This window comes from Stenotrophomonas sp. STEN054 (assembly GCF_056854535.1).
In genome coordinates this window covers 1-53,735 of the sequence record NZ_JBXFWG010000029.1, presented here as the reverse complement: position 1 = coordinate 53,735, position 53,735 = coordinate 1, and the positions used below count along the sequence as shown (strand labels likewise).

At 66.5% G+C, this 53,735-nt stretch carries 57 protein-coding genes and 4 tRNA genes; 33 read left to right on the top strand and 28 right to left on the bottom strand.

Features of this window, described 5'->3' with window-relative positions; all coding sequences use genetic code 11:
• Window positions 1-396: 396 nt before the first annotated feature.
• The 8 genes from rimP (at window position 397) to AC1VXD_RS12780 (ending at window position 11,153) form a co-directional block, all read left to right on the top strand.
• Window positions 397-987 carry a ribosome maturation factor RimP gene (gene rimP, locus AC1VXD_RS12815; RefSeq protein WP_482992353.1) on the top strand — a complete coding sequence of 197 codons (591 nt, stop codon included), beginning with the start codon at window positions 397-399 and terminating at the stop codon, window positions 985-987.
• Window positions 988-991: 4 nt separating this feature from the next.
• Window positions 992-2,503 carry a transcription termination factor NusA gene (gene nusA / locus AC1VXD_RS12810; RefSeq protein WP_108769448.1) on the top strand — a complete coding sequence of 504 codons (1,512 nt, stop codon included), beginning with the start codon at window positions 992-994 and terminating at the stop codon, window positions 2,501-2,503.
• 92 nt (window positions 2,504-2,595) lie between these two features.
• Entirely contained in the window at window positions 2,596-5,244 is a 2,649-nt protein-coding gene (gene infB / locus AC1VXD_RS12805) for a translation initiation factor IF-2 (protein WP_482992352.1), read from the top strand.
• A gap of 124 nt (window positions 5,245-5,368) precedes the next feature.
• A complete protein-coding gene (gene rbfA / locus AC1VXD_RS12800; RefSeq protein ID WP_019660575.1) occupies window positions 5,369-5,752 on the top strand; it encodes a 30S ribosome-binding factor RbfA in 384 nt (127 codons plus the stop codon).
• Between the two features lie 106 nt (window positions 5,753-5,858).
• Window positions 5,859-6,767, top strand: a complete 909-nt coding sequence (truB, locus tag AC1VXD_RS12795; RefSeq protein WP_482992351.1) for a tRNA pseudouridine(55) synthase TruB — start codon at window positions 5,859-5,861, stop codon at window positions 6,765-6,767.
• 172 nt (window positions 6,768-6,939) lie between these two features.
• Window positions 6,940-7,200, top strand: a complete 261-nt coding sequence (gene rpsO / locus AC1VXD_RS12790; protein WP_005410445.1) for a 30S ribosomal protein S15 — start codon at window positions 6,940-6,942, stop codon at window positions 7,198-7,200.
• A 150-nt stretch (window positions 7,201-7,350) separates the two neighbouring features.
• On the top strand, window positions 7,351-9,459 hold the full coding sequence (gene pnp, locus AC1VXD_RS12785) for a polyribonucleotide nucleotidyltransferase (RefSeq protein WP_482992350.1): 2,109 nt from the start codon (window positions 7,351-7,353) through the stop codon (window positions 9,457-9,459).
• A 125-nt stretch (window positions 9,460-9,584) separates the two neighbouring features.
• A complete protein-coding gene (locus tag AC1VXD_RS12780) occupies window positions 9,585-11,153 on the top strand; it encodes a winged helix-turn-helix domain-containing protein (protein ID WP_482992349.1) in 1,569 nt (522 codons plus the stop codon).
• Here the strand turns inward: AC1VXD_RS12780 and AC1VXD_RS12775 are convergent.
• Window positions 11,122-12,186, bottom strand: a complete 1,065-nt coding sequence (locus AC1VXD_RS12775; RefSeq protein ID WP_482992348.1) for a serine hydrolase domain-containing protein — start codon at window positions 12,184-12,186, stop codon at window positions 11,122-11,124. The two genes, AC1VXD_RS12780 and AC1VXD_RS12775, sit on opposite strands and share 32 nt — an antisense overlap.
• Window positions 12,187-12,292: 106 nt before the next feature.
• Entirely contained in the window at window positions 12,293-13,270 is a 978-nt protein-coding gene (locus AC1VXD_RS12770) for a hypothetical protein (protein WP_482992347.1), read from the bottom strand.
• A gap of 92 nt (window positions 13,271-13,362) precedes the next feature.
• Here AC1VXD_RS12770 and AC1VXD_RS12765 point away from each other — a divergent pair, with 92 nt between their 5' ends.
• Window positions 13,363-14,547 (top strand): glycoside hydrolase family 18 protein, encoded by a 1,185-nt coding sequence (locus AC1VXD_RS12765; protein WP_482992346.1) that lies wholly within the window; start codon window positions 13,363-13,365, stop codon window positions 14,545-14,547.
• Between the two features lie 84 nt (window positions 14,548-14,631).
• Entirely contained in the window at window positions 14,632-15,018 is a 387-nt protein-coding gene (locus tag AC1VXD_RS12760; protein ID WP_482992345.1) for a VOC family protein, read from the top strand.
• A gap of 33 nt (window positions 15,019-15,051) precedes the next feature.
• Here AC1VXD_RS12760 and AC1VXD_RS12755 read toward each other — a convergent pair whose 3' ends face one another.
• From AC1VXD_RS12755 to AC1VXD_RS12745, 3 genes are read right to left on the bottom strand one after another with little or no spacing between them, the layout of a single operon-like run.
• Window positions 15,052-16,611 (bottom strand): PepSY-associated TM helix domain-containing protein, encoded by a 1,560-nt coding sequence (locus AC1VXD_RS12755; protein ID WP_482992344.1) that lies wholly within the window; start codon window positions 16,609-16,611, stop codon window positions 15,052-15,054.
• Between the two features lie 10 nt (window positions 16,612-16,621).
• A complete protein-coding gene (locus AC1VXD_RS12750) occupies window positions 16,622-16,885 on the bottom strand; it encodes a hypothetical protein (protein ID WP_482992343.1) in 264 nt (87 codons plus the stop codon).
• Window positions 16,885-17,196, bottom strand: a complete 312-nt coding sequence (locus AC1VXD_RS12745) for a hypothetical protein (RefSeq protein WP_482992342.1) — start codon at window positions 17,194-17,196, stop codon at window positions 16,885-16,887. Before AC1VXD_RS12745 ends, AC1VXD_RS12750 begins: the two co-directional genes overlap by 1 nt.
• A 346-nt stretch (window positions 17,197-17,542) precedes the next feature.
• On the opposite strand from AC1VXD_RS12745, the gene thrS reads away from it, so the two are divergent.
• The 10 genes from thrS (at window position 17,543) to AC1VXD_RS12695 (ending at window position 26,044) form a co-directional block, all read left to right on the top strand.
• On the top strand, window positions 17,543-19,444 hold the full coding sequence (gene thrS / locus AC1VXD_RS12740) for a threonine--tRNA ligase (RefSeq protein WP_116863217.1): 1,902 nt from the start codon (window positions 17,543-17,545) through the stop codon (window positions 19,442-19,444).
• 48 nt (window positions 19,445-19,492) lie between these two features.
• Complete coding sequence (gene infC, locus AC1VXD_RS12735; RefSeq protein ID WP_079222586.1) at window positions 19,493-20,035, top strand: translation initiation factor IF-3; 543 nt, start codon at window positions 19,493-19,495, stop codon at window positions 20,033-20,035.
• Between the two features lie 253 nt (window positions 20,036-20,288).
• The gene (gene rpmI, locus AC1VXD_RS12730; protein WP_005410436.1) at window positions 20,289-20,486 is read left to right on the top strand and encodes a 50S ribosomal protein L35; all 198 of its coding nucleotides are present in this window, start codon (window positions 20,289-20,291) and stop codon (window positions 20,484-20,486) included.
• A gap of 11 nt (window positions 20,487-20,497) precedes the next feature.
• Window positions 20,498-20,857 carry a 50S ribosomal protein L20 gene (gene rplT / locus AC1VXD_RS12725; RefSeq protein WP_005410435.1) on the top strand — a complete coding sequence of 120 codons (360 nt, stop codon included), beginning with the start codon at window positions 20,498-20,500 and terminating at the stop codon, window positions 20,855-20,857.
• A 196-nt stretch (window positions 20,858-21,053) separates the two neighbouring features.
• Window positions 21,054-22,049 carry a phenylalanine--tRNA ligase subunit alpha gene (gene pheS, locus AC1VXD_RS12720; RefSeq protein WP_482992341.1) on the top strand — a complete coding sequence of 332 codons (996 nt, stop codon included), beginning with the start codon at window positions 21,054-21,056 and terminating at the stop codon, window positions 22,047-22,049.
• Window positions 22,050-22,136: 87 nt separating this feature from the next.
• Window positions 22,137-24,566, top strand: coding sequence for a phenylalanine--tRNA ligase subunit beta (pheT, locus tag AC1VXD_RS12715; protein WP_482992340.1), 2,430 nt, complete (start codon window positions 22,137-22,139; stop codon window positions 24,564-24,566).
• 27 nt (window positions 24,567-24,593) lie between these two features.
• Window positions 24,594-24,893: an integration host factor subunit alpha gene (locus AC1VXD_RS12710; RefSeq protein ID WP_005410432.1), complete on the top strand. Its 300-nt coding sequence runs from the start codon at window positions 24,594-24,596 to the stop codon at window positions 24,891-24,893.
• On the top strand, window positions 24,874-25,230 hold the full coding sequence (locus tag AC1VXD_RS12705) for a MerR family transcriptional regulator (protein ID WP_482992339.1): 357 nt from the start codon (window positions 24,874-24,876) through the stop codon (window positions 25,228-25,230). Before AC1VXD_RS12710 ends, AC1VXD_RS12705 begins: the two co-directional genes overlap by 20 nt.
• 68 nt (window positions 25,231-25,298) lie before the next feature.
• A tRNA-Pro gene (locus tag AC1VXD_RS12700) sits at window positions 25,299-25,375 on the top strand.
• Between the two features lie 402 nt (window positions 25,376-25,777).
• The gene (locus AC1VXD_RS12695) at window positions 25,778-26,044 is read left to right on the top strand and encodes a hypothetical protein (RefSeq protein ID WP_482992338.1); all 267 of its coding nucleotides are present in this window, start codon (window positions 25,778-25,780) and stop codon (window positions 26,042-26,044) included.
• A gap of 9 nt (window positions 26,045-26,053) precedes the next feature.
• Here AC1VXD_RS12695 and AC1VXD_RS12690 read toward each other — a convergent pair whose 3' ends face one another.
• Window positions 26,054-26,779: an aspartate/glutamate racemase family protein gene (locus AC1VXD_RS12690; RefSeq protein ID WP_482992337.1), complete on the bottom strand. Its 726-nt coding sequence runs from the start codon at window positions 26,777-26,779 to the stop codon at window positions 26,054-26,056.
• Window positions 26,780-26,928: 149 nt separating this feature from the next.
• On the opposite strand from AC1VXD_RS12690, the gene AC1VXD_RS12685 reads away from it, so the two are divergent.
• Window positions 26,929-27,567, top strand: coding sequence for a LysE family translocator (locus AC1VXD_RS12685; RefSeq protein WP_482992336.1), 639 nt, complete (start codon window positions 26,929-26,931; stop codon window positions 27,565-27,567).
• 97 nt (window positions 27,568-27,664) lie between these two features.
• Window positions 27,665-27,838 carry a DUF1328 domain-containing protein gene (locus AC1VXD_RS12680; protein ID WP_108769430.1) on the top strand — a complete coding sequence of 58 codons (174 nt, stop codon included), beginning with the start codon at window positions 27,665-27,667 and terminating at the stop codon, window positions 27,836-27,838.
• Between the two features lie 35 nt (window positions 27,839-27,873).
• Here AC1VXD_RS12680 and AC1VXD_RS12675 read toward each other — a convergent pair whose 3' ends face one another.
• The 3 genes from AC1VXD_RS12675 to AC1VXD_RS12665 all read right to left on the bottom strand — a co-directional run bounded on the left by AC1VXD_RS12675 (window position 27,874) and on the right by AC1VXD_RS12665 (window position 29,188).
• Window positions 27,874-28,635: a transporter gene (locus AC1VXD_RS12675; protein WP_482992335.1), complete on the bottom strand. Its 762-nt coding sequence runs from the start codon at window positions 28,633-28,635 to the stop codon at window positions 27,874-27,876.
• Between the two features lie 67 nt (window positions 28,636-28,702).
• Window positions 28,703-28,936, bottom strand: coding sequence for a DUF1653 domain-containing protein (locus tag AC1VXD_RS12670; RefSeq protein WP_482992334.1), 234 nt, complete (start codon window positions 28,934-28,936; stop codon window positions 28,703-28,705).
• Window positions 28,937-28,945: 9 nt separating this feature from the next.
• Window positions 28,946-29,188, bottom strand: coding sequence for a hypothetical protein (locus AC1VXD_RS12665; RefSeq protein WP_482992355.1), 243 nt, complete (start codon window positions 29,186-29,188; stop codon window positions 28,946-28,948).
• 435 nt (window positions 29,189-29,623) lie between these two features.
• Here AC1VXD_RS12665 and AC1VXD_RS12660 point away from each other — a divergent pair, with 435 nt between their 5' ends.
• A complete protein-coding gene (locus tag AC1VXD_RS12660; RefSeq protein ID WP_482992333.1) occupies window positions 29,624-29,830 on the top strand; it encodes a hypothetical protein in 207 nt (68 codons plus the stop codon).
• A gap of 18 nt (window positions 29,831-29,848) precedes the next feature.
• Here the strand turns inward: AC1VXD_RS12660 and AC1VXD_RS12655 are convergent, their stop codons facing one another.
• The 8 genes from AC1VXD_RS12655 to AC1VXD_RS12620 all read right to left on the bottom strand — a co-directional run bounded on the left by AC1VXD_RS12655 (window position 29,849) and on the right by AC1VXD_RS12620 (window position 34,159).
• Window positions 29,849-30,304 (bottom strand): hypothetical protein, encoded by a 456-nt coding sequence (locus tag AC1VXD_RS12655; protein ID WP_482992332.1) that lies wholly within the window; start codon window positions 30,302-30,304, stop codon window positions 29,849-29,851.
• 31 nt (window positions 30,305-30,335) lie between these two features.
• A complete protein-coding gene (locus AC1VXD_RS12650) occupies window positions 30,336-30,812 on the bottom strand; it encodes a pilin (RefSeq protein WP_482992331.1) in 477 nt (158 codons plus the stop codon).
• 75 nt (window positions 30,813-30,887) lie between these two features.
• Entirely contained in the window at window positions 30,888-31,346 is a 459-nt protein-coding gene (locus tag AC1VXD_RS12645; protein WP_482992330.1) for a pilin, read from the bottom strand.
• 140 nt (window positions 31,347-31,486) lie between these two features.
• Entirely contained in the window at window positions 31,487-31,798 is a 312-nt protein-coding gene (locus AC1VXD_RS12640) for a pilin (protein ID WP_482992354.1), read from the bottom strand.
• 255 nt (window positions 31,799-32,053) lie between these two features.
• A complete protein-coding gene (locus AC1VXD_RS12635) occupies window positions 32,054-32,416 on the bottom strand; it encodes a hypothetical protein (protein WP_079222572.1) in 363 nt (120 codons plus the stop codon).
• Between the two features lie 60 nt (window positions 32,417-32,476).
• Window positions 32,477-32,854 carry a roadblock/LC7 domain-containing protein gene (locus tag AC1VXD_RS12630; RefSeq protein ID WP_482992329.1) on the bottom strand — a complete coding sequence of 126 codons (378 nt, stop codon included), beginning with the start codon at window positions 32,852-32,854 and terminating at the stop codon, window positions 32,477-32,479.
• Window positions 32,847-33,398 (bottom strand): GTP-binding protein, encoded by a 552-nt coding sequence (locus tag AC1VXD_RS12625; RefSeq protein WP_482992328.1) that lies wholly within the window; start codon window positions 33,396-33,398, stop codon window positions 32,847-32,849. Before AC1VXD_RS12625 ends, AC1VXD_RS12630 begins: the two co-directional genes overlap by 8 nt.
• Entirely contained in the window at window positions 33,395-34,159 is a 765-nt protein-coding gene (locus AC1VXD_RS12620) for a hypothetical protein (RefSeq protein WP_482992327.1), read from the bottom strand. Before AC1VXD_RS12620 ends, AC1VXD_RS12625 begins: the two co-directional genes overlap by 4 nt.
• A 189-nt stretch (window positions 34,160-34,348) precedes the next feature.
• Here AC1VXD_RS12620 and AC1VXD_RS12615 point away from each other — a divergent pair, with 189 nt between their 5' ends.
• From AC1VXD_RS12615 to AC1VXD_RS12605, 3 genes are all read left to right on the top strand, one after another.
• Window positions 34,349-35,008 (top strand): response regulator, encoded by a 660-nt coding sequence (locus tag AC1VXD_RS12615; RefSeq protein ID WP_482992326.1) that lies wholly within the window; start codon window positions 34,349-34,351, stop codon window positions 35,006-35,008.
• Between the two features lie 128 nt (window positions 35,009-35,136).
• On the top strand, window positions 35,137-35,676 hold the full coding sequence (locus AC1VXD_RS12610; RefSeq protein ID WP_482992325.1) for a DUF3011 domain-containing protein: 540 nt from the start codon (window positions 35,137-35,139) through the stop codon (window positions 35,674-35,676).
• A 146-nt stretch (window positions 35,677-35,822) separates the two neighbouring features.
• A complete protein-coding gene (locus AC1VXD_RS12605) occupies window positions 35,823-36,026 on the top strand; it encodes a hypothetical protein (RefSeq protein ID WP_108769416.1) in 204 nt (67 codons plus the stop codon).
• Window positions 36,027-36,135: 109 nt separating this feature from the next.
• Here AC1VXD_RS12605 and dxs read toward each other — a convergent pair whose 3' ends face one another.
• From dxs to AC1VXD_RS12565, 8 genes are all read right to left on the bottom strand, one after another.
• Window positions 36,136-38,043, bottom strand: a complete 1,908-nt coding sequence (dxs, locus tag AC1VXD_RS12600) for a 1-deoxy-D-xylulose-5-phosphate synthase (RefSeq protein WP_482992324.1) — start codon at window positions 38,041-38,043, stop codon at window positions 36,136-36,138.
• A gap of 105 nt (window positions 38,044-38,148) precedes the next feature.
• The gene (locus AC1VXD_RS12595; RefSeq protein WP_079222565.1) at window positions 38,149-38,814 is read right to left on the bottom strand and encodes an HNH endonuclease; all 666 of its coding nucleotides are present in this window, start codon (window positions 38,812-38,814) and stop codon (window positions 38,149-38,151) included.
• A gap of 238 nt (window positions 38,815-39,052) precedes the next feature.
• Entirely contained in the window at window positions 39,053-40,843 is a 1,791-nt protein-coding gene (locus tag AC1VXD_RS12590; RefSeq protein ID WP_482992323.1) for an acyl-CoA dehydrogenase C-terminal domain-containing protein, read from the bottom strand.
• 61 nt (window positions 40,844-40,904) lie between these two features.
• Window positions 40,905-41,381, bottom strand: a complete 477-nt coding sequence (locus AC1VXD_RS12585; protein WP_482992322.1) for an LEA type 2 family protein — start codon at window positions 41,379-41,381, stop codon at window positions 40,905-40,907.
• 180 nt (window positions 41,382-41,561) lie between these two features.
• Window positions 41,562-42,128, bottom strand: a complete 567-nt coding sequence (locus tag AC1VXD_RS12580) for a lipocalin family protein (RefSeq protein WP_482992321.1) — start codon at window positions 42,126-42,128, stop codon at window positions 41,562-41,564.
• Between the two features lie 107 nt (window positions 42,129-42,235).
• Window positions 42,236-42,311: transfer RNA gene (locus tag AC1VXD_RS12575), tRNA-Phe, on the bottom strand.
• Between the two features lie 72 nt (window positions 42,312-42,383).
• Window positions 42,384-42,459: transfer RNA gene (locus AC1VXD_RS12570), tRNA-Phe, on the bottom strand.
• Between the two features lie 270 nt (window positions 42,460-42,729).
• Window positions 42,730-43,194: a hypothetical protein gene (locus AC1VXD_RS12565; RefSeq protein WP_482992320.1), complete on the bottom strand. Its 465-nt coding sequence runs from the start codon at window positions 43,192-43,194 to the stop codon at window positions 42,730-42,732.
• Window positions 43,195-43,321: 127 nt separating this feature from the next.
• Here AC1VXD_RS12565 and AC1VXD_RS12560 point away from each other — a divergent pair, with 127 nt between their 5' ends.
• The gene (locus tag AC1VXD_RS12560; RefSeq protein WP_482992319.1) at window positions 43,322-44,083 is read left to right on the top strand and encodes a hypothetical protein; all 762 of its coding nucleotides are present in this window, start codon (window positions 43,322-43,324) and stop codon (window positions 44,081-44,083) included.
• 110 nt (window positions 44,084-44,193) lie between these two features.
• Window positions 44,194-44,370: a hypothetical protein gene (locus AC1VXD_RS12555; protein WP_482992318.1), complete on the top strand. Its 177-nt coding sequence runs from the start codon at window positions 44,194-44,196 to the stop codon at window positions 44,368-44,370.
• Between the two features lie 35 nt (window positions 44,371-44,405).
• Here AC1VXD_RS12555 and AC1VXD_RS12550 read toward each other — a convergent pair whose 3' ends face one another.
• Window positions 44,406-44,966 carry a hypothetical protein gene (locus AC1VXD_RS12550; protein WP_482992317.1) on the bottom strand — a complete coding sequence of 187 codons (561 nt, stop codon included), beginning with the start codon at window positions 44,964-44,966 and terminating at the stop codon, window positions 44,406-44,408.
• 121 nt (window positions 44,967-45,087) lie between these two features.
• Window positions 45,088-45,163 (bottom strand) — tRNA-Ala (locus tag AC1VXD_RS12545).
• Window positions 45,164-45,258: 95 nt separating this feature from the next.
• On the opposite strand from AC1VXD_RS12545, the gene AC1VXD_RS12540 reads away from it, so the two are divergent.
• From AC1VXD_RS12540 to AC1VXD_RS12530, 3 genes are all read left to right on the top strand, one after another.
• Complete coding sequence (locus AC1VXD_RS12540; RefSeq protein ID WP_482992316.1) at window positions 45,259-45,525, top strand: Rho-binding antiterminator; 267 nt, start codon at window positions 45,259-45,261, stop codon at window positions 45,523-45,525.
• Between the two features lie 200 nt (window positions 45,526-45,725).
• Window positions 45,726-48,053, top strand: a complete 2,328-nt coding sequence (locus AC1VXD_RS12535) for a TonB-dependent receptor (RefSeq protein ID WP_482992315.1) — start codon at window positions 45,726-45,728, stop codon at window positions 48,051-48,053.
• Between the two features lie 127 nt (window positions 48,054-48,180).
• Window positions 48,181-49,314 (top strand): hypothetical protein, encoded by a 1,134-nt coding sequence (locus tag AC1VXD_RS12530; protein WP_482992314.1) that lies wholly within the window; start codon window positions 48,181-48,183, stop codon window positions 49,312-49,314.
• Between the two features lie 243 nt (window positions 49,315-49,557).
• Here the strand turns inward: AC1VXD_RS12530 and rnd are convergent, their stop codons facing one another.
• Window positions 49,558-50,637, bottom strand: a complete 1,080-nt coding sequence (gene rnd / locus AC1VXD_RS12525) for a ribonuclease D (protein WP_482992313.1) — start codon at window positions 50,635-50,637, stop codon at window positions 49,558-49,560.
• Window positions 50,638-50,721: 84 nt separating this feature from the next.
• Here rnd and AC1VXD_RS12520 point away from each other — a divergent pair, with 84 nt between their 5' ends.
• Window positions 50,722-52,593 (top strand): SUMF1/EgtB/PvdO family nonheme iron enzyme, encoded by a 1,872-nt coding sequence (locus AC1VXD_RS12520; RefSeq protein ID WP_482992312.1) that lies wholly within the window; start codon window positions 50,722-50,724, stop codon window positions 52,591-52,593.
• Between the two features lie 78 nt (window positions 52,594-52,671).
• Window positions 52,672-53,565 (top strand): M48 family metallopeptidase, encoded by an 894-nt coding sequence (locus AC1VXD_RS12515; protein WP_482992311.1) that lies wholly within the window; start codon window positions 52,672-52,674, stop codon window positions 53,563-53,565.
• The last annotated feature ends 170 nt before the right edge of the window (window positions 53,566-53,735 follow it).

Genomic DNA, 53,735 nt, shown 5'->3' with positions numbered 1-53,735 from the left:
GCCTCGGCGCGTCTCTTTGTTTTGTTTTGTTTTGGTGGGGCGGGGGGCGCCCCGCCGGGCCGGCCCCCCGGCGCCCGGGGGGGGGGGGGGCCCGGGCCCCGGGGGCCCCGCCCCGGCGAGCGCAGCGGCCGGTTGCAAGGCGGCCCAAGCCTTGCACCAGCGAGGTGCAGCCGCTATCATCAGCGGCCTAGGCAGTACCCCTGAAGGCGGCCTCCCCACGGGAGACCCGGTCCGGAAGGAGGGCTCGCAACACGCTTACGCAGCGCGTTGCAACCGGAATCCAGTCACCGGAGTCTTTCCGGAAAAAGGGGCCCAGCGGGCCCTTTGTCGTTTCCGGGGCGTCATGTTTTCCCCGCCGGCCGTGGCCGGCACCCAACCAAGAGATCAAGGCAGGCTGTGAGCGACAAGGCAACCGACATCGCGAATCTGCTCGGCCCGACCGTTGTGTCGCTGGGCCTGGAGCTGCTGGGCGTTGAGTATCTGCCGGCCCCCGGCGGTGCGACCCTGCGCCTTTACATCGACGTGCCGCTGGCTGAACAGCCCGAGCGCATCATCAACGTGGACGACTGCGAGCGCGTCAGCCGCGAAGTGTCAGCGCAGATGGACGTCGAAGACCCGATCAGCGGCAACTACACGCTGGAAGTGTCTTCGCCGGGCGTCGACCGTCCGCTGTTCAACCTGGAGCAGTTCGGCCGTCACCTGGGCGAAATGGCCAAGGTCACGCTGAAGCTGCCGCAGGACAACCGTCGTCGCCTGCAGGGCCGCATCGGAGCGACCGACGAGGCTGCGGACACCATCACCTTCATCGTCGACAAGACCGAAGTGGTCGTGTCGGCGGACAACATCGACAAGGCCCGGATCATGCCGGACTGGGTTGCCCTGGGCCTGGCCCCGAGCAAGCCGACCGGCCCGGCGCCGAAGCGTCCGAAGCCGGACAAGAATTCTTCTTCCAACGAGCCGGCGGCAAAGAAGCCGCGCGCGGAGTGAGCCAATGAGCAAGGAACTGTTGCTGGTAGTGGACGCGGTCGCCAACGAGAAGGGCGTGCCGCGTGAAGTGATCTTCGATGCGATCGAGGCCGCCCTGGCGTCCGCAGCGAAGAAGCGCTATGCCGACGAGGAAGTGCTGACCCGCGTGGTCATCGACCACAAGGATGGCAGCTACGAAACCTACCGCCGCTGGGAAGTGGTGGCCGATGACGTGGTCATGGAATCGCCGGACCGCCAGATCCGCCTGATGGACGCCGTCGACGAAGCCGAAGGCGTGGACGTCGGCGACTACATCGAAGAACAGATCGAAAACCCCGATTTCGGCCGCATCGCCGCCCAGGCCGCCAAGCAGGTCATCGTGCAGCGCGTGCGCGAAGCCGAGCGCCAGCAGGTCGTCGATGCGTGGAAGGACCGCGTTGGTGAGCTGATCACCGGTGTGGTCAAGCGCGCCGAGCGCGGCAACATCTACGTGGACCTGGGCGGCAACGCCGAAGGTTTCATCCCGAAGGACAAGGGCATCCCGCGCGACGTGCTGCGCGCCGGTGACCGCGTACGCGGCTATCTGGCCGAAGTGCGTTCGGAACCGCGTGGCCCGCAGCTGTTCATCAGCCGCGCCGCCCCGGAATTCATGATCGAGCTGTTCAAGCTCGAAGTGCCGGAAGTCGGCCAGGGGCTGGTGGAAATCAAGGCCTGTGCCCGCGATCCGGGCGACCGCGCCAAGATCGCCGTGCTGGCCCACGATACCCGTACCGATCCGATCGGTGCCTGCATCGGCATGCGCGGTTCGCGCGTGCAGGCCGTGTCCAACGAGCTCAATGGCGAGCGTGTGGACATCGTGCTGTGGAACGACAGCCCGGCCAACTTCGTCATCAACGCGATGGCACCGGCCGAAGTGCAGTCGATCATCGTTGATGAAGACAAGCACTCGATGGATCTGGCCGTGGCCGAAGACCGCCTGGCCCAGGCCATCGGCAAGGGCGGGCAGAACGTGCGCCTGGCCAGCCGCCTGACCGGTTGGCAGCTGAACGTGATGACCCAGGACCAGGTCACCGCCAAGTCGGAAGCCGAGCAGTCGTCGGCCCGCCAGCTGTTCATGGACAAGCTGGAAGTGGACGAGGAAATCGCCGGCATCCTGGTCAGCGAAGGCTTCGGCACGGTGGAAGAAATTGCTTATGTCCCGGTTGGCGAACTGCTGGCCGTGGAAGGTTTCGACGAGGACATCGTCGAAGAGCTGCGCGCTCGTGCCCGCGATGCGCTGCTCAATGAGGCCCTGGCAGTCGAGGAAGGCCTTGAAGACGGCCAGCCGGCGCAGGACCTGCTGTCCCTTGAGGGCATGGACGAAGCCACCGCTTACGCGCTGGCCGGCCACGGCGTGCGCACCAGCGAGGAGCTTTCCGACCTGGCCGCCGACGAGGTCATGGACTTCGGCATCGAAGGGCTGGACCAGGAGCGCGCCGCGGCGCTGATCCTGGCCGCGCGTGCCGAGGAGATCGCCCGACTGGAACGCGGCGAATGAGCCGGCAATGAACAGGGCCCTGAGCCGATCAGGGCGTAGAATCCGCGCCACCTCCATCTGCGGGGGGGCGCCCACAAGATCATAGGATCCGAATGTCGCAGCAAACCACCATCCGCAAGCTTGCCGAACTGGTCAACACGCCGGTCGAGAAACTGCTGGAACAGCTGGCCGGTGCCGGCATGAAGTTCAGCGGTCCCGACCAGGTCGTGACCAGCACTGAAAAGGTGAAGCTCCTGGGCTTCCTTCGTCGCTCGCACGGCAAGCCCGAGCAGGCCCCGGAAGAGACGGATCAGTCTGCAAAGAAGATCACGCTCAACCGCCGGAAACAGCAAGAAGTGACGGTCAATTCCGGTCGTAGCAAGACGACCGTGAATGTCGAGGTGCGCCAGAAGCGTACCTACGTCAAGGATGGTGCGCGTGCCATGACGCCGGACGAAGAGCGTGCCGACATCCTGCGCAAGCTGGAAGAGTCGCGCGCCCGCAACCTCGCCGAACAGCAGGCCCTGGCCGAGAAGGATCGTCTGCGCGACGAGGCCATCGTCCGTGCCCGTGAGGAAGAGGTTGCCGCCAAGGAACGCGCCGAGGCCGAGAAGAAGGCTGCCGAGGAAGCTGCGGTTGCCGCCAAGGCCGCCGAGGCCCTGGCTGCCACCAAGCCCAAGCGCGCTCCGATCGACGAAACCGCGCCGCGCCCGCCGCGTACCCCGGCTGCCGCTCCGGCCGCACCGCGTGGTGCACCGCCGGCACCGCCCCGCAGCGACGACCGCAACAACCGCAGCGCGCCGCGCAGCGAGCGTGGCCCGGGCGATCGTTTCGCCGGCCAGATGCACCTGTCGGCTGCCGACCGTGCGCGTCGTGGCAACAGCAACAACAGCAACAACCGCGGTCGTCCGGGTGGTCGCAACCAGAGTGGCGGCCGTCGCGACATGTCGCGTGGTGGCAACAACGCGGGTCCGCACGCCTTCGAGCGTCCGACCGCACCGGTCGTGCGTGAAGTGGCGATCGGCGAAACCATCACCGTGGCCGACCTGGCGCAGAAGCTCGCGCTGAAGGGCGGCGAGGTGGTGAAGGCGCTGTTCAAGATGGGCGTGATGGCCACCATCACCCAGTCCATCGACCACGACACCGCCGCGCTGGTGACCGAAGAACTCGGCCACAAGGCGATCCGCGCCAATGACAACGACGCCGAAGACGCACTGCTGGCCTCGACCGGTGAAAACCAGGGCGAAGCCGTGCAGCGTCCGCCGGTTGTCACCATCATGGGCCACGTCGACCACGGCAAGACCTCGCTGCTGGATTACATCCGCCGCACCAAGGTCGCTCACGGCGAAGCCGGTGGCATCACCCAGCACATCGGTGCGTACCACGTTGATACGCCGAAGGGCGTCATCAGCTTCCTGGATACCCCGGGCCACGCCGCGTTCACCTCGATGCGTGCCCGCGGTGCCAAGCTGACCGACATCGTGGTGCTGGTGGTTGCCGCCGACGACGGCGTCATGCCGCAGACCAAGGAAGCGATCCAGCACGCCCGTTCGGCAGGTGTGCCGCTGATCGTGGCCATCAACAAGATCGACAAGTCCGGCGCCGACCCGATGCGGGTCAAGAACGAGCTGCTCTCCGAGCAGGTCGTGGCCGAAGACTTCGGCGGTGACATCCAGATGGTGGAGATCTCGGCCAAGACCGGCCTGGGCATCGACGACCTGCTGGACGCCGTCTCGGTCCAGGCGGAACTGCTGGAACTGAAGGCCGTTGACGACGGCCGCGCTGCAGGCGTGGTCATCGAATCCTCGCTGGACAAGGGCCGTGGCCCGGTCGCCACCGTGCTGGTGCAGCAGGGCCGCCTGAAGAAGGGCGATTACCTCGTGTGCGGCATCCAGTACGGCCGCGTGCGTGCGCTGTTCGACGAAACCGGCAAGCAGCCGGAGTTCGCCGGCCCGTCCATCCCGGTGCAGGTCCTGGGCCTGTCCGGCGTGCCGGAAGCCGGTGACGACTTCGTGGTCGTCGAGGACGAGCGCCTGGCCAAGGACGTTGCCCAGCAGCGTGAGACCAAGCGCCGTGAATCGCGCCTGGTCGCCACCGCTGGCAGCCGCATGGAAGACATCATGGCGACCCTGGGCAAGGGCGAGGGCCAGCAGGTCCTCAACCTGGTCATCAAGGCCGACGTGCAGGGTTCGGTGCAGGCGCTGAGCCAGGCACTGGTCGCGCTGTCCAACGAAGACATCCGCATCAACGTGATCCACTCCGGCGTGGGCGGCATCACCGAATCGGACGCCAATTCGGCTGCCGCTTCGAAGGCCACCGTCATCGGCTTCAACGTGCGTGCGGACGCTTCGGCCCGTCGCATCATCGAATCCAACGGCGTGGACCTGCGTTACTTCTCGATCATCTATGACGTGATCGACCAGGTGAAGCAGGTGGCATCCGGCCTGCTGGGCGTGGAGATCCGCGAAGAGATCATCGGTATTGCCGAGGTCCGCGACGTCTTCCGCAGCTCCAAGCTGGGCGCGGTTGCCGGCTCGATGGTCATCGAGGGCGTGGTCAAGCGCAACAAGCCGATCCGCGTGCTGCGCGACAGCGTGGTGATCTTCGAGGGCGAGCTGGAATCGCTGCGTCGCTTCAAGGAAAACGTCGAGGAAGTCCGCAACGGTACCGAATGTGGTATCGCGGTGAAGGCCTACAACGACGTCAAGCCGGGTGACCAGATCGAGTGCTTCGAGCGTATCGAAGTGCCGCGCACCCTGTAATGCTGCAAGGTGGCCCGACCAACGGTCGGGCCCTACCGTGATGTAGAACCCGGCCAATGGTCGGGTACCATGTAGATGTAGCGCCCGACCGTTGGTCGGGCGACAACTGAACCAAGAGCTCCTCGTGCCCAAGACTTTCCATCGAACCGACCGTGTCTCCGCCCAGCTGCGCCGTGAACTCGGCACCCTGGTGCACAACGCCGTGCGCGAGCACGGGTTGCCCTCGGTGAGCGTGTCCGACGTGGAAATCACCCGCGACATGGCCCATGCCAAGGTGTTCGTCACCGCGCTGATGCCGGAACGTTCGGCCGAAGCCGTGGCCGGCCTGAAGGAGCTGGGCTACCGCCTGCGCATGGACCTGGCCCGCGCGATGAAGCTGCGCCATGTGCCGGAGCTGCATTTCCACTACGACGACTCGGTCGACCGTGGTGAGCACATCGACAATCTCCTGCGCGACCTGCCCGATACGCTGGCCGCAGAGAAGCGTCGCGAGAGCGACGAAGAATAAGCTTGCGCCGGGTGATGCCCGGCGTTTTCCATTCTGACCGTGCGAGGCCGGACACTGGCCGCGCTTCGCGCTCGCCGGGCATGGCCCGGCGCTACCCGTATTTGTCATGACGCGAATTCAGTTCCGCCGCCTGGATGGCATCCTGCTGCTCGACAAGTCGACCGGCATGAGCTCCAACGCCGCCCTGCAGGTGGCCCGCCGCCTGTTCCGTGCCGAAAAGGGCGGCCACACAGGCAGCCTCGACCCGCTGGCCACCGGCCTGCTGCCGCTGTGCTTCGGCGAGGCGACAAAGATCGCCGGCCTGCTGCTGGGCTCGGCCAAGGCCTATGACGCCGAGATCCAGCTCGGCCAGACCACCGATACCGATGATTCCGAAGGCCAGGTGCTGCTGCAGCGCCCGGTCCCGGCGATCAGCGCCGAGGCCCTGCAGGCCGCACTGGCGCCGCTGACCGGCAGCATCCTGCAGCGCGCCCCGATCTATTCGGCGCTGAAGCAGGGCGGCGAGCCGCTGTATGTGAAGGCTCGCCGCGGCGACGTCATCGAGGCGCCCGAGCGCGAGGTGCAGGTGCATGCCATCGAGGTGCTCGAGCAGCAGGCCGAGCGCCTGCGGCTGCGGGTGACCTGCGGTTCGGGCACCTACATCCGCAGCCTGGCCCGTGACCTCGGCGAGGCGCTGGGCTGTGGCGCCCACATCAGCGCGCTGCGCCGGCTGTGGGTCGAGCCGTTCCACGCCCCGGCCATGGTCACCCTGGACCAGCTGCGGGCGATGGTCCAGGCCGGCGACGAGGCGGGCATGGAGGCGCTGCTGCTGCCACTGGCTGCCGGCCTGGCCGAGTACCCGCGGGTCGACCTCGACGCTGAACAGGTGCAGCGCTTCTGTGTCGGCCAGCGCCAGCGCGACGCCACCTGGCCGCGCGGCCTGGTGGCCGTGTACGGTCCGGACGATGCTGTCCAGGGCCTGGGCCAGGTCGACGACAGTGGCCTGCTGGCCCCGCAGCGCCGGTTCAACCTCTGACCGGGGCAGGGCGGTTCAGCCCCGGTCCTTGTTCCCGGAGCCCCTGGCCGTTACAATTTCGCGGCCGTTTTCCGGCAACCTGCCTCGCGCGGGTTTCATCCTCGTAGTCCACGGCGAGCCTGGCGGTGCGCGACGCGCGTTCCTGCCGGCCACGCATCACTGAGAAAAAAAAATGTCGATCGACACCCAGAAGGTCATTGAAGACAACAAGCGCAGCTCGGCTGACACCGGCTCCCCGGAAGTCCAGGTTGCCCTGCTGACCGCCCGCATCGAACTGCTGACCGGCCACTTCAAGACCCACAAGAAGGACCACCACAGCCGTCGCGGCCTGCTGCAGATGGTCAACCGCCGTCGCAGCCTGCTCGACTACCTGAAGAAGAAGGACGTCGAGCGTTACAAGGCCCTGATCGAAAAGCTTGGCCTGCGTCGCTAAGCAAAGAATCCCCCGCGGCGCAGCGATGCGCCGCGGTTTTGTTTTGTAGCACCGGAATACCGATTCAGACCGGAACGATCCGGTCACCCGCTGGCGGCAAGGGTCGCCGACGGTCCAAATTCGCAGACAGCATCCCCAAGGACACCCTCCGTGGCAAAAATCACCAAAACCTTCCAGTACGGCAAGCACACCGTCACGCTTGAAACCGGCGAAATCGCCCGTCAGGCCGGTGGCGCCGTCATCGTCAAGTTCGACGACACCGTGCTGCTGGTCTCCGCCGTTGCCGCCAAGAGCGCGCGCGAAGGCCAGGATTTCTTCCCCCTGACCTGTGACTATCAGGAGAAGTTCTACGCAGGTGGCCGTATCCCGGGTGGCTTCTTCAAGCGCGAAGGCCGCGCGACCGAGAAGGAAACCCTGATCTCGCGTCTGATCGACCGTCCGATCCGTCCGCTGTTCCCGGAAGACTACAAGAACGAAGTCCAGATCATCGCCACGGTGATGTCGCTGAACCCGGAAATCGACGGTGACATCCCGGCCCTGATCGGTGCCTCGGCTGCCCTGTCGCTGGCCGGCACCCCGTTCAAGGGTCCGATCGCTGCGGCCAAGGTCGGTTACAAGAACGGCGAATACATCCTCAACCCGACCGTGTCGGAGCTGAAGGAATCGGAGCTGGAGCTGGTCGTTGCCGGTACCGCCAACGCCGTGCTGATGGTTGAATCCGAAGCCGCGCTGCTGTCCGAAGACGTGATGCTGGGCGCCGTGACCTTCGGTCACCGCGAAATGCAGAAGGTCATCAACGCGATCAACGAGCTGACCGTGGAAGCCGGCACCAAGCCGTCGACCTGGGTGGCCCCGGCCAAGAACGACGTGCTGATCAGCGCCCTGCAGGAAGCCATCGGCCCGCGCCTGGGCGAAGCCTTCCAGGTGCGCGACAAGCTGCAGCGCCGTGACGCCATCTCGGCGATCAAGAAGGACGTGGTCGAATCCCTGGCCGGCCGCGTGGCCGCTGAAGGCTGGAACCCGGCCGAGCTGTCGAAGGAATTCGGCGAGCTGGAATACAGCACCATGCGCAACTCGGTGCTGGACACCAAGGTCCGCATCGACGGCCGTCAGCTGGACACCGTCCGCCCGATCGCCGTGCAGACCGGCATCCTGCCGCGTACCCACGGTTCCTCGCTGTTCACCCGCGGTGAAACGCAGGCCATCGTGACCATCACCCTGGGCACCGCCCGTGATGGCCAGGTCATCGATGCCGTCTCCGGTGAGTACAAGGAAAACTTCCTGTTCCACTACAACTTCCCCCCGTACTCGGTGGGTGAGACCGGCCGCATGATGGGCCCGAAGCGCCGCGAAATCGGCCACGGTCGTCTGGCCAAGCGCGGCGTGCTGGCTGTCATGCCGTCGCTGGAATCCTTCCCGTACACCATCCGCGTCGTCTCGGAGATCACCGAGTCGAACGGTTCCTCGTCGATGGCCTCGGTCTGCGGTTCGTCGCTGGCCCTGATGGACGCCGGCGTGCCGGTGAAGGCGCCGGTTGCCGGTATCGCCATGGGCCTGGTCAAGGAAGGCGATCGCTTCGTCGTCCTGTCCGACATCCTGGGTGACGAAGATCACCTGGGCGACATGGACTTCAAGGTTGCCGGTACCGCTGAGGGCATCTCCGCCCTGCAGATGGACATCAAGATCGAAGGCATCACCGAAGAGATCATGAAGCAGGCTCTGCAGCAGGCCAAGGCCGGCCGTCTGCACATCCTGGGCGAAATGGCCCACGGCCTGACCGCTCCGCGCGAAGAGCTGTCGGACTACGCGCCGCGCCTGCTGACCATCAAGATCCACCCGGACAAGATCCGCGAAGTGATCGGCAAGGGTGGCTCGACCATCCAGGCCATCACCAAGGAAACCGGCACCCAGATCGACATCCAGGATGACGGCACCATCGTCATCGCATCGGTCAACGCCATCGCTGCCCAGGCCGCCAAGGCCCGCATCGAGCAGATCACCTCGGACGTCGAGCCGGGCCGCATCTACGAAGGCAAGGTCGCCAAGATCATGGACTTCGGTGCGTTCGTCACGATCCTGCCGGGCAAGGACGGTCTGGTCCACGTGTCGCAGATCTCCAGCGACCGCGTCGAGAAGGTCGGCGACGTGCTGAAAGAAGGCGATGTGGTCAAGGTCAAGGTCCTGGAAGTCGACAAGCAGGGCCGTATCCGCCTGTCGATGAAGGCCGTCGAAGAAGGCGAAGGCGCCAGCGCCGAGTAATCGGCGCAGCCGGTTACCGTAGGTGAGGGCCGTTGGTCCTCACGCCTTCGAAAATGAAAAAGCGGGCTTCGGCCCGCTTTTTCTTTGCCTGTCTCCCAGCGCAGCCGTGACGCTATGCTTCGCACATGGACACCCTGCGCCTGCTCGACCTCGATATCGATCGCCCGGCGCAACGCGTCAGTCGCAACGGCGAGGTCTTGCCGGTCAGCGGCCTCAGCTGGACCCTGCTCGACGTACTTCTCCAGCACGGCACCGACGTCGTGGATTTCGACACGCTGGCCGCGCAGGTCTGGGCACCGGCGGTGGTCGGCGAGGATGCGGTCAGCCAGCGGGTGAAGCTGCTGCGGCAGGCCTTGGGCGATGACAGCCGGCGGCCGCGCTACATCCGTTCGGTACGTGGCCGCGGCTATCAGCTGTGTGCGCCGCCGCTGCCGGCCAGCGCACCGCTCGCGCCATCCTCGCGCGCCCGCAGGCTCGGGTGGGGCGTGGGGGTTGTCGTGGTGCTGGGCGTGGCCGCCACGCTGCTGCTGTGGCCCCGTTCGACGCCGCAGAGGGCCGGGCAGTCGCTGCTGCAGCGCGCCGAGTACTACGCGGGTATCGGCCAGGCCAACAACAACCGCGTGGCCATCACCCTGTACCGGCAGGCGCTGCAGGCTGATCCCGAATCCACGCCGGCGCGGCGCGGCCTGTCCCGTGCGCTGGCGGCGCAGGGCTGCCTGTTCAACGGCACGCCCGAGCAGCTGCGCGAGGCGCTGGCATTGGCCGAGCAGGAGCGCCAGCGCGCACCAGGCGATGCCGCCGCACACGCCCTGTGGGGCTACGCGCAGGACTGCCTTGGCGACATGCGGCAGGCGATCACCGGCTACAGCCGTGCGATCGAACTCGAGCCGAACGACGAGCGCAGCCGTGCATCGCTGGCCTACCTGCAGCAGGAACGCGGCCAGCTTGCCACGGCGCTGCAGGCCAACCTGTCCCTGAAGGCACCCGAGCGCATCCGCTTCCGTGACGTGCAGGTCGCGCGCGAGCTGGAACTGCTCGGCTTCACCCAGGCGGCCGCGGATCGCCACGCGCGCAATTTTCAGCTTTACCCCGACAACGTCTTTTCCAACATCGCCTGGCCGCGCAGCCTGTACCTTGCCGGCGCGCCGCAGCGGGCCCGGCAGGTGCTGGATGAAGCGCTCGCGCGTGGCACCCCGCATCCGCAGCTGCTGCGCCTGCAGGGTGAACTGGCATTGCTGGCCGGCGACACCGCAGGCGCCGCCGACGCGTTCGAGCGTGGCCGCCAGCTGCGGTCACAGCAGTCACTGGGCCAGACCCTGGCGGCGTTGCATGGCGCGCAGGCTGCGGACCCTGCCTGGATCGACCAGCGCCTGCGGCAGCTCGCTGCCAGCGCGGGAGCGGGCGACGGCTGGCCCGATGCGGCGCTGGAGCGGGCGCTGCTGCTGCAGGCCCAGGGCCATGCAGGCGACGCGGTGGCAGCACTACAGCAGGCGGTCGACGACGGCTTCCGCGACGTGGCGTGGCTGCGTGCCACGCCGCTGTTCGTCCCCCTGCGCAGCGCGCCCGGCTGGCCGGCCCTGCTGCAGCGGCTGGATGCCGACATCGCCCGGCAACGTGCGCAGGTGCTGGCCGCCAGCTGGCGGCCGGACGACCTGGCCGCGCTCAGCGCAGCGCCGGCAGCAGGAACTCGGTGAGGATGCGCCGCGACTGCGGATGGGCGAAGTTGCGGTTGAACGCCTGGCTGGTGACCACCGCCACCACGCGCTGCTCGGGCAGCACGAACACGTAGTTGCCGCCGTTGCCGGACATCGCCCACACCGTGCGTGGTGAACCCTGCACGTCCAGCTTCAGGCCCCACCACTGGTAACCGTAGTCGCCGCCGTCGGAAGTGGTCGCCTGCGGTCGCACCATCGCCTCGATGTACTCCTTCGGCACCAGCTGGCGGCCCTGCCAGCGGCCGCCATCGAGCACCAGCTGGCCGAAGCGGGCGAGGTCCTGGGTGCGGTAGCGGGTGCCGCCGCCGCCCATGCCGATGCCCTCCGGCGAGCGGTTCCACTGGCTGCGGGTGATGCCCAGCGGTCGCTCCAGGACGCGCGCAGCGTAGTCGGCCAGCGGTTGGCCGCTGGCCTGCTCCAGCACCGCGCCCAGAACGAACGGATTGGCGGTGCAGTAGGCAAACGCGCGACCATGCGGGCTGTCCTCCGGTCGCTGCATCCACGGCGCGAAGCCCTTCACCGGCAGGTCCAGGGCGAAGTCCAGCCACTTCTCGGACACGTACATGCGTTCCTCGTGGCCGGCCGAGAACTGGTTTTCGTCATCGCATTCCCAGAGGCTGCTCATGGTCAGCAGGTCCTGCACGGTGGTGGCACGCAGGCGCGGGTCGATCGCGCGCTGCGCGGTGAACGTCGGGAAGTAGTCATACACCCGGGCCTGCACGCTGGGCAGGGCGCCCTCGCCAATGGCGGCACCGACCAGCAGCGCGGTCACGCCCTTGCTGGCCGATCGCACGTCGTGCAGGGTCTGCGCGTCGGCGCCGTTGAAGTAGCCCTCGTAGACCACCTTGCCATCGACCTGCAGCAGTACGCTGCGGATCTGTTTCAGTTCGTCGCTGGCGATGGCCTGCTGCAGGGCCTGCAGACGGGCCTGGTCCGGTGGGGTAGAGCGGGCAGCGAAGGGCAGGGTGCAGATCGCGCAGAGCAGGGTGAGGGCAGGCAGGATCGATCGCATCGTCGGACTCCATCAAAGGGAGCCCGATTGAGACTGCGCTGCGACTGAAGTGCTGGAAACCAGCCTGAAGAATTCTGAAGGCTCTGTGCCACAAGGCTTGCGGGCATCAACCCAGGTTGACGCGCGCTTCCTCTTCTTCCTCGCCCAGCCACCACACCTGGCCCGGCTCCGGATTACTCAAGGGATGCTCGCGCTGCTCGATGGCCTGCAGCACGCGCCCCGGTCCCGCCGCGGTCCAGGTCGCCATCAGCTTCTCCACCGCAGCCCGACCTTGCGCCGCGATGCCCAGGTCGCGCTCGCGCTTCCAGCCACTGTCGTCATCGTTGCCGGGTTCGTCGTCATGCCGGTGCAGGGTGCCATAGCTGCAGCGGCGGCACAGCCGGCGCACCGTGGCGGTCCAGTCCTCGACCGTGCCGATGCCGGGCAGGGTCAGGACTTCCAGCGCCGCGATGTCCTCGGCCGCGTCGCACTGCACGAACACGGTGAAGGTCGCCATGTCCGATGCCTGCAGGCGCTGCATCGCGTTGAACACCGGCACATCGCCCTCGCCGTAGGTGCGGCGGCCGGTGGAGGCGCCGTCATGCAGCACGATGTCGCCGAAGCGGAAGCCGCTTTCGGGCAGTGGCACGTTGCCGATGCGCGCGCGCACCGGGTCGATGCGGTTCATGTACACCACTTCGGCATCCTTCCACGGCGCCAGACGCACGCAGGCCACGCCGAAGTCGGCGGCGATCTCGCCGTCACCCTCGGGCAGGGTGATGCCACACCGGCTCCACTGCCTGCGCGCCTCGGTCCAGTCGCCCAGGGCGCTGGCCGCGATGCCCGCATTCCAGGCGGCGGCTTCGTCGAATTCGTCGCTCACCTGCTCGGCATGCAGGTTGTCCTGCAGCGAGGCGCGCCAGTCGCGCAGGTACTTGTGCGCCAGCCCGCGCATGTAGTGCAGGTAGGACACCTCGGGCGCGTGTTCGATCAGTTCGCCGAACAGGCGCGCAGCCTGTGCCAGGTCGCCTTCGTCGAACGCCGCGTACGCGCGGGACTGTTTGGCCTGCAGTGCATCCTGCGTGGCGTCGTGGTCTGTGCTCATGTCCGTGTGCGATTGAAGGTCCGCAGCTACCTTAGCCGATGCCGGATCCGTGTAGAGTCGATCACGCTCGACTCTACCAACCGGGAGTTTCCATGTTGCGCCAGACTCTGGCCGGGCTTGCCCTGCTGTTCGCCGCCGCCGTTCCTGCCGCCAGCCACGCGGCACAGCCGCCGATCTACGGTGCCTACTATCCCGGCGGTTCGGCCGAGCGCTACCCGGTGTCGCACATTCCGGCCGATCGGCTCACCCACCTGTTCTACGCGTTCTCCACCATCGAGGCAGGGCGCTGCACGGTGGGCGCCGAAGCGCCCGCCAACTTCGCCGCGCTGGCCGAGCTGAAGAAGGCGCACCCGCACCTGCGCACGCTGATCTCCATCGGCGGCTGGGGCGCAGGCGGCTTCTCCGATGCCGCGCTGAACGAGGCCAGCCGCAAGCGTCTGGTTGATTCCTGCATGGCGCTGTTCTTCGAGCAGTACGCAAGCAGCTTCGACGGCGTGGACATCGACTGGGAATTTCCCGTCAGTGGCGGCCCGAAGGAACTGGCCCATCGCCCGCAGGACCGCGCGAACATGACCCGTCTCGCACAGGCCTTCCGCGTGGCGCTGGATGCGCGAGGCCGCAAGCGTGGCCAGCCGATGCTGCTGACCGCTGCACTCGCGGCCGGCCGCCTGCAGACCGATGGCCCCTATGACCCGGCCGCCAGCTACGATCTGCCGGCGCTGGCCAAGGTGTTCGATTTCATCAATCTGATGAGCTATGACATGGGCACCGGCTTCTCGGCGGTGTCGACCTTCAACGCACCGCTGCATGAAGTGCCGGCCGACCCGCTGGCGCCGGAACTGCGGCGCTGGAACAACGTGGCCGGCGCCGTGCAGTACTACCGCGAACACGTTGTGCCGGCCGACAAGCTGGTGCTGGGCGTGCCGTTCTACGGGCGTGGGTTCAAGGTGACCGGCGACGCGCCCGATGGCCTGTACCAGGCCTACAGCGCACCGGCCGATGCCGGCGACTGGCGGGTGATCAAGGCGCGCTATCTGGACCAGCCGGGCTGGACGAAGCACTGGCAGCCGCAGGCGCAGAGCCCGTGGCTGTATAACGCCGCCGAAAAGGTCATCATCAGCTACGAGGACCCGCGCTCGATCGGCCTGCGCGCGCAGTTCGCCCGCGAGCAGGGCCTGGCCGGCGTGTTCATGTGGGAACTGACCGGCGATGACGAACAGGCCAGCCTGCTCAATGCCATGCTCACGCCATGGCACAAGGCCCGCGTCGGCGACTGAGACCGCCGCACCGCGCGCAATGCCACAACACCGGCCGCCCGACCGCGCACATCCACACCACGCCCGCAGCGCTAAGCTGCGGGCATGATCCTCATCGAACGCCTCGACCACCTGGTCCTTACCGTCGCCGACATCGACCGCAGCTGTGATTTCTACCAGCGCGTGCTCGGCATGCAGGTCGTGCGCTTCGGCGCCGGCCGTACCGCGCTGCAGTTCGGCCAGCAGAAGATCAACCTGCACCCGGCCAGTGCGCCGCTGCAGCCGCATGCCGTGCGGCCAACCCCGGGCAGCGCCGATCTGTGCCTGGTCACGCGCGCGGCCACGGCCGATGTACTGGCCCACCTGCAGGCGCAGGGCGTCGCGGTGGAAGATGGGCCGGTGCCGCGCACCGGTGCCCTGGGGCCGATCGAGTCGGTGTACTTCCGCGATCCGGACGGGAACCTGATTGAAGTCAGCCGTTACCCGCAGTGACGCGTTGGCGCCGGGCCAGGCCCGGCGGTTTCCTCAATTGGCCCACACGCTGTTGGGGTCGCCATCACGGGCACGGCGCTGGCTGGCCACCGCCAGCCGGGCAAAACCAAAGGCCATCGCCAGGGCCACCACGTCGATCCAGAACAGCGGCCACATCCCGCGCGCGGCAGCCAGCCACGGCCAGTCGCCGTTGAGTGCACCATGCATCACAGGCACCAGGGCGGTGCTGATGGCTGCGGCCCACAGCAGTTCACGCGCGGCCTGCGCCGGCCGGCGCAGGGCCGCCCACAGCGCGCACGCCGCCCAGGTGCCGAAGCAGGCCCAGCGGATGCCCTGGTCCACCGCGGCCGGGGCCACGCGTTCGAGCACCAGCGCGGTGACGAAGGCCACCGAGATCGCCACGCACAGGCCGATGCACACGCCCACCGTGGCCCGCGCCATGTTCACCCCTGCGCGCGGCTGCTGCGGCTGCCGGCGCTTGCGCCGCGATTCGATCCACAGCAGGTTTCCCGAGTAGAACAGGAAGGCGCCGCCCAGCCCCAGCAGGAAGTACAGCCAGACCACCACGCCGTTGCCGAATTCGCCGAAGTGCAGCGCATAGGCGGCGCTGAGCGTGGCGTGGTTGGCGTCGCGGTGGCCCGGCAGCTGGCTGGCCAGCACGCGGCCACTGGCCACGTCCAGCGCCACCGAACCGAGTGGTCCAAGCGTGCCGCTGGATTCGCCGGTGATCTCGATGGTGGCGTTGGCATCGCCGCCGTTGGCCAGCTTCAGGTAGGCCGGTTCGAAATCGGCCACGCCCTGTGCGCGGGCCACTTCAAGCGCGCGCGCATGCAGCTCGCGCAGGCTGCCCGGGGCGGCCGGCACGCCCGCGGCTTCGCGCACTGGCGCGGTATCCATCGCCGCCGGCACCACCTGCATCGCCTTGCCTTCGAAGATGAGCGGGTTGAGCAGGGCGATCTGGATGAAGACCAGGCAGAGCAGGGCACCGGTCACCGCGAACATCAGGTGGAACGGCAGGCTGAGCACGCCGATCACATTGTGCGCGTCCTGCCACATCTGCTTGAGGTTGCGGCCCGGGCGCAGCGCGAACAGGTCGCCCAGCAGCTTGGGCAGGTGGATGACCAGGCCGCTGAGCAGGGCCATGCCGTACAGCAGGCTGACGATGCCCATCACATAGATGCCGGCCACCGGCAGGCCCAGGCTGTAGTGCAGTTCGTTGACCAGCTCGGCCAGGCCCGCCTGCGGTGGCGTGGCGCTGCCGCCGGTGTTGCCGGGCCAGGCGTAGCGCCAGCCGCCGTCGGCGCCCTGCCAGTAGGCCAGTGGCTGCGGGTGCTCGGCACCGGGGAAGGTCATGCCGACATGGCGGCGTGCTTCCGGGTGCTTGGCCAGCACGTCGTCCAGCAGGTACTGCGCGTCGTCCAGCCCGGCCGGCAGCACGCTGGCCGCACCCGGCGTCTGCCACACCGGCAGATCGTGGTGGAACAGGGTCAGCGCACCGGCGTAGAACGCCACGAACAGGCCGAAGCCGGCCACCAGGCCGACCCAGGTGTGCAGGGTGGTGAAGGTACGCAGGGTCTGCGAACTGAATTTCATGCGCTCGTTCTCATTGCACCGCGCCGCTCAGGCGCAGCAGCCACAACACGGCGAAACCGGCGGCGGCGCAGCCGGCAGGCACCAGCCAGGCGCGCGCCACGGTGCGGAAGCTGAAGGCCCACAGCGCCGCCAGCATCCACAGCGGAACGAAGGCGATCAGGGCCGGCACCAACGCGCTCGGCCACGGCCCCGGCGGCAGCCAGGTCAGCAGGCCGGTGGCAGCGGCAGCAAGGAAGAACCCGACGAAGATGCCCGACAGGGCGCGCATCCACATCAGCGCGGCTCCCGTGCGCTGCCATCCACCGCCGGGCGGTGCCAGGCCGCCAGCGCCGGCAGCAGCAGGGCTACCAGCATCCAGGTGCACAGCATCGCCACCAGCCCGGCGGCAACGCCCAGTTCGGCCATCCACAGCCATAGCGAGGCGACCGCGGCGACCAGGCCGATCTGCCGGCCCAGGCGGCCCGCACGGCGCAGGCGCGGCCAGCGGCAGTGCGGCGAGGCCGCGTAGAGCGCCAGCGCGGAAAACATCGCCGACAGCACGGCAAGGCTGCAGAAGCCCAAGGAAGCGAGCCCAACGGTAATCATCGGAAAGCGTCTTGTAGGAAGTCGGGCAGCCTGCCATCAGTGAGGCTGCGCGCACATGGTAATCATTGCGTTTTACAGCTGCCAGCATCGCGGATTCATCCGCGGATCCGCCAGATCTTGGGCTTTGCGGCGCGCTGGTTTAAGATCGACGCAGAACCTGACTGGAACAAGGTGGCCCGCGCCCAGCGCCGGCCGAGCGTGCGACATGAGCACTACCACCGCCCACCGCTGACCTGCCACCGAAGGCCCTGTTCCGCAGGCGCCCTCGCGGCGCTTTTTTATTGCCCGGGCACCGCCCGGAACGCTTTCCAGCCCGCCCGCGCGGGCCCCGCACGAAGCCATTGCGATGATCAATATCACCCTTCCCGACGGCAGCCGCCGCGAATTCGAAAATCCCGTCAGCGTCATGGACGTCGCCCAGTCGATCGGCGCCGGCCTGGCCAAGGCCACCATCGCCGGCGCCGTGGATGGCGTGCTGGTCGATGCCAGCGACGTCATCGACCACGATGCCAGCCTGCGCATCATCACCGCCAAGGACGAGGAGGGCGTGGAAATCATCCGCCACTCATGCGCCCACCTGGTCGGCCACGCCGTCAAGCAGCTGTATCCGGACGTGAAGATGGTGATCGGCCCGGTCATCGCCGAGGGCTTCTACTACGACATCTATTCCGAGCGCCCGTTCACGCCGGAAGACATGGCCGCCATCGAGAAGCGCATGGGCGAGCTGATCGCCCAGGACTACGACGTCATCAAGAAAGTGACGCCGCGCGCTGAAGTGGTCGAGATCTTCAAGGCCCGTGGCGAGGACTACAAGCTGCGCCTGATCGAGGACATGTCCGACGACATCCAGGCGATGGGCATGTACTACCACCAGGAATACGTGGACATGTGCCGCGGCCCGCACGTGCCGAACACGCGCTTCCTGAAGGCCTTCAAGCTGACCCGCATTTCCGGTGCCTACTGGCGTGGCGATGCGCAGAACGAACAGCTTCAGCGCATCTACGGCACCGCCTGGGCCGACAAGAAGCAGCTCGAGGCATACATCAAGCGCATCGAAGAAGCCGAAATGCGCGACCACCGCCGCATCGGCAAGCAGCAGGACCTGTTCCACCTGCAGGAAGAAGCCCCGGGCCTGGTGTTCTGGCACCCCAAGGGCTGGGCGCTGTGGCAGGTGGTCGAGCAGTACATGCGCAAGGTCTACCGCAGCAGCGGCTACGGCGAAGTGCGCTGCCCGCAGATCCTGGACGTCAGCCTGTGGAAGAAGTCCGGCCACTGGGACAACTACCAGGACAACATGTTCTTCACCGAATCGGAGAAGCGCACCTACGCGGTCAAGCCGATGAACTGCCCGGGCCATGTCCAGGTGTTCAACCAGGGCCTGCACAGCTACCGCGACCTGCCGATCCGCTACGGTGAGTTTGGTTCCTGCCACCGCAACGAGCCGTCCGGCGCGCTGCACGGCATCCTGCGCGTGCGTGGTTTCACCCAGGACGACGGCCATGTGTTCTGCACCGAGAACCAGATCGAATCGGAAGTGACCGCGTTCCACCAGCAGGCGCTGGCGGTCTACCAGCACTTCGGTTTCGACGAGATCCAGATCAAGATCGCCCTGCGCCCGGAATCGCGCCTGGGTGATGACGCCACCTGGGACAAGGCCGAAGGCGCGCTGCGCTCGGCGCTGACCGCCTGTGGCGTGGAATGGCAGGAGCTGCCGGGCGAAGGCGCCTTCTACGGCCCGAAGATCGAGTACCACCTGAAAGACGCGATCGGCCGTACCTGGCAGCTGGGCACCATGCAGGTCGACTTCATGATGCCGGGCCGCCTGGGCGCCGAGTACGTGGACGAAAACAGCCAGAAGAAGCACCCGGTCATGCTGCACCGTGCCATCGTCGGCTCGATGGAGCGTTTCCTGGGCATCCTGATCGAGCACCACGCCGGCCAGTTCCCGGCCTGGCTGGCCCCGACCCAGGTGGTGGTGGCCAACATCACCGACGCCCAGGCTGAATACGTCGCCGGCGTGACCAAAACCCTTGCGGAGCAAGGCTTCCGCGTCAGCTCCGATTTGCGTAACGAGAAGATCGGTTATAAAATCCGCGAGCATACGTTGCAGCGCGTGCCCTATCTGCTGGTCATCGGTGACCGCGAGAAGGAAAATGGAGCTGTGGCGGTGCGTACGCGTTCTGGCGAAGACCTTGGCAGCATGAGCCTGCAGGCCTTCATCGAGCGGCTCCACGCCGAGGGCGCGTAAGCAAAGGTCCGGTCCGGGTGAATAAGCGCCCGGACCGGTTCGATACCCTTGGGAGAACGTAATATCAGCACACCTGACAACAAACAGAACCGCAAGAATCAGGAAATCCGTGTGCCGCGCGTCCGCGTGATCGGCAGTGACGGAGAAATGATCGGCGTGTTGTCGCGCGACGAAGCGCTGTCCATGGCCGAAGATGAAGGCCTGGACCTGGTTGAAATCCAGCCGCAGGCCGATCCGCCGGTCTGCAAGATCATGGATTTCGGCAAGTTCAAGTTCGAAGCGCAGAAGAAGGCCAGCGAGGCCAAGAAGAAGACCAAGCAGGTCGAGATCAAGGAAGTGAAGTTCCGTCCGGTCACGGACGAGGGCGACTACCAGATCAAGCTGCGCAAGATGCGTGGTTTCCTCGAGGAAGGCGACAAGATCAAGGTCAACATCCGCTTCCGTGGCCGTGAAATGAGCCACCAGGAACTGGGTCGCGAGATGGCCAACCGGATCGAGACCGATCTGGGCGAGGACATCGTCATCGAATCCCGTCCGCGCCTGGAAGGGCGTCAGATGGTCATGATGATCGCGCCGAAGAAGAAGACCTGAGGCCTGCAGGGCTGCCTTTCGGGGCGCCTGGCTGAACGGTTCGGGGTAAAGGGACGCCATTGGCGTCCCTTTGCTTTTGCGGCAGGACGTTTGAGGGTTGCAGGGGCTGGTGACAGGGCGGTTTTGCCTGTATCATGCCCGGCTCGACCCACCCAGGACGGGTCGTACGCCGATCATGGCAGGACGGAAAGAGTGGCCCAGGCCACCGCCAGATCAGTCAGAAACCAGGGTCACCCCCATCAAGGACATTGCAATGCCCAAGATCAAGACCAACCGGGCAGCGGCCAAGCGTTTCCGCAAGACCGCCTCGGGCAAGTACAAGTGCGGCCATGCCAACCGTAGCCACATCCTCACGAAGAAAGCGACCAAGCGTAAGCGTAATCTGCGTCAGACGGGCCATGTCCGTGCAGAAGACGCAGGCCGTCTGGACCGCATGCTCCCTTACCTCTGAGGAACTGAAAAATGGCACGAGTTAAGCGTGGCGTACAGGCGCGTCGCCGCCACAAGAAAATCCTTGATCTGGCGAAGGGCTACTACAATGCCCGTCGCAAGGTCTTCCGCGTCGCCAAGCAGGCGGTCATCAAGGCACAGCAGTACGCCTACATCGGCCGTAAGCAGAAGAAGCGCAACTTCCGTTCGCTGTGGATCACCCGTATCAATGCGGCTGCCCGCATCAACGGCCTGAGCTACAGCCGCTTCATGAACGGCCTGCTGAAGGCCGGCATCACCCTGGACCGTAAGGTCCTGGCTGATATCGCCGTGCACGACGCAGCCGGTTTTGCTGCACTGGCCGAAAAGGCCAAGGGCGCACTGGCGGCATAAGTCCTTCCCGATGCCGTTGCCGTTCAACGGGAACGGTGTCTGGTAAAGGCAATGCATGGGGAAGGGCGCAAGTCCTTCCCCATTCTTTTTTGGGTCCCGGCAACGCCGCAGGCGCGCGGTGCGGGGACCGGCGGTGGCGACAGGGGTCGGCCCTTCGCGCATCGCGATGGCAGACCGACTGGAGTTCCGGCCCCCCATGAGCGACATCCAATCCCTCACCACCCAGGCGCTGGCCGATGTGGCCGCCGCACAGAGCCCCGACACGCTGGAACAGCTGCGCGTGGCCCTGCTCGGCAAGAGCGGCAGCATCACCGCCCAGCTCAAGCAGCTCGGCACCCTGCCGGCTGACGAGCGCAAGGCCGCCGGTGAAGCCATCAACCAGGCCCGTGACGCGCTGTCCAGCGCGCTGGGCGAACGCAAGGCCGTGCTGGAAAACGCCGCACTGGATGCGCGACTGGCCGCCGAAGCGATCGACATCACCCTGCCGGGCCGCGACTCCGATCGCGCCGGCCTGCACCCGATCACCCGCACCCTGGAACGCATCACCGGCATCTTCGGCCGGCTGGGCTACGAGCTGTCCGAGGGTCCGGAAATCGAAGACGACTGGCACAACTTCGAGGTGCTGAACTTCCCGCCGCACCACCCGGCGCGCGCCATGCACGACACCTTCTACTTCGGCGATGGCCGCCTGCTGCGCACGCATACCTCCGGCGTGCAGGTGCGCTACATGGGCGAGCACCAGCCGCCGCTGCGCATGATCGCCGCCGGCAAGGTGTACCGCAGCGACAGCGACCAGACCCATTCGCCAATGTTCCACCAGGTCGAAGGCCTGCTGGTGGATGAGCACTCCACCTTTGCTGACCTGAAGGGCACGCTGGCCGAGTTCGTGCGCGCGTTCTTCGAGCGCGATTTCGAAATGCGCTTCCGTCCCAGCTACTTCCCGTTCGTTGAACCGGGCGCGGAAGTGGACATCGCCTGGCAGCAGCCCGATGGCAGCACCCGCTGGCTGGAAGTGCTGGGCTGCGGCATGGTCCACCCGAACGTGCTGCGCAACGTCGGCATCGATCCAGAGCGCTACACCGGCTTCGCCTTCGGCCTGGGCGTGGAGCGCTTTGCGATGCTGCGCTACGGCGTCAACGACCTGCGCGCGTTCTTCGAGAACGACGTGCGGTTCCTGAAACAGTTCGCGTAAGCCGCAACCATGTAGAGCCGAGCCCTGCTCGGCTGCTCCTAAATTCGCAGGCCCAGGCGCATGCGCCGGGCCCACCAGGGTGACACCATGAAATTCTCCGAAAACTGGCTGCGCAGCCACGTCCCGACCTCCGCCTCGCGCGATGAACTGAGCGCGGTGCTGACCGCCATCGGCCTGGAAGTGGAAGAAGTGACCGCGCTCGGCAACGGCCTGCAGCACGTGGTCGTGGCACGCATCGTTGAAGCCGTGCGCCACCCCGAAGCCGACCGCCTGCAGGTGTGCAAGGTCGACGCAGGGCAGGGCGAACTGCTGCAGATCGTCTGCGGTGCGCCGAACGCGCGCCCGGGTCTGGTTGCACCACTGGCCATGGTCGGCGCGCAGATCGGCGCCCTGGCGATCAAGTCGGCCAAGCTGCGCGGCGTCGAATCCAACGGCATGCTGTGCTCGGCCAAGGAGCTGGGCCTGGACACCGATGCCTCGGGCCTGCTGGAACTGCCTGATGACGCGCCGGTCGGCCAGACCCTGGTCGAGTACCTGGGCCTGCCGGACGCCAGCATCGAGATCAAGCTGACCCCCAACCGCGCCGACTGCTTCAGCGTGCGTGGCATCGCCTACGACGTGGCCGCGGCCACCCGCAGCGAAGTACTGGATTTCGCCGCCGACGCCATTGCCGCGGTCGGCAGCCGTGAGCTGTCCATCCAGCTTGACGCCGGCGCCGAAGCGCCGCGTTACCTGGGCCGCGTCATCGAAGGCGTCAACGCCGCCGCCAGGACGCCGCTGTGGATGGCCGAGCGCCTGCGCCGCAGCGGCGTGCGTCCGGTCTCGCTGCTGGTCGACATCACCCAGTACGTGATGCTGGAACTGGGCCAGCCGATGCACGCCTACGACCTCGGCACCCTGCAGGGCAGCATCGGCGTGCGTCGTTCGCGCGCCGGCGAAGCCATCAAGCTGCTGGACGGACGCGATGCGGTGCTGGACGAGAGCTTCCTGGTGGTCACCGACGCCGACCGTGCGGTCGGCCTGGCCGGCCTGATGGGCGGCTTCGACACCCGCGTCACCGACGACACCACCGCCGTGTTCCTCGAGGCCGCGCATTTCGCGCCGGCAGCCATCATGGGCCGTGGCCGCAAGCTGGGCCTGCACACCGATGCCGGCCATCGCTTCGAGCGTGGCGTCGACCCGGCGCTGCCGCGCACCGCCATCGAATACGCCACCCGCCTGGTGCTGGACCTGGCCGGCGGTACCCCGGCACCGGTCACCGAGGCGCGCGCCGCGCAGGACAGCGCAAGTGCCGCGGGAGGCAGGATGCCGGGAGCGGCCGAGGCTGATCTGCTGCAGGCAGCGACGATCACCCTGCGCCGTGCCCGCATCACCCGCGTGCTGGGCATCACCATTGAAGACGCCGAAGTCGAGCGCATCCTGCGCGCGCTGGGCATGGGCGTGAGCGCGGCCGGCGAAGGCTGGCAGGTGACCGCACCGAGCCGCCGCTTCGACATCGCCATCGAAGAAGACCTGATCGAGGAACTGGCCCGCATCCACGGCTACGAGCAGATTCCGACCACCCTGCCGGGTGGTGCGGCGCGCGTGGCGATGCCGACCGAGACCCAGCTGGACGTGCTCAGCGTGCGTCGCCAGCTGGTCGCCCGCGACCTGCAGGAAACCCTGAACTTCGCCTTCGTCGACGATGCATTGCTGACCCAGTGGCAGCTGCGCGACAACCTGGTGCCGCTGGCCAACCCGCTGTCGGCCGAGCTGGCGGTGATGCGCCCGGCGCTGCTGCCGGGCCTGGTCGCCACCCTGGGCCGCAATGCCGCCCGCCAGCTGGGTCGCGTGCGCCTGTTCGAGGTCGGCCGGGTGTTCGCCCAGCAGGCGGGCGAAGGCCAGCCGGCACCGCTGGAAACCCCGCGCGTGGCCGCCGCCGTCTGTGGCGATGCGCAGGCCGTGCAGTGGGGCCTGCCGACCCGCAAGGTCGACTTCCATGACCTGAAGGGCGACCTGGAATCGCTGGCCGCCGCCAGCGGTGCCGTCCTCGAATTCCGCCCCTCGACCCGCGCCTTCGGCCACCCGGCCCGCTCGGCCGAGGTGTACCGCGATGGCGTGGTGATCGGCTGGATCGGCCAGATCCACCCGCGCCTGGCCAAGGCCATGGACATCGATGCCGACGTCTATGCCTTCGAGCTGGACCTGGAGGCGCTGTCGGCCCGTGCGCTGCCGCGTGCCGGCGAGCTGTCGCGCTTCCCGGCCGTGCGCCGCGACCTCGCGTTCCTGGTGCCTGAACAGGTGGCCTGGAGCGACCTGGCCGCGACCATCCGCCAGGCTGCCGGTCCGCTGCTGCGCGAGCTGAACCTGTTCGACCGATACGTCGGCCAAGGGGTCGAGCCGGGATTCAAGAGTCTCGCTATGGGCTTGATTTTGCAGGACAAGTCGCGCACTCTGACGGACCGCGACGTGGAAGCGGTGGTGGCCGAGGTGGTCACTGCGATCGAACGTGAACACCACGCACGGATCCGCGGCTGAGCGGGAAGCACTCAGGGGTAGCAGGCAATGGCATTGACCAAGGCGGAGATGGCGGAAAAGCTGTTCGACGAAGTCGGTCTGAACAAGCGGGAAGCCAAGGAATTCGTCGACGCGTTCTTCGATGTGCTGCGTGAAGCGTTGGAACAGGGACGTCAGGTGAAGCTGTCCGGCTTCGGTAATTTCGATCTGCGGCGCAAGAACCAGCGCCCGGGTCGCAACCCCAAGACCGGCGAGGAAATTCCGATTTCCGCCCGTACGGTGGTCACCTTCCGTCCGGGCCAGAAGCTCAAGGAGAGGGTGGAAGCTTATGCTGGATCCGGGCAGTAACCGCGAACTACCGCCGATCCCGGCCAAGCGCTACTTCACCATTGGTGAAGTAAGCGAGCTGTGCGACGTCAAGCCGCACGTGCTGCGCTACTGGGAAACCGAATTTCCCAGCCTTGAGCCGGCCAAGCGCCGTGGCAACCGTCGCTATTACCAGCGTCATGATGTGCTGATGGTGCGGCAGATCCGCAGCCTGCTGTACGAACAGGGTTACACCATCGGTGGCGCACGCCTGCGCCTGGAGGGTCCGGATGCGCGCGAGGAATCCGCGTTGAGCAACCAGATCATCAAGCAGGTGCGCATGGAGCTGGAAGAAGTGCTGCATTTGCTTCGCCGGTGATCCAAAACCCAGCGTAATCCGCTATACTTCACGGCCCGCCGCACTGGCGGGTACATCGCAGCATCAGTCGGGGCGTAGCGCAGCCTGGTAGCGCATCTGCCTGGGGGGCAGAGGGTCGTCGGTTCGAATCCGGCCGTCCCGACCACTGTGATGAAACGGAAAGCCTGCGCAGCGATGCGTGGGCTTTTTTGTTGTCTGTAGCGTCGAGCTTGCTCGACTGATCTTCGAGACAGTCGAGCAAGCTCGACTCTCCTGGTCATGCACGATACCGGGCGTTCAGGCCCGCAGCCCATGCAGCCGGGGAGTTCCCTTATCATCAGCGGACATCCGATCGCATCGGTTTTCTTCCACTACCCACCGTCGCGCCAGCAGGCGGAGCCCCGGCTCCGGCCACCGGCGGCAACGGCGCGCGTGCTGGACGATGCGTGGACCACGACGACCACAGGGGGTTGCGTTGATCAGCAGTATCGTCATTCATTGCTCGCCTGGCGCAGGCACGGCCGGCGTCCATGTCCTGGATACCACGTTCAAGGACAAGCGTGTCTTTGTGTCCTGGGGTCTGCGCGGCGAGGACCTCAGCCGTGAAGCCGAACCGGCCGAAACCGTTGCTGCGCGCCAAGCGCTGCAGCGCGAATCGCGGCAGGTCGAAGGGCCTCGCAGCACCGAAGTCTTCATTGCCAACCAGGCAGCCACGGCCATCAGCGTGTACCGCATGCTGAGTGAAGCACGCAGCGGCGACGCCGTGTTCTTTCTGTGCGATTCGCCTGCAGTGGTCGAGTGGCTGGTGACCGCGCTGGAAATACGCGAAGGCTGAAATGCGGGGTCAGAGCCCTTCGCGTTGCGAAGGGACCCGACCCCTGGCCAGCGCGGCATCCACGGCGGCGCGCGCGTGCAGCGTGGTCGTATCGAACAACGGCACCGGGCTGTCCTGCGCGCGGACCAGCAGCATGATCTCGGTGCAGCCCAGGATGATCGCTTCGGCGCCGCGCGCGACCAGTCGCTGGATCACTTCCACGTACACCTGTCGCGAGGCCTCGCTGACCACGCCGGCAATCAGCTCGCGGTAGATGATGTCGTGCACGTCGCGGCGGTGATCGGCATCCGGCACCAGTACCTCCAGCCCGAAGCGTTCGCTCAGCCGGCCGCGGTAGAAATCCTCTTCCATGGTGAACGCCGTGCCGAGCAGGCCGACCGTGCGCACGCCCGTGCGCAGGATGGCCTCGGCGGTGGGATCTGCAATGTGCAGCAGCGGTATCGGGCAGGCGGCTTCCAGCTGTGGCGTCAGCTTGTGCATGGTGTTGGTGCAGACCACCAGCAGCTCGGCGCCGCCGGCCTGCAGCCGTCGCGCGGCATCGATCATCTCTACGCCCAGCGCGTCCCAGTCGCCGTCGTGCTGCAGCTGCTTGATACGGGCGAAATCCACCGACCACAGCAGCAGCTGCGCCGAGTGCGCACCGCCCAGCCGCTGGCGGACATCCTCGTTGATGAGGCGGTAGTACTGCGCTGAGCTTTCCCAGCTCATGCCACCGATCAGGCCCAGGGTCTTCATGCGTGTCTCCATGCTTGAAGCCGCATTGCAGCACAGACCGCCCCCGCATGCTGGCCGACTTCTGCAACCGTCGATCGCGCACCGGGCTGTACGTACCGCCGCGCGTCGCCAGCCCGTAAGCTGGTGGGCTTCCCGCGTCGAGAAAAGCAATGGCCCTGCAAACCTGGTGGTGGTTCCTCGCCACGGTCTTCGTGCTGTGTGGCACGCCGGGCCCGAACATGCTGCATATCCTCGGCCGCAGCGTCGGCCTGGGTTTCGGCCGCAGCGTGCCGGCCATGGCCGGCTGCCTGCTGGCCATGCTGCTGGTGCTTGCCGCCTCCGCCGCCGGACTGAGCGCGCTGCTGCGTTCGTCGCCGATGCTGTTCGAGGTGCTGCGTTATCTCGGCGTGGCCTATCTGGCCTGGCTGGGCATCAAGGCGTGGCGCGACAGTTGTCGGCCGGCCCCGGCGGCCAGCGCAGGCGAGCCGCTGCTGGAGCCGGTCCACGGTGCAGGGGCGGTCTTCCGCGGCGGCCTGCTGGTGGGTCTGAGCAACCCGAAACTGCTGCTGTTTGCCGCCGCGTTCCTTCCGCAGTTCGTCGATCCCACGCGTGCGCAGGGCCTGCAGTACACCGTGCTGGTGGCCACCTTCGCCGGCTGCGAGCTGTTCTGGTACGTGATGTATGCCGCCGGCGGCCACAGCCTGCGTCGCTGGCTGGCCAAGCCCATCGCGCACTGCTGGTTCGAGCGCCTGGTCGGCAGCGTATTCCTGGCTTTCGCGGTGGCGCTGCTGCGTTTCCGACCGCACTGAATGTTCACGCCGCGCGCGCGGCGCGCTCACGGCACGGGCATCGGCGCAGGCTTAACCTGTTCATACCGTTCGTACACCCTTTCGGGGAAGGATCGACATGATCAAGTGGGCCATCATCTTTGCCATCATCGGCCTTATTGCCGGTGCCCTCGGGTTCGGCGGCATCGCCGGCGCATCGGTCGGCATCGCCAAGTTCCTGTTCTGGGCCGGCATCATCATCGCCGTTGTCTTGTTCCTGCTGGGCATGACGGTGGCCAAGAAGGTCACCTAGTGCAGCAAGGCGAGCCGGGGGGGCGTTCAGTCCCTTCACTCAAGAAATATAGAAACACCGAGCCCGGCCTGCAGGTCCGGGCTTTTTTCATCCAGTCCCGCATCGAACGAAGCGTCAAACTGGATCCGTGGGGTGAGCGCCCAGGTGACGCCCGCGCCTGCCACGGCCTCGTGGGGTTCATCGCTCGTTGCCGTGAAGCCTGCCTCGACAAATATCCCGAATCGCTCGGTTGCCTCAAACGACACGCTGGGAGACCAGGTGGAACTGTGGCTTCCCGCGCCGCGCTGGTGGCTGGCATAGAAGGCGACCGTCCAGCGGTCGCTCAACTGGTCTTCGACACTGGCGGCCAGCGCGTACTGGCGGCCGTCGCTGAATGAGGACCTGCCGGTGTCGACGACCGCCGAAGCACGCAGAGCCCAGGAGGTCGTTTCCGTGCTTCCCGGTCCGGCCCACTTCAGCGATACCGCTGTGTCGCCTCTGCCTTCGTCGGTAGCTGCCGCAGCTCCAGCAGTCGTGATCCGATGCCGGTTCCAAGGCGACGCCTGAACCTGCAGCTCCATCGCCTGGGTCAGGCCGGTGCGTAGCAGAACCGAGCTGGTCACCTCACGGGAAGTGCCCGACGCATCGTGGGCACGCTCGTAGGTGGGAAATCCGAGTTCCAGCGCGACCCCCCGGGGCTTGACCGTATCGGTTGAAAAGCCCAGGCCTGGGCGGTCGAAGCCCGGCACGGGTGAGTCGTCAGCACGGGCAGAACCGACGGCCGCCACCAGCAGAACCGCGACAGGAACCAGGCGCATGAGAGCATCACAAGAGGGAGGCGCGCCAGCATGCGCCGGTCCGGCGTGCGAACGATGTGAGGGGTACTCAGCCTTCGATGCGGGCGAAACGCGGCTGCGGGCCGTGCTCGCCTGGTACCTGCTCGACGAACATGTCGTACGGGCGCACCCACAGGCCGCCTTCGCCGTACAGGGCGCGGTACAGTACTTGCGGTTGAAGGGTTTCGCTGCTGCGCACGATATCGATCACTTCATACAGACCGCCCTTGAAATGGCGGTAACGGCCCGGCTCGAGGCGGGGCAGGGGGCTGAGGTCGGACATGCGGGAAGTTTACTTCCGCGCGGGCGTGGGCGGCAGCGCGCACCACGCGTCGATGGCCTCGGCGGTATTGGCAAGGGCCTGGGCCTGGGCCAGCTCCCACGGCCGCTCGCAGCGTCCGCTGCGCTGGCACCACTGGTAGCCGGCCGAACCGATGCAGCCGTGTGCGTCGCGATCGCCGCCGACAACGGGCGCGGCGGTGGCGGGATCGCGGGCAGGCGTCGGCACGGGTTCGGGCTGGGCGCAGCCACCCATGGCCAGCATCAGCAGCACCGGCAGGAAAGCGGTCTTCATCGGCGCGGCCTCGGGTGCGCGGGGGCTCAGTGTCTGCCGCATGCGCCCGGGCGACGAGCGCTCAGCTGATGCTGGCGCGCACCAGTTCCTCGAACAGGACCAGATAGCTGGCCACGAAGTAGAACTTCAGCAAGGTCGAACGCTGCATCGGAAGCGAGGTGCGCATGTGGAAGGGGCCCCTGTTGGTGACGGTAGTGTGAAGCGCTACTGACTTCGTGACAAGAGTCACGAAAAACTTTCACTAAACGGACTCAGGGATGTGATGGGGGTGGTGTTCTGACGTTCTGGTCAGGAATTTTCGTACTAATCCGATAGGCACTCTCTGATGGGCTGCCTAGGGTGGGCGGCAACCGCAGGCGCCCCGACGACGCTGCCCCTTCCCTCAAGGAGTCCACCATGGTCATTACCGTCAAATGCACTGCCACGAGCTGGTCCGTCCTCGACCCGGCGACCGCGGTTGCCGAACCCTTCGCCAGCGGCGCCGCCGCCTTCGATGCCGCCCTGCTGCGCGCCAGCGACCACCACCGCCGCACCGGCCAGGACAGCACAGTGCGCGTGGAGGCTCTGGGCAACACCGTCGACGCAGTGCATTTCAGCCACTGAAGGGGCGCCGCGCGAGGCTCAGGCCGCCTCGGCCTCTGTCAGGGCCCGGTCGACGAAGCGACACAGCCAGGTGGCGCTGATGTTCTTGCCATAGACGTGGCTGATCTGCCTGGGAAACGCTTTGTCGCGCAGCAACTGATGCGGTTGTCGGGCGAGCACCAGGACCTGCAGGTCGCGGCGCAGGCAGCAGACCCTGCGCAGAAGCGGAATGCCGTCGGTCTGGCCAATGGTTGGCATGCAGGGATCGATTACCAGCAGGCGGCAGCGTGGGTCGGCAATCTGCAACATGACTTCGAAAGGCGAGCGTGCGTCCTGCACGGCTTGCGACGGGAGAAGGGGGCGGATCTGTTCCCCCAGCTCTCGGCGCACCCAAGGATTGGCGTCGGCGATGACAAGAATGGAATGAGTGGGCTTGGGCGGCTGCGCAGGCCTGGGTGGTTTGGCGCATGCGCAAAGCGTGCCATCGGTGTGCATGGAAATGTTCAGCAGCGGATGGGACCTCTCTTCAAGGACCGCCGGGGCGGTAGCGGCACTGCTCCGGAACCAGCTGCTGGCTCGCGTTTCCAACGCTCGCACTGCAAGTCCATTTGCCTGTGTGGCTGTTGCGCAGAAAGCCGATGTTCGGAGCGTGGCCCATCACGGGATCAGGCTTCAAGACACACCAGAACTCTTGCGAGTTTACGTAGCGCTCTGCGCAGAGTTTGCTCTTCGATGGCAGGCCAATGTCTTCGGCGGTTATATCCCTTGCCCAAACGTCACCGCCTTCCATGTAGATCAGGTCAAGGCCTCTGGTGCCGACTGAAATCTCTTCCAGCGCAGCAGCCAGTTTCGCTTTGGCGGAAAAACTTTGATATTGGGGCAGCGCGATCATGCCGAGGATCGCGAGAATTGCAACCACCACCATCAGTTCAATCAGTGAGAAGCCCTTCTGCAGCCAGGCGGCATCAATGTGCGCGCCAGCATTGGGTATTGAATTGCTCATGAGGATGTTCTTCTGTAGGAATATTCTCTCCCTGCGGGCAGGAGCGCGCAGCTCCTTCCCGCAGGGCGTCTGCGGTCAGGCGCGGCAGGCCTCGGGCAACAGGTTCTGGTCTTCCACATCGCTGTTGCAGCTCCAGGTGCCATCTGCATCGCGCACCAGGTTCAGGCGGCTGCCGCCATACGCCTCGTCATGCTTGAGGCTGCACACCAGGCTGCCTGTGCCATCGGTGTCCAGCGCCACGCTGAACGAGGTGCAGCGCGATCCCGCATCGGGCAGGCCGACCATTGCCGGGGCGATCCTGCTCAGATCGGCGCCTTCGGCCAGCAGCGTTTCCATGCCCACCTTGCCGGGCGTCACTTCGGCCAACGCCGCACCGAGCTTGGCCTTGGCAGCAAACTTCTGGTACTGAGGCAACGCAATCATCGATAGAATACCGATGATTGCGACCACCACCATCAGTTCGATGAGCGAGAAGCCTCTCTGTCGGGAAGTGCGTTCCGGCATAATAGGACGATGCGTTGTTTCAATAATCATGAGGATCCTCCGTGGGGGTTTTTCATTAAATGGGTGGGCGATGGAGTGAGTTTTCCATGTCCCGCCCTAGATAATCACCAGGCCGTTCTGGCGTATATTCAATAATTGGTAAAAATCCAACTTCGCGCTGTGTTTTGCGATTATTCGGATGGCTGGGTGCTGCATGCCGCTGGAAGCATCTGCGGACGGCTCACGTTGGCCCGGCACTGCCAGGCACCCTCCGGGCTGCGCAGTAGCACCAACGTGCCTTGCACGCCTGCCGTCGTTCGTAATTCGCAGGTCAGGCGAGCGTGGCCTGTTTCGGGGAGGCTCAGCGTGAGTCGCCGACAGGACGTCGCACTTCTTGGCAGACCAAGATGCCGGTCGGTCATCTGCAGAGAGAGGTCGGCATAGCTGGCTTCCACCAACTTGATTGCCGTGGCGAGGCTGGAAACTGCCCGATGAAGCGACATGCCGGCAGCGTGCTTTCCTGTGGACGGCACGGCCAGGATCAGTGTTAACAACAAGATCAATGCTGCAGCAACGGCGGCTTCCAGCCTGGTGTGTAACCAGGCTGGCCGACTGCCATTCAGCGGTGGTGCGCAGGTTTGCCGCATGGCGCCGCCTCCTATGCAGTAAAGGCTGCAGGTCTCTCTCCACGGGCCGGGGCCGCTCTCCCCGGCGGCCCCGGCGTTCCCTTCCCCTTCCTGTTGTTTGCCGGTCCGGCGTTACAGTGCCAGCGAGCTTTCCACGTCCAGCACCATGCGGCGGGCGAGTGCAAGGTTGGCCTTCTGACGGTCCAGCACGACATAGAAGAACAGTCCCTTCTTGGCCGACACCGGGCGCAGGACGTGGTAAGCGCGGCCAAGGGTGATCAGGATGTCCTCGATGCTGTCATTGAGGTTCAGCGCCTCGGCGGTCTTCATCTTGGCGCGCAGCACTTCGGTGTTGCCGGCGGCGGCCAGCTCCATGTCCACGCCCGAGCCGGCGTTGCCGAGCAGCATGCCGCTTTCATAATCGACCAGAGCGACGGCTTGCGCGCCGTTGATCTGCATGAGCGTGTCCAGGCATTTGTTGATGGCGGTATTCATTTCAGTGGTCCGTTGCGGTTGTTTGGAGGAAAACAGTCGTCTGAGCAGAGAGAGGGACATTCATCGGTTCGTGTTGTCGGCCAGCGTGCGAACGCACTGCTTGGCATGCCACAGGGCATTGCCGATGACGCAGCTGTGGTCGCAGGCGGTCATCAGCAGCCGAGGCTGTGTTCCGGGAATGGCCAGCATCAGCACCTTGCCGCCTGCGGCCTCGAGGATCAGCGTGTCCAGCTCGCCAAACCGCAGCTCGCGGCCGAGGGCGCTGGCCAGGCCCAGCATCGAGCTGGTCATCGCGGCGAGCCGGTCGGCAACGTTGCCCTTGGGGCCTGCCTGCGCCAGCGCGAAGCCGTCGGCGCTGGCCACGACAATGGCCTGTATGCCGGAGACGTCGCGTGCCAGCGCGTCCAATGCTGCTGCGGCGTGGAGGGAGTTATTCATCCGCGGTCGCCATGGCATTGCATTCGATCTGGCTCATCAGCAGGTCCATGGCGGTGATGGCCTGATTCATATCGCGTGGGTCCAGCGGCAGTGCGGGCAGGTGTGGCGCGTGCACACCCAGCCAGGCCTGCCAGTGCGGCAGGACCGGGTCGTCGGCGCGGCCGCACTTGGTGATGCCGATGACCACCGGCAGGGTGGGTGCGTGTTCGGCGATCGCCTGCAGGTGCTGGCCGGCGAGGGTGGCGTTGACGCATTTGCTGCCATCGACCAGCACGATTGCGCCTTCGGCACCGGCCAGCAGGATCGGCCAGATGTACGAGAAGCGTTCCTGCCCGGGCGAGCCATACAGACGCAGGCGGTCGCCGCCGGGCAAGTCGATGTCGCCATAATCCATCGCCACGGTGGTGTACTCCTTGCCTACGCTGGGATCGGTGTTGCGGGCTTCTGTCACCACCGCCTTGCCTTGGGTAAGGGTCTGCACGAGAGTGGATTTGCCGGCACCGAGCGGGCCCATTACTACGATCTTGTGCTCACGCACGGTCATGCACTCCAGCGGATACGAAGTTGGCGCCACAGGTTGACGAGGCCGTCGGTGGGCGAGGGGCGGACCGGTGCGTCCTCGCCGATGACAGGGAAGGCATAGGCTGTGAGGAAGGCGGCGTTGAAGAACGACTGCGCCGCGCGTTGCGGGATGTCGAGAATCTCGCAGCACGCCTGCACCGAGGCGCCCTGTTTGATCAGCAGCGCGCAGAGACGGAAGTGGTCGGGGCGGTGCGCGAGGATGCGGAAATCCGGCCAGCGGCGCAGGCGCAGCTTTGCGTCCATCTGCAGCGGTGGCATCAGCCGGTCGAGCCGCGTCGCGGCAAGGCCGATGTTCCACAGCGACGGGCGCAGCGGCAGGTTGCTGGACACAATCGCGCGCTGCTCGAACAACTCCTGCGATACCGGGGCCAGGCTCAACGCCGGGTGCTCCTCGGCCAGCAGTTTCTGCAGCAGTGTCAGCGCGATCGGCGCGGGTGCCGTCGTCATCATGCGGTCGTTTTTCGCATCCAGCCAGCACACTGTCGCATCATCATGGATGACTGCCGCATAGGCGGGCCGGCGCGGCATCGCAGTGTCACCGGCGAGGTGGATGCGCAGCTGCTGCACGAACGGCAGGGCGGCCGACGGCAGTGTCGTCGGAGCCATCGGTGGCGGCGCGAACTGCTCGCTGGGATCCTCGAAAGATGAGCGACGGAATCGGACCATGGGGCTCGGCGCAGTGAATGTCGGGGAGCGCCATGTAAACGTCTTTCCGGATTTCACGCCATGAAACTATTGGGAAAGTTGGGATTTGTTTCCGATTTCCTGTGGTTTATGCAATTAGTTGAAAGCTCGGCGAAGGTCTGCGTTACGAGGATTCTTGAAAGGACTCGATGTTAAGTTGACGGCGCGCGGATTGATTATTAGCGTCTTCGCTGCGCACTGCGGCGTGGCAATGCAGGGATAATCATCATGCTCACTCGAATCGCCATTGCAGACGATCATCCTCTCGTGCTGCTGGGTACCCGCCTGCTGATCGAGGATAGCGGCCGCCATCGCGTCGTCGCAGAGGCGCACTGCGCCGAGGGGCTGCTGTCCATCCTGGCCAGCGAACCGGTGGACATGGTGGTCACCGACTTTTCCATGCCCGGTGGCAACCGGGCCGATGGCCACGCAATGCTGCAGGCATTGAGTCGCAATCACCCTGATGTGCCGGTGGTGCTGGTCACCATGATCACCAACGCGACCTCGCTGCACATGGCGCTGCGTTCGGGCGTGCGCGGTCTGGTCCACAAAGGCAGTGGCGTCGGCAACGTGCGTGATGCCGTGGATATGGTGCTGGCGGGGCGCATGTATCTGGACCCCGTGCTTGCGCCCTGCCTGCAGGAGGCCGGACGGGAGCGATCGCTGTCGGTCCTTTCGCCGAAGGAACTGGAGGTGCTGCGCCTGTATGTGTCCGGGCCGTCGATCACCGAGATCGCCGCGCAGCTTCGGCGGACGGTGAGCACCATCAGCCGGCAGCGCCAGTCGGCGATGAAGAAGCTGGGGATCAGCAACGATGCCGAGCTGTTTGCGTACGCGTTCGAGGAAAAACTGGGCACCCCGTATGGCACGATTGGCGCCGGTCATTGATCCCCCGGTTCCGGTCAGGCCCGGTTAGGTTGCTTGAACGGATTGCCAACCGTGCCGCGCGGCCCCTCTGTGCGTCGCGCGCGGAATCCCGGATGCTTGCGCCATCGTATTCATCGGGAGAGGTGGCAATGGGCAAGGAATCAGGCTGGAGAATGGGGTGGGGTACCGTGGCGTGCCTGGTGCTGCCGATGCTGGCGGCCGCCGGTGCCGCACAGGCGCAGCGCTACGGCCATGACGATCGCTACGACGACCGTGGCAGCGGTATCGTGCGCTGCGAGTCGGTCAAGAACCGCAGCAACGAATGCCGCCTGGAAGGACGTCCGCGGCTGATCCGGCAGTTGTCCGGTTCGGCGTGCGTGGAGGGCCGCACCTGGGGACAGTCGCGCGGTGGTGTGTGGGTGACCCAGGGCTGTCGCGCCGAGTTCGTGGGTGAATCCCGCGGCGGTGGCTGGGGCCATGGCGGCGGCTGGGGCGGCAACGGTGGCCAGGTGATCGCCTGCCATTCCAACGACCGCCGGCAGAAGTACTGCGACGCGCGCATCCGCCGCGACGTGCGCCTGGTCAAGCAGGATTCGCGCAGTCCCTGCGTGGAAGGCCGCACCTGGGGCTGGGACCGCCGGGGTGTGTGGGTCAGCGATGGCTGCCGGGCCCAGTTCCAGATCAACTGATCGGACGACGTTGGCGTTTTCGTTGTTCAGATTCAGATTAATCTGATGGCGATCACAGTTCATTCCTCGTATCGTCGGCACCGGGGGCAGTGCGCCTCCCGGTGTGCCCACCGTCATCGATACGCTGTTCAAGGAGTGAGCAACGCATGTTGATCCGTCTGCAATGTGAGCAGCGCCAGTGGCGCGTGCTGCACCCGGACAAGCCGGAACCGATCGAGTTCCGCGACGGTGTCCGTGCCTTCGATTTCGCCGAAACCCTCGCGCGCCTGCATTTCACCGACACGGGCCAGCGTGCCGCAGTGCGCGTGGAAGCCAGTGGCGCGTTTGTCGAGGCGGTCAGCTACGGCTGAGCATCTACGTCGGGGTCGGATCCCTTTCCGCAGGAAAGGGCTCTGACCCCTTATCCACGCATGGCGTGGATCTACTGGGGCGCTTCATCCACGCACGGCGTGGATCTACTCAGCTCGCGGCGCTCAGCGGCGGCGTGCCGCTGGCCAGCTTCGGCCAGCGCTTCAGCACCGCTGCACGGATGCCGGCGGCATCGATACCGGCTTCGGCCAGCAGGTCCTCGCGGCTGGCGTGGTGCTGGAAGCTGTCGGGCAGGCCCAGGTGCAGGATCGGGCGCAGCACCTCTTCGGCATTCAGCAGCTCGGCCACGGCCGAACCGGCGCCGCCGGCAACCACGTTGTCCTCGATCGTCACCAGGCCGTCGTGGCTGTTGGCCATGGACAGCACCAGCTCGCGGTCCAGCGGCTTGATGAAACGCATGTTGACCACGCTCAGGCCCAGCTCGCGGCCGACCTGTTCGGCGGCGGCCACGCTGCTGCCGAAGGCCAGCAGCGCGATGCGGCTGCCCTGCACGCGCAGTTCGCCCTTGCCGATCGGCAGGGTCGACAGGTCGCTGCCGGCATCGACGCCGGTGCCGGTGCCGCGCGGGTAGCGCACGGCGGCCGGGCCCGGGTGCTGCAGGCCGGTGCTCAGCATCTGCCGGCATTCGGCTTCGTTGGACGGCGCCATCACCACCATGTTCGGCACGCAGCGCAGGAAGCTCAGGTCCAGGTTCCCGGCATGGGTCGCGCCGTCCGGGCCGACCACGCCGGCGCGGTCGATCGCAAACAGCACGTCCAGGTCCTGGATGGCCACGTCATGCACCAGCTGGTCGTACGCGCGCTGCAGGAAGGTGGAGTAGATCGCCACCACCGGCTTGCCGCCCTGGGTGGCCATGCCTGCGGCCAGGGTCACCGCATGCTGCTCGGCGATGGCCACGTCGAAGTAGCGCTGCGGGTACTCCCTGCTGAAGCGAACCAGACCGGAACCTTCGCGCATCGCCGGGGTGATGCCGTACAGGCGCGGCTCGGCGGCGGCGGCATCGCACAGCCAGTCGCTGAAGACATCGGTATAGGTCGGCTTCTTGGCGCCGGTCTTGGCGACCAGACCCTTGTCCGGATCGAACGGACCGACCGCGTGGTAACCGATCTGGTCGCCCTCGGCTGGCTCGTAACCCTTGCCCTTGGTGGTCATCACGTGCAGCAGCTTCGGGCCCTTGGAGGCGCGCAGCGTCTTCAGCGTGGACAGCAGGGCAGGCATGTCGTGGCCGTCGATCGGGCCGGTGTAATGGAAGCCCATTTCCTCGAACATGGTGGACGGCACGAACATGCCCTTCCAGTGTTCTTCCCAGCGCTTGACGAAGCGCGCGGGGTTGTTCTTCTTGTCGCCGAGGATCTTCTTGCCGCCCTCGCGCAGCGCGTTGAGCGTGCGGCTGCCGGTGGCGCGGCCGAGCATCTTGGTCAGCCCGCCGACGGCCTCGGAGATCGACATGTTGTTGTCGTTGAGGATCACCAGCAGGTTCGGTTCCGGATCCATGCCGCCGGCATGCATCAGCGCCTCGAACGCCATGCCGGCGGTCATCGCGCCGTCGCCGATGACGGCCACGACCTTGCGGTCATCGCCCTGCGACTGGCGCGCGATGGCCATGCCCAGCGCCGCCGAGATCGAGGTGGAGGAGTGGCCGACGCCGAAGGTGTCGTACTCGCTTTCCTCGCGCTTGGGGAACGGCGCCACCCCGTCCTTCTGCTTGACCGTGTGGATCTCGTCGCGGCGGCCGGTGAGGATCTTGTGCGGGTACGTCTGGTGGCCGACGTCCCAGACCAGCTGGTCGTGCGGGGTCTGGTACAGATAGTGCAGGGCCACGGTGAGTTCGATCACGCCCAGGCCGGCAGCAAAATGGCCACCGCTCTTGCCCACCGATTCGATCAGGTAGGCGCGCAGTTCATCGGCGACCGCGCGCATTTCGGATTCGTCGAACGTACGCAGGTCATCGGGCGTCTGGATGCGCGCGAGGCGGGGATAGCGGGCAGAGTCGATCATCGTGTTCGCACTTGTTCTGAACACCCATTTTCGCCCTCAATCGGGGGTGGGGCAAGCAAACGCCGCCGCCCGTGACAGGACGGTGAGGGTTGCCGGTGCCGGTGTTCAGGTGCTGAGCTTGGATCGCTTGGGCAGCTGCGCCTTCAGGAAGGCCATCTGGTCGGCCAGGATGTTGCGGTTGGATAGGATCAGGTGCTCGATCCAGCTGGGCCGGTAGGGGATGGCCAGCAGGGGCATGTTGGCCTGCTGCGGGGTGCGGTTGCTCTTGCGCGAATTGCACTGGAAGCAGGCGGTGACCACGTTTTCCCAGCAGTCCAGGCCACCCTTGGACAGCGGCATGACGTGGTCGCGGGTGAGGGTGGGACGGTTGAACTGCTGCCCGCAGTACAGGCACAGGTGGGCGTCGCGGGCGAACAGGGCCGGGTTGGTCAGGTTCGGCGTGGGGTCCGGGGCGCGCGAGCGGGCGTGGCCGCGGGCGGCGATGATCGGATGCAGGTCCATGCCGCTCTGCAGGCCGCTGAGCCGGTTGGTGCCGCCGTGGATGTGAAGGCACGGGTCGCCCAGTGTCCAGGACACCGCATTGCGGGCGTAGAGACAGGCGGCGTCCTGCCACGTGATCCAATCCAGGACGCGTCCGTGGGCGTCAAGCGAGAGCAGGCGGACGGTGCCGGGGCGATGCAGCGGGCTGGCATTGGGCGATGACGCGGCGCCCGGAGCAGAAATCGAGGCTCCGGCTTCGATCAGACCCAAGCGTGTAGTGTCTGTCTCCATCGGGAAAACAGCTTATACCCGAATCATTGCGATTTGGATATCGCCTGGGGGTAGATATCCAGGTCGCAATGATTCGGGTCCACGCATTCCTCCTATCCCCCGCGCCGTTGGCGCGCCCCCCTTAACAAAGGGGGGCTTTTCTCCAGGCGGAGGGTCGGAGGCTGCCGGGCCGGGGCCGGATCGCTTTCCGCAGGAAAGGGCTCCGACCTCTTGTCCAAGCGTGGCGGTGGGTTTGAGGTCATTCGCCGAAGCGCTCGTCGTCCATGGCCATCAGCGGGGAGGCGCCGGCCTGCATGGCGGCGGCGTGGGCGAGGGTGCGCGGCAGCACGCGGGCGAAGTAGAAGCGGGCAGTTTCGCGCTTGCCCTGGGCGAAGGCGGCGCCGTGCGCGCTGGCGTCGGCGGCGGCCACGCTGCGGGCCCACCAGTAAGCCAGCACCACGTAACCCGAATAAAACAGGTAGTCGTAGCTGGCTGCGCCCAGTTCGTCCGGGTTGCCGGCGGCGCGCTTGAGCACGTCCATCGTCAGCTTGCCCCACTCGGCGGCCTTGGCCTGCAGCGGGCCGATGAACTCGGCCAGTGCCTCGTTGCCTTCGTGTTCCTTCGCGAACGCTTCGATCTCGGCCAGCATCAGCTTCAGCCCGGCGCCCTGGCTGGAGGCAGTTTTGCGACCGATCAGGTCCAGCGCCTGGATGCCAGTGGTGCCTTCATACAGCGTGGTGATGCGTGCATCGCGGGCCAGCTGCTCCATGCCGTGCTCGCGGATGTAGCCGTGGCCACCGAAACACTGCAGGGCGTTATAGGTGTTCTCGATGCCCCATTCGGTCTGGCAGGCCTTGGAGATCGGGGTGAGGAAGCTGACCAGGGTGTCGGCGCGCTCACGCTCGGCGGCATCCTCGGCACTGTGCGCCACATCGATGAGCGTGGCGGCGTGCAGGGCCAGCAGGCGGCTGCCTTCGACCAGCGACTTGATGGTCAGCAGCATGCGCCGCACGTCCGGGTGCACCAGGATCGGGTCGGCGGCCTTCTCGGGGAACTTCGCGCCGCTGAGCGCGCGCGACTGCAGGCGCTCACGGCTGTACTTCAGTGCGTTCTGATAGGCGCGCTCGGACAGGCCGATGCCCTGCAGGCCGACGCCCAGGCGTGCGGTGTTCATCATGGTGAACATCGCCTGCAGGCCCTTGTGCGGCTGGCCGACCAGATAACCCTGCGCACCATCGAAGTTCATCACGCAGGTGACCGAACCCTTGATGCCCATCTTGTGCTCGATCGAGCCGCAGCGCAGTGCATTGCGCTCGCCGACGTTGCCATCGCGGTCGACCTTGAACTTGGGAGTGACGAACAGCGAGATGCCCTTGGCGCCCGGAGGGGCGTCGGGCAGCTTGGCCAGCACCAGGTGCACGATGTTCCCGGTCAGGTCGTGTTCGCCGGCGGTGATGAAGATCTTGGTGCCGGTGATCGAGTAGCTGCCATCGGCATTCGGTTCGGCCTTGGTCTTCAGCAGGCCCAGATCGGTGCCGCAATGCGGTTCGGTCAGGCACATGGTGCCGGTCCAGCGGCCCTCGATCAGCGGCTTGAGGAAGGCATCGTGCTGCCAGGCCTCGCCGTGCTGCTTCAGTGCTTCGATGGCGCCATGGGAGAGCAGCGGGAAGTTGCCCCAGGCCAGGTTGGCGGCGTTGATCATTTCGTTCAGCGGCACACCCAGGGTGTGCGGCAGGCCCTGGCCACCCAGTTCCGGTGCGGCGGTCAGGCCGGTCCAGCCGCCATCGACGAACTGGTCGTAGGCCTGTTTGAAGCCGGGCGGGGTGGTCACTTCACCGGTGGCCTGGTCGAGCACGCAGCCGATCTCGTCGCCCACGCTGTTGAGCGGTGCCAGCACGCTGGCGCTGAAACGGCCGGCTTCTTCCAGCACGGCATCGACCACGTCGGCGGTGGCGTCGGTGAAACCCAGGCGGGCGAACAGCGGTTCGACCTTGAGCACGTCGTGCAGGGCGAAACGGAGGTCGGAAAGCGGGGCGGTGTAGCTGCTCATCGGTGACGTCTCGATCAGGACAAAAGGGCGCGGCAGGCGATGCCGCGGCGAAAGGGGAATCTCAGCGCAGCACGCCAGGCAGGCCCGGGGCCTGGTTGAGGGTGCTGCGGCCGCTGATGTCGAAGCTGCGCTGCTTCTTTTCCTGCGGGGTGGCGGCCACCGTGCCCTTCAGGCCATAGGCCAGGGTGCGGTTGCCGGCCAGGGCGTCGGCCACGACGAGGCGCGCACCGGGGCTGGGCACCAGGTTGAGGTTGATGACGTCGGCCGAGGTGCCGCCGATGGAGATGGCCGGCTTGGCCTGCAGGGTGCCCGCTTCGGTGTCGCCGACGGTCAGGGTCAGCGAGACGTCGTCAAAGGTCATCGGCATTGAGCTGTAGTTCTGCAGGCGCAGGGCCACGGTCCAGTTGCCGTCGGCGCCCACGGTGAGCTGCTGCAGGCTGGCCGCCGGTTCCGAAACACGCTTGACGATGCCATCGCTGCAAGCAGCCAGGGCCAGGGTGCACAGGACGATCAAGGCGAAACGGAAACGGTGGAGCATGGGCGCAGGTCCTTTATAGGGGGTGCGTGGGATAAGCATACTACGGCGTATGGTGGAATGGATCGCCCGCGGCGACCCGTCGCAGAGGGTAGCGCGTGAACATCAACCGTTGGAGCGCGGCCCGCAGTCGCGCGCGAAGCGCGCACCAAGGTGCTCCGTGCGTGGTGGGAGGGGCTGGGTTCAGTCGGCCAGCTTGGGCGCCGGATCGCGCAGCGGGGCCATGATCTTCAGCGGTGCCAGGTCATAGCCCATCGCTTCGGCCTTGGCCTTGAGCTGCTCGAACAGCGCGCGGTCCATCTCCGGCAGGCGCGAGAGAATCCACAGGTACCTGCGGTCGGGTTCACCGACGACCGCCCACTGGTACTCAGGGTCCAGCGCGATCACCCAGTAGTCGGCCCAGACCAGCGGCACCCAGCTCAGCCAGTCCGGGGCGAAGCGCACCTGCAGCTGGCCGGGCTGGCCTTCCACCGGGCGTGCCACGCCATCGGCAACCACCCGTTCGCCCTCGCGGTTGCGGCAGGCATTGGTGACGCTGATGCGGCCATCGCGGCGCAGCCCGTAGTTGGCGGTGATCTCGCCCACGCACTGCTTCTGGAACGACACCGGCAGATGCGCGATTTCGTGCCATTGGCCAGCATAGCGGTCAATGTCCAGGGCCTCCACCGCGCGCACCGGTTCGGCGGCGGAAGCGGGTGTGGCGGCCAGCAGCAGGCAGGTCAACAGGGCAGGGCGCAGGCGCATCGGCATGGGCAGGCTCAGGGCGAGAGCTTCGAGCGTAGGCGAGTGGCGGTGGTGGGGTGTGAATGCCGCGCGTGGGCAAAAAAAAAGACCTGCATTTCTGCAGGTCTTCAAACTGGTGGCCGAGGACGGAATCGAACCGCCGACACGGGGATTTTCAATCCCCTGCTCTACCAACTGAGCTACTCGGCCAGTTTGGCAGGCCAACCGCGCGGACGCAGTGGCCGTAAAAAAAAGACCTGCATTTCTGCAGGCTTTCGAAAGTGGTGGCCGAGGACGGAATCGAACCGCCGACACGGGGATTTTCAATCCCCTGCTCTACCAACTGAGCTACTCGGCCACTTGTTTCGTTGCAGCGAGGTCGCTGCCGAGGACGCGCATGTTACGGAGGTCGAACGCGTTCGGCAAGCGTTTTGGCAAAAAACCTTCACATTGCCGTCTACGCGCGGGCAAGCGCTTGATCCTCGATGCTCTGCAGGCAGCCGCAGCGGGTAACGCGGGGCCACGCCCCGCGAGCGCGCAGCGCGGCGCCATTGGCATTTCGCCGGGCATGGCCCGGCGCTACCGGTACAGCCGGGGCCATGGTGCAGGTCGCCCAGGCCAATGCGACTCACGGGGCGAAACGCACCTGGCGTGGATCGCTGACGCTGATCTGCGTCTGGTAGTAGTACTTGCCGCTGGGCTGGCCGGTGGCGTTGATGAAGTCGATGCGGACCCGGCGCGCGGTGCCACGCACCAGCAGGCGGCGGTTCTGCAGGTTCTCCAGTTTCAGGCCGAATGCCTTTTCCAGTTCCGGGCGCAGGCCGGCGTCCAGCTTGACGGTGATGTTCAGCGGATGCCGGTAGTCGCGTTCACTGTTGAGGTAGATGCGGCCTTCCTCGCTGCCGATGGCCCGCACGGTCACGGGGAAGATGCCGGAAATGCCGCGCGCCGGATCGTCCTGCGCGGCACGCACGGCTTCGTAGTTGCCGATGTGGCCGGGCACCGGCGGCGGCGCGGCGGCCAGGCGGTGGGCACAGCCGGTCGTCAGCAGCAGAGGGACCAGCAGTGCGGCCAGCAGGGTGAGGCGATTCATGGCGCTTCCTTGTGCGTCGGTGGATGTGCCGATTGTGGCCGCGCGCGGGTTGCAGTCACAAGCGCGCTGTCCAATCGGCCCACCGATGGGTCATGCTGGGCGCATACCGCATCGACCAGGGAAGGACATGCCAAGGACCGCCGACGTTCATGCCATCGATTGGGGCGCGCTGCAGTGTGCCTATGGCGACGCCTCTGAAGCGGGGGCATTGCTGGCCGCGCTGCTGGACCCGCAGCACCAGCAGGACTGGAACGACATCTGGTCGCATCTGTGCCACCAGGGCACGGTCTACCCGGCCAGCCACGCCGCGCTGCCGGTGCTGCTGTCGATCGCACGGCAGACCGGGCGCAGCGACGGCGATGATGCGCTGTTGCTGGCCGGCGCCATCGTTGCCGGCTCGGACGTGGGCGATCCCGGGCTGGTGCCGCACGGCGATGTCATCCAGGCGCTGCGCAGCAAGGTGCAGAAACGCCTGCGCGGCAAGGGCCGTGAGGCTGTCCCGCTGTCCGAGGATGGGCATGGCGAGCGTGGCCGGCTGCGCCAGGCCTGGCTGGGGCTGAGCGGTGAAAAAGCGTGGTCCCGGCATCTGGACTGGCTTGCCGAGGGCGAGATCGTGGGTGAGTGCGTGGCCTGTTCGGCCGATCTGTACTGCACGCTGGATGTTGAAGCGCCGTATGTCTGCCATGAGGAGCCGGTGTCCGGTGCCCCGTCGGCGACGTCTGCGCTGCTGCCCGGTGAACCGGTCGGCGTGGCCGAGCAGTGGCTGATGCAGCAGGTGCGCGGCGATGGCGATACCCGCGCCGAGCAGTTGCTGGAACTGGCCTTTGGTCATTCCGAATGCAGTGCCTGCGGACATCCGTTCGCGGTGCGCGAGGGCGTGCAGGCCTGAGCCGCACGCTTTTCCTGCACGTGCTGCTCGCGGCAGCCTGACCGGCGCATCACCGGCCTGCGTCTAGTGTGCTGTGAACGGGTCGGCCTGTTGCCGGCCGGAGCGCCGCCATGAACGACAAGCAGACCCCCAATCAGCAGCAGGCCCGCGAAGGCGCCGAGGAAAGCCGCCAGGACCGCCGTCAGGACGAGGTGGCGAAGCAGCGCCCCGGCCAGCAGGACCAGCAGGTGCATGACGCGCATTCGCGCCGGCCGCAGCGCAAGGATGGGAGCCAGGAACCGGCTTGAGAAAGATGGGCAGGTCGCGGTTCCGTTGGCCGGGGTCATGCGGAGGGCGGCGTCTGCGCGGCGCGGGCCACGTCGGCGAACCAGTCCGTCAGTTCGCGCATGTCTATCTGCTGGATCAGCGCAGTATTGATGGGATCGGCAGGTGCGGTTGGCATGATGGCGGCAGCGGCTTCGACCGCACAGTACCCCGTGCCGTCCCACAGGCCTACCAGGTAGGAAGGGAGGGGGGAGCCTTCCCACAGCGGCGCTGCTGACGGCCATGGTTGCTGATGTTGCATCGGGCGCCAGCGACCGTAAAGGCGCACCTCGCTCCTGCGCTGCGCAAGCCAATGGATGGCAGCGTCCTTCGCCACGCGCGCTGCATCCTCCAGTTCCTGATGCCCGGATACGATCCTGACCTTCTCGCAGATGCCGTCGTAAGACAGCTCGCGAAGACGCAGGACGACCAGCAGCTGGCTTCCCTGCAATCGCGCCTGTTCAAGGCCAAGCCCATGGGCGACGTCAGCGACAAGGCTGGGAATGTACTGGCCCTTCCAGCCGGGAATGAGGCTTGAAAGCGGGACCAAACCTGGATCGGGTACCGGGGCATTGTCCACGGGATCCCCACTCTGCATGTGGCGCTCCGCGCTGCGGGTGCCCACATTCTAGCGTTCCCGGCTACCTGCGCCCAAAGAAAAAGCCCGCAGATCGCAGGGATCTACGGGCCTTCCTGAATAGTGGTGGAGCCAAGGAGGATCGAACTCCTGACCTCGTCATTGCGAACGACGCGCTCTCCCAGCTGAGCTATGGCCCCACGGCGCATCCAGTGTAGCGCTGCCTCTGGGACTTGCCAAGCAGCGACCCGGCAGCCATGGCAGGCTGGGCACCTTCACCGCCGAGGGACGACCCATGGCCGACTACCACCCGATCGAGTGCGACCTGCACGATGCGCTGGAAATCGCCTGCCTGCACCACGCCCTGCTGCAGGTCGAACTGCGCGATGGCAGCCGCTTCGTGGCGCGTGCGCGGACCACTGTCAGCACTGCTGAAAAGGAGGAGTTCCTGCTGCTGGATGCGCCCGACGGCGAGCGCCGTATCCGACTGGACCACCTGCATGCGGTGACGACACTTGCCGCCGATGGCAAGCCGGGTGCACGCACGCTGCTGGGGACCTGATCGACCGGGCCGCCACAGGAGTAGGGCACGCGCAGGAATAAGGCATGCGGCACACTTTGCCGCAGCGGGCGGCGATCGGACTGCGACGGGGTGCGCAACGAAATTGTAACAATTCGGGCGATAATGAACGCTTGCGCAGCGTCTCCCTTTTCTACCGCCCGGCTCGCGCAGGCCGCACGGATGCCTCCTCAGAGCTCTCGATGCCTTCCCAAACCGATTCCCGCCGTTCGTCGGGCATGTCGTCCGTTGTTTCTTTCCGTCGCCATCCGCTGGCCCTGGCCTGTGCGGGCCTGGCCCTGGCCGCCAGCTTCGGCGCCGCTGCGCAGGACCCCGCGCCGAGCGCGACCGCGCTGGACACGATCACCGTGACCGCCGAGCACCGCGAACAGAATCTGCAGGAAGTGCCGGTGTCGGTGGGCGTGGTGCAGGGCGAGCGCATGCGCGATTTCACCGCCGGCGGCGACGACACCCTGCTGGCGCTGTCCGGCCGCGTGCCGAGCCTGTATGCGGAAACCACCACCGGCCGCATCTTCCCGCGCTTCTACATCCGCGGCCTGGGCAACATCGACTTCTACCTGGGTGCCTCGCAGCCGGTGTCGATCATCCAGGACGACGTGGTGCTGGAGCACGTGGTGCTGAAGTCCAACCCGGTCTATGACGTGGACCAGGTGGAAGTGCTGCGCGGCCCGCAGGGCTCGCTGTTCGGTCGCAACACCACCGCCGGCATCGTCAAGTTCGACACCATCAAGCCGAGCGAAGACTACAGCGGCCGCGTCAGCGCCAGCTACGCCAGCTACAACAGCGTGTCGATCGATGGCGGCTTCGGCGGCCCGATCAACGATGTCGCCGCGTTCCGCGTGTCGGCCCTGTACCAGCACCGCGACGACTACGTCGACAACACCTACACCGGCCCCAGCGCCGATGGCACGGTCAGCCCGAAGAAGAACGCCATGGGCGGCTTCGACGACCGCAACGTGCGCGCGCAGCTGCTGCTGACCCCGAGCGACCAGTTCTCGATCCTGGCCTCGGCCCACGTCCGTGACTACGAAGGCACCTCGACCCTGTTCCTGCGCAACGCGCTCACCAAGGGCTCGAACCAGACCGACGTGCCGCGCGACAAGGTCGCCTACGACGAAGCCGACAACAACCCGCAGGCCTACAAGACCTACGGCGGCTCGGTGAAGGCGCGTTATGACTTCGGCGCGGTCGACTTCACCTCGATCACCGCCTACGAAACCACCTCCGGCTACAGCCGTGGCGACACCGACGGCGGCGCCGCGGTGAACTTCCCGGTCAATGGCGTGCCGAACGGCTACGGCCAGTCGATGGGCCAGATCCGCGACCTGGACCAGTGGACCCAGGAATTCCGCTTGGCCAGCCATGATGACAACGCCCTGCAGTGGCAGGCCGGCGCGTTCTACTTCAACGGCAGCGACACCACCGACTTCTACCAGCGTGCGTGGTTCCTGCAGGGCGCGGCCCGCAACCCGAACAACTGGGTGCGCCTGCGCAACAAGAACACCTCGTGGGCCGGTTTCGGCCAGATCAGCTACGCCTTCACCGACAAGTTCAGCATCACCGCCGGCCTGCGCCAGACCAGGGACGAGAAGCACACCCGTCTGCTGAAGACCGCGGACACCGCTGCCGGCGCAGTCACCTACAAGGGCCGTACGGACGTGAAGATGTCCGATACCACCCCGAGCTGGGACCTGAGCGCGATGTACCAGTTCAACCCGAACGTGAGCGTCTACGCGAAGGTGGCACGCGGCTTCCGTGGCCCGACCATCCAGGGCCGTTCGGCCGTGTTCAACGCTGATTTCACCACTGCCGATTCGGAAACGATCCTGTCGTGGGAAGCGGGCGTGAAGAGCAGCCTGTGGGACAACCGCCTGCGCCTCAACGCCACCGCGTTCACCTACACCGTCAGCGACATCCAGCTCAACGGCAACGATTCGGACGGCAACGGCGTGCTGTTCAACGCCGACAAGGCCAAGGCCTACGGCTTTGAAGCCGACATGGAACTGCGCCCGATCCCGAACCTGACCCTGAGCGCCGGCCTGAGCCTGCTGCACAGCGAGATCCAGGACAAGCGCGTGTACGCACAGGTCTGCGCACTGAACGGCGCGGTGGTGTGCACCGTGAACGACCCGACCATCAAGGTCGGTGCGAACACCTTCGCCCAGATCGACGGTAACCCGCTACCGAACGCGCCGAAGTACAACGTGAACTTCGCTGCGCGTTATGACTTCCCGGTCAGCGATGCCGGCACCATGTTCGTGTCCACCGACTGGAACAAGCAGGGTTACACCAGCTTCGTCCTGTACGACAGCAAGGAGTTCAACTCCAAGGGTGATTTCGAAGGCGGCCTGAAGCTGGGTTACTCAGGCAACTACGGTGCCTACGAAGTGGCGCTGTTCGCGCGCAACATCACCAACGAGAAGAACCTCAAGGGCGTGATCGAGAACTACATGGCCGCGGTCTACAACGAGCCGCGCACCGTGGGTGTCTCGCTGAACATGAACTGGTAAGCACCGGTTCGATGCAGAACCGGCAGCGCCCCGCACCCGCGGGGCGTTGTCGTTTCCGCGACCTGCGTGCCACGACGGCGCGGACGCACATGCTATGGTCGCGCGCCGTGTTGAATGGATCTCAACCATGCTCAAGGCGCTGTACCAGGCCCACGCCCAACCCGCCGCCGCCCTCGCGCTGCAGGCGCGCTGCGAAGCGCAGGTGGTCAGCTGGCGCTGGGCGACCGCATCGATGGGGTACATCACGCCGTTCCCGCGCGAATCCAGCGGCACGCCGCCGCCGCGCTGGGTAGCCGAAGCGAAGGTGGATGCGCGCAAGCACGTGCAGCACGGCCTGGATGAGGCAGGGCGCATCGTGTTCGAGCGCAGCCCGTCCGGCCGCATCGGCGTGTGGCTGCATGCGCCAGGTTGTCGCCGGTACCTCAGCTTCCATGACGGTGGCCGGATCAACGCTGCCTGGGAGTTCCGCGAGGAAGCGGGACGACTGCAGGCACTGGACCTGGTGGACGAGGGGCGCGGCATCGACCGCACCTACCATTGGGAAGGCGACCGCCTGCTGCGTGAAGTGATGTGCAACTGGAGCACGGCGGGGCGCACGTGGTGGTGCCAGGATGTGTACAGCTATGACGATGCCGGCCAGCTCGACCGCATCGTGCTGGAGTACCTGGACAGGAATGGCCGCGCCACCGGCCAGCGCCGCCTGCAGTACCAGCGGCCACGCCCGGGCGAGACGCTGGCGACGGTCACCGCCGAGGTCGAGCGGCGGCTGGTCGAGGCGATCACCGCGCAGCTGCCCCGCATCCCGCGCGATGAGCCGCTGTACTGCCTGCTTGTGTGCTTCACCGAAAGCGACTTCACCGCGGCCTGGCCACCGTTTCTGGTGTGGGGCCGGCAGTCCTACCGCGAAGCGGTGCTGGCCCGTGGCGAGGATGTGGCGTACTACCTGTGGGCGCCGGATGAGATGCGCGGCGGGCAGGGCGTTGCGGACGAATGCTGGTTCGATGGCGAGGCGCTGATCGAGGCCTGCAAGCGCCATTCGCAGTACATGGAGCTGCGCCGCAGCGACGTGTCGGCCAAGCGTGTGCTGAAGAACGTCGCGGCCTGGCTGGACACGCCCGAGCGCCGTGCGCTGCTCAATACCACCGATGATTTCGTGGTGGCCGTGGCCGACAACACGGGCAGCATCGATCCGCTGCCCGGGATGCGCCGGGCGATCGGGCCGGAGCGCTGGGCCCGGTTGAAGGAACGCGGTTACGTCTGAGGCCCGGTAGAGTCGACTGTCAGTCGACTGCTCTGAACGGTGCAGCAGAACACCCGCGCTGCGCGCGATAGTCGACCAACGGTCGACTCTACCCGGCCGGGCTGCGCCGCGGATGACGGAGCCCGGTAGAGTCGACTGTCAGTCGACTGCTCTGAACGGTGCGGCAGAACACCCGCGCTGCGCGCGGTAGTCGACCGACGGTCGACTCTACCCGGCCGGACCCGGCCGGGCTGTGCTGCGCCATCAACGTGCCGGCAGCAAGGCCTGAAGCCGTGGTTCCAGTTCCTGCTGGCGCCAGCCGGCGAGGGCGGCCGGCCACTGGCGGCGCTCCAGGTAGCTTTCCAGATGCTTGCGCGAGGCCAGCACGCCGTCGGCCAGGCCCAGTTCGCGGCTGCGCTCGGCCACCGCATCCTGCAGTTTCTTCACCAGCTGCTTGTTGGTGTCGGTGGCCTGCATGGCCAGCGGCGCATCGGCTTCGTCGTCCAGCGGCGTGGACAGTGCCTGCCACACCGCGCCGGCCAGCTTGCGAGGTGCCTTTGGGAACTGCTCGAACAGCTTGCCCAGCGCGGCCGCATCGGCCGGGGGCGTGCGCGCCAGGGTGGCGGCCAGTTCGTTGTCCAGGATCCAGCTGCGCGGGCGGTCGCTGCTGCGGGCCTGCACGTCACGCCAGCGCAGCAGGCGCAGCAGGCGGTGCTGGGCCGGTGCATCGAGGAACTGCGCCGCACGCATGCCCAGGTGCGGCCAGCGCTCTTCATCATTGGCGACACTGGCCAGCAGGCGCTCGGCATCGTCGTGCAGCCACTGCTGGCGACCCAGTGCCTGCAGCTTGCCGTCGATCGCATCATGCAGCGCGAACAGGTGCTCGACATCGTCGGCGGCGTATTGCAGCTGGGAGTCGGACAGCGGCCGGCGCATCCAGTCCGAGCGGGTCTCACCCTTGGCCAAGGCAACACCGGTGATTTCCTGCACCAGCTTCTGGTAGCCCATGCCGGCACCGATGCCGGCCAGCGCCGCGCCGATCTGGGTGTCGAACAGCGGCCGCGGCATCACCCCGCAGGTCCACTTGAAGGCCACCAGGTCTTCGCTGGCGCTGTGCATCACCTTGGTGATGGATTCGTCGGCCAACCACGGCGCCAGCGCTTCGGGCATGCCGGGAATCAGCGGGTCGATCAGCAGGATGTCATCGCCGACGGCCATCTGCACCAGCGCAAGCTGCGGCCAGAAGGTGCGTTCACGGATGAATTCGGTGTCCAGGCCGATACGGCTCGGACGCTGCTGGCGGTAAGTGTCCAGCTCGGCGGGGGTGGTGATCCAGGTTGCCACGGGTCAGGGCCTACTACTCGGGTTTGCTCAGGCAGGGGAGAATAGCCTAACGTCGGTCCGCGTCCGTGTTGAAGGAGCTCCCGCTTGCGTTTTCCGCTGTCGTCCGCGCTGTGCACCGCCCTGGCCGTGGCCCTGGCCGGCTGCACGCCGCCGCCTCCGGTGCCCGCCGAAGGGGCCGGTGAAAAGCGCCCGGCCCGGGAGCAGCCGGCACCGGCGCCGGGGCAGGGCACGGTGACCATCGCCGATGACGATCCGGCCGAGGACATCCAGCAGTGGACGCCGCCGCGGGTAGACCGGCAGCAGCGCAGCCAGGCGCAGCTGCGGCGTGCGGCCGAGCAGGCGTTCGCCCGCGACCACCTGTATGAGGATGCCGAGGCGGCCATTCCATTGTGGCTGGCCGTGCAGGAGGTTGATCCGGACGATCGCCAGGCCCGTGCCGGCCTGCAGCGTGCCCGGCAGCATCTGCTGCAGCAGGCCGATGCGCTGCTGGCGCGGCCGCTGAAGCAGCGCGAAGCATTGGCCGAGGCCAGCCGCCAGGCGCTGGTGCTGCTGACCCTCGCCCCGAAGGACGAGAAAGTGCGCGCGCTGCAGGGCCGGGTGGAGACCGCGCAGCGCGTGGTGGCGTACAACCGTGCCGGTGAGGAGGACCTGCGTGCCGATCGCATCGGCGAAGACGGCGACGGTGCGATTCCCAATTTCCGTGAAGCGCTGGCCCTGGACGAGGACAACCGGCGTGCGCGGCAGGGCCTGGCCGCGGCCGAGAGCGGGCTGATCCGCCGTGCCGAGGACGCCGCACGTGCACGCGACTTCGCCAGTGCCGGTGCCTGGCTGGCCGAGGCCAGCAAAGTGCGCGATTCCTCGCCGACGATTGCCGATGCCTTCGAGCGCATCGAACAGATCCGTGCTGCCGCCCTGGTGCAGCTGCGCGACGGTGGCCTGCGCGACCTGACCACCCCGCAGGGCCTGAAGCCGGCGCGCGAGAAGCTGGCCGAAGCCCTGCGCATCGCCCTGCCGGGCGACCCGGTGGTGGCACAGCTGCGCGAGCGTATCGACCTGGCCACCCACTACGGCAGTTTCCGTCCGGGCCAGGTGTTCAGCGATGCGCTGCGTGACGGCGGCCGCGGCCCGCAGATGATCGTGGTGCCGCATGGCGGCTTCCAGATGGGCGCCGGCGATACCGAGCCCGGCGCCAGCGACGCCGAGCGGCCTTCGCACTACGTGCGCTTCGAGCGCGGCTTTGCGATGGCCATCACCGAGGTCACCGTGAGTGACTTCGCGCGCTACGTGAAGGCGACCAACGCCCGTCCGCGCGCGACGCGTCGTGGCCACTCGGTGGTCTATGACGAGCGCAGCGGCAACTTCATCCGCCGCAGCGGCGTGGACTGGCGCTCGGATTACGACGGCGGCCGGGCGATGGGCAATTCGCCGGTGATGCACGTCAGCGTGCGCGATGCCGAGAACTACGCCACCTGGCTGTCCGAGCAGACCGGGCGCTCCTACCGCCTGCCCAGCGAAGCCGAGTTCGAATACGCGATGCGCGGTGGCAACAGCGGCCGCTACCCCTGGGGCGATGCCGGCCTGCCACCGGAGGGCAACGGCAACTACACCGGCAGCCGCGACGTCTCGCCGTCGGGCCGGCACTGGCAGAACGCCTTCGTCGGCTATGGCGATGGCTGGTGGGGGCCGGCACCGGTGGCGACCTTCCAGGCCAATGCCTTCGGCCTGCATGACCTGTCTGGCAACCTCAGCGAATGGGTGGCCGACTGCTGGCACGCCAGCTACCGGCGCGCGCCGTCCGATGGTGCGGCATGGTTCAACCCGGGCTGCCGTTCGCGGGTAATCCGCGGCGGCAACTGGGCCAATGCCCCGGAACAGACCCGTGCGGCCTGGCGCCAGTCGCAGGATTCGGACACCACCAGCGCGCGTATCGGCTTCCGCCTGGTACGCGGTATCTGATCAGACGCCAGCTTCACCTTTGAGCCCTAAGATGGCGCCGTCCCCGCTGTTCCGCGGGATCCGCCTGAAGGCCTGATGATGCGCAACGATTCCCCCTCACGCTCTCCGCAGCCTGGCCGCCGTGGCCTCTTCGGCAACATCCGCTGGTGGGTACTGCTGCTGGCGGCCGGCTATGCAGCGTTCTACTTCTTTTCCAATCGCGCTGTAGACCCTTATACCGGTGAGAAGGTGCTGATCGACAGCACCCTGGATGCCAGCCAGGAAAAAGCGCTGGGCCTGCAGGCCTACCAGCAGATCCTTGCCGAAGAACCGCCGCTGCCCGCCGACGCGCCGATGTCCCGCGACATCCGCGCCATCGCCCAGCGCCTTATCGCCAAGGTGGACGTGGTGGAGACCGCGCTGGCGCAGGAACATGGGCTGCAGCCCGGACACTTCTCGCGTGATTTCGACTGGGAGGTCAACGTCATCCAGTCCGACCAGGTCAACGCCTTCTGCCTGCCGGGCGGCAAGATGGCGGTGTACACCGGCCTGGTGCCGGTGGCGCGCACGACCGATGCGATGGCGGTGGTCATGGGCCATGAAATTGCCCATGCATTGCTGCGCCATGGTGCGCAGCGGATGGCGCAGCAGAAGCTGACCCAGATCGGCCAGGTGGCAGGCGCGGCGAGCGGCATGGATGCGCAGCAGCAACAGATGATGATGTCGGCGATGGGCTACGGTTATCTGCTGCCGTATGCGCGCAGCCACGAGACCCAGGCCGATGAGGTGGGGCTGATGCTGGCGGCAGCGGCATGTTTCGACCCGCGCGAGGCGGTGCCGTTGTGGGAGCGGATGGGGCAGGCGAGTGGCGGACAGTCGCCGCCGGAGTTTTCCTCGACGCATCCCAATCCTGGTACTCGGATCCAGAACCTGCAGGCGCTGATGCCGAAGGCGCTGCAGTACCGGCAGAAGTTCTGCGAGCAGGCGAAGTAGGGTGGTGTTTGTTTTGCAGGGCTTGCAGCCCTGCACCTGCTTCGAGCCAGGGCACCGTCAAAAGCCGGCACTCCGTGGGATGGCGGGGTGGGTCCGGTTGAGGGGGACGCCGTGAACCCATCCATGGGGGCTTGGTCGCGGCATCCATGCCGCTCACACCCCCTCAACCG

What these genes read in the sequence shown, in the direction of transcription:
- AC1VXD_RS12560 (WP_482992319.1), top strand. Translation starts at nt 43,322, where the DNA reads ATGCCAAGGACCGCCGACGTTCATGCCATCGATTGGGGCGCGCTGCAG.
- nusA (WP_108769448.1), top strand. Translation starts at nt 992, where the DNA reads ATGAGCAAGGAACTGTTGCTGGTAGTGGACGCGGTCGCCAACGAGAAG.
- AC1VXD_RS12535 (WP_482992315.1), top strand. Translation starts at nt 45,726, where the DNA reads ATGCCTTCCCAAACCGATTCCCGCCGTTCGTCGGGCATGTCGTCCGTT.
- dxs (WP_482992324.1), bottom strand. Translation starts at nt 38,043, where the DNA reads ATGATCGACTCTGCCCGCTATCCCCGCCTCGCGCGCATCCAGACGCCC.
- AC1VXD_RS12650 (WP_482992331.1), bottom strand. Translation starts at nt 30,812, where the DNA reads ATGAGCAATTCAATACCCAATGCTGGCGCGCACATTGATGCCGCCTGG.
- pheT (WP_482992340.1), top strand. Translation starts at nt 22,137, where the DNA reads ATGAAATTCTCCGAAAACTGGCTGCGCAGCCACGTCCCGACCTCCGCC.
- AC1VXD_RS12770 (WP_482992347.1), bottom strand. Translation starts at nt 13,270, where the DNA reads ATGAGCACAGACCACGACGCCACGCAGGATGCACTGCAGGCCAAACAG.
- pheS (WP_482992341.1), top strand. Translation starts at nt 21,054, where the DNA reads ATGAGCGACATCCAATCCCTCACCACCCAGGCGCTGGCCGATGTGGCC.
- AC1VXD_RS12605 (WP_108769416.1), top strand. Translation starts at nt 35,823, where the DNA reads ATGTTGATCCGTCTGCAATGTGAGCAGCGCCAGTGGCGCGTGCTGCAC.
- AC1VXD_RS12680 (WP_108769430.1), top strand. Translation starts at nt 27,665, where the DNA reads ATGATCAAGTGGGCCATCATCTTTGCCATCATCGGCCTTATTGCCGGT.
- AC1VXD_RS12590 (WP_482992323.1), bottom strand. Translation starts at nt 40,843, where the DNA reads ATGAGCAGCTACACCGCCCCGCTTTCCGACCTCCGTTTCGCCCTGCAC.
- AC1VXD_RS12780 (WP_482992349.1), top strand. Translation starts at nt 9,585, where the DNA reads ATGGACACCCTGCGCCTGCTCGACCTCGATATCGATCGCCCGGCGCAA.
- AC1VXD_RS12675 (WP_482992335.1), bottom strand. Translation starts at nt 28,635, where the DNA reads ATGCGCCTGGTTCCTGTCGCGGTTCTGCTGGTGGCGGCCGTCGGTTCT.
- AC1VXD_RS12660 (WP_482992333.1), top strand. Translation starts at nt 29,624, where the DNA reads ATGGTCATTACCGTCAAATGCACTGCCACGAGCTGGTCCGTCCTCGAC.
- AC1VXD_RS12690 (WP_482992337.1), bottom strand. Translation starts at nt 26,779, where the DNA reads ATGAAGACCCTGGGCCTGATCGGTGGCATGAGCTGGGAAAGCTCAGCG.
- AC1VXD_RS12710 (WP_005410432.1), top strand. Translation starts at nt 24,594, where the DNA reads ATGGCATTGACCAAGGCGGAGATGGCGGAAAAGCTGTTCGACGAAGTC.
- AC1VXD_RS12595 (WP_079222565.1), bottom strand. Translation starts at nt 38,814, where the DNA reads ATGGAGACAGACACTACACGCTTGGGTCTGATCGAAGCCGGAGCCTCG.
- AC1VXD_RS12755 (WP_482992344.1), bottom strand. Translation starts at nt 16,611, where the DNA reads ATGAAATTCAGTTCGCAGACCCTGCGTACCTTCACCACCCTGCACACC.
- AC1VXD_RS12630 (WP_482992329.1), bottom strand. Translation starts at nt 32,854, where the DNA reads ATGAATAACTCCCTCCACGCCGCAGCAGCATTGGACGCGCTGGCACGC.
- truB (WP_482992351.1), top strand. Translation starts at nt 5,859, where the DNA reads ATGACGCGAATTCAGTTCCGCCGCCTGGATGGCATCCTGCTGCTCGAC.
- AC1VXD_RS12540 (WP_482992316.1), top strand. Translation starts at nt 45,259, where the DNA reads ATGGCCGACTACCACCCGATCGAGTGCGACCTGCACGATGCGCTGGAA.
- AC1VXD_RS12685 (WP_482992336.1), top strand. Translation starts at nt 26,929, where the DNA reads ATGGCCCTGCAAACCTGGTGGTGGTTCCTCGCCACGGTCTTCGTGCTG.
- AC1VXD_RS12655 (WP_482992332.1), bottom strand. Translation starts at nt 30,304, where the DNA reads ATGCACACCGATGGCACGCTTTGCGCATGCGCCAAACCACCCAGGCCT.
- rpsO (WP_005410445.1), top strand. Translation starts at nt 6,940, where the DNA reads ATGTCGATCGACACCCAGAAGGTCATTGAAGACAACAAGCGCAGCTCG.
- AC1VXD_RS12645 (WP_482992330.1), bottom strand. Translation starts at nt 31,346, where the DNA reads ATGATTATTGAAACAACGCATCGTCCTATTATGCCGGAACGCACTTCC.
- AC1VXD_RS12565 (WP_482992320.1), bottom strand. Translation starts at nt 43,194, where the DNA reads ATGAATCGCCTCACCCTGCTGGCCGCACTGCTGGTCCCTCTGCTGCTG.
- AC1VXD_RS12670 (WP_482992334.1), bottom strand. Translation starts at nt 28,936, where the DNA reads ATGTCCGACCTCAGCCCCCTGCCCCGCCTCGAGCCGGGCCGTTACCGC.
- AC1VXD_RS12530 (WP_482992314.1), top strand. Translation starts at nt 48,181, where the DNA reads ATGCTCAAGGCGCTGTACCAGGCCCACGCCCAACCCGCCGCCGCCCTC.
- AC1VXD_RS12555 (WP_482992318.1), top strand. Translation starts at nt 44,194, where the DNA reads ATGAACGACAAGCAGACCCCCAATCAGCAGCAGGCCCGCGAAGGCGCC.
- AC1VXD_RS12635 (WP_079222572.1), bottom strand. Translation starts at nt 32,416, where the DNA reads ATGAATACCGCCATCAACAAATGCCTGGACACGCTCATGCAGATCAAC.
- AC1VXD_RS12610 (WP_482992325.1), top strand. Translation starts at nt 35,137, where the DNA reads ATGGGCAAGGAATCAGGCTGGAGAATGGGGTGGGGTACCGTGGCGTGC.
- AC1VXD_RS12765 (WP_482992346.1), top strand. Translation starts at nt 13,363, where the DNA reads ATGTTGCGCCAGACTCTGGCCGGGCTTGCCCTGCTGTTCGCCGCCGCC.
- AC1VXD_RS12760 (WP_482992345.1), top strand. Translation starts at nt 14,632, where the DNA reads ATGATCCTCATCGAACGCCTCGACCACCTGGTCCTTACCGTCGCCGAC.
- rpmI (WP_005410436.1), top strand. Translation starts at nt 20,289, where the DNA reads ATGCCCAAGATCAAGACCAACCGGGCAGCGGCCAAGCGTTTCCGCAAG.
- rplT (WP_005410435.1), top strand. Translation starts at nt 20,498, where the DNA reads ATGGCACGAGTTAAGCGTGGCGTACAGGCGCGTCGCCGCCACAAGAAA.
- AC1VXD_RS12625 (WP_482992328.1), bottom strand. Translation starts at nt 33,398, where the DNA reads ATGACCGTGCGTGAGCACAAGATCGTAGTAATGGGCCCGCTCGGTGCC.
- AC1VXD_RS12640 (WP_482992354.1), bottom strand. Translation starts at nt 31,798, where the DNA reads ATGTCGCTTCATCGGGCAGTTTCCAGCCTCGCCACGGCAATCAAGTTG.
- AC1VXD_RS12665 (WP_482992355.1), bottom strand. Translation starts at nt 29,188, where the DNA reads ATGGGTGGCTGCGCCCAGCCCGAACCCGTGCCGACGCCTGCCCGCGAT.
- AC1VXD_RS12705 (WP_482992339.1), top strand. Translation starts at nt 24,874, where the DNA reads ATGCTGGATCCGGGCAGTAACCGCGAACTACCGCCGATCCCGGCCAAG.
- AC1VXD_RS12580 (WP_482992321.1), bottom strand. Translation starts at nt 42,128, where the DNA reads ATGCCGATGCGCCTGCGCCCTGCCCTGTTGACCTGCCTGCTGCTGGCC.
- infB (WP_482992352.1), top strand. Translation starts at nt 2,596, where the DNA reads ATGTCGCAGCAAACCACCATCCGCAAGCTTGCCGAACTGGTCAACACG.
- AC1VXD_RS12775 (WP_482992348.1), bottom strand. Translation starts at nt 12,186, where the DNA reads ATGCGATCGATCCTGCCTGCCCTCACCCTGCTCTGCGCGATCTGCACC.
- thrS (WP_116863217.1), top strand. Translation starts at nt 17,543, where the DNA reads ATGATCAATATCACCCTTCCCGACGGCAGCCGCCGCGAATTCGAAAAT.
- AC1VXD_RS12515 (WP_482992311.1), top strand. Translation starts at nt 52,672, where the DNA reads ATGCGCAACGATTCCCCCTCACGCTCTCCGCAGCCTGGCCGCCGTGGC.
- AC1VXD_RS12585 (WP_482992322.1), bottom strand. Translation starts at nt 41,381, where the DNA reads ATGCTCCACCGTTTCCGTTTCGCCTTGATCGTCCTGTGCACCCTGGCC.
- AC1VXD_RS12750 (WP_482992343.1), bottom strand. Translation starts at nt 16,885, where the DNA reads ATGTGGATGCGCGCCCTGTCGGGCATCTTCGTCGGGTTCTTCCTTGCT.
- AC1VXD_RS12745 (WP_482992342.1), bottom strand. Translation starts at nt 17,196, where the DNA reads ATGATTACCGTTGGGCTCGCTTCCTTGGGCTTCTGCAGCCTTGCCGTG.
- AC1VXD_RS12615 (WP_482992326.1), top strand. Translation starts at nt 34,349, where the DNA reads ATGCTCACTCGAATCGCCATTGCAGACGATCATCCTCTCGTGCTGCTG.